The organism is Pseudomonas sp. PAMC 25886, assembly GCF_000242655.1.
Lineage (GTDB): Bacteria > Pseudomonadota > Gammaproteobacteria > Pseudomonadales > Pseudomonadaceae > Aquipseudomonas.
The window spans coordinates 450104-505737 of the sequence record NZ_AHHC01000050.1 but is presented as its reverse complement, the minus strand read 5'-3'; the positions used below and the strand labels follow the sequence as shown (position 1 = coordinate 505737).

56 protein-coding genes and 1 riboswitch (2 of these 57 running past the window's edge) are annotated in these 55634 nt (G+C 59.9%); of the genes, 27 read left to right on the top strand and 29 right to left on the bottom strand.

Annotated elements, in window-relative coordinates; all coding sequences use genetic code 11:
- The 4 genes from MUM_RS0117870 to MUM_RS0117855 all read left to right on the top strand — a co-directional run.
- Window positions 1–721, top strand: partial view of an ABC transporter substrate-binding protein gene (locus MUM_RS0117870; protein WP_010172221.1) — the 3' portion only. It extends 320 nt beyond the left edge of the window; the window shows 721 of its 1041 coding nt (coding positions 321–1041); its start codon lies off the left edge, out of view; its stop codon occupies window positions 719–721.
- Window positions 718–1602: a PhzF family phenazine biosynthesis protein gene (locus MUM_RS0117865; protein ID WP_010172219.1), complete on the top strand. Its 885-nt coding sequence runs from the start codon at window positions 718–720 to the stop codon at window positions 1600–1602. The genes MUM_RS0117870 and MUM_RS0117865 overlap by 4 nt, the downstream gene beginning before the upstream one ends.
- Complete coding sequence (locus MUM_RS0117860; protein ID WP_010172218.1) at window positions 1599–2051, top strand: RidA family protein; 453 nt, start codon at window positions 1599–1601, stop codon at window positions 2049–2051. Before MUM_RS0117865 ends, MUM_RS0117860 begins: the two co-directional genes overlap by 4 nt.
- Before the next feature lie 234 nt (window positions 2052–2285).
- The gene (locus tag MUM_RS0117855) at window positions 2286–2906 is read left to right on the top strand and encodes a transglycosylase SLT domain-containing protein (RefSeq protein WP_029615979.1); all 621 of its coding nucleotides are present in this window, start codon (window positions 2286–2288) and stop codon (window positions 2904–2906) included.
- A 39-nt stretch (window positions 2907–2945) separates the two neighbouring features.
- On the opposite strand, the gene MUM_RS0117850 is transcribed toward MUM_RS0117855, so the two are convergent.
- The 3 genes from MUM_RS0117850 to MUM_RS0117840 form a co-directional block, all read right to left on the bottom strand.
- On the bottom strand, window positions 2946–4109 hold the full coding sequence (locus MUM_RS0117850) for a hypothetical protein (protein ID WP_010172213.1): 1164 nt from the start codon (window positions 4107–4109) through the stop codon (window positions 2946–2948).
- 14 nt (window positions 4110–4123) lie between these two features.
- Window positions 4124–5011 (bottom strand): nitrilase family protein, encoded by an 888-nt coding sequence (locus tag MUM_RS0117845; protein ID WP_010172211.1) that lies wholly within the window; start codon window positions 5009–5011, stop codon window positions 4124–4126.
- A gap of 143 nt (window positions 5012–5154) precedes the next feature.
- Window positions 5155–7110, bottom strand: coding sequence for a flavin monoamine oxidase family protein (locus MUM_RS0117840; protein WP_029615978.1), 1956 nt, complete (start codon window positions 7108–7110; stop codon window positions 5155–5157).
- 294 nt (window positions 7111–7404) lie between these two features.
- Between MUM_RS0117840 and MUM_RS0117835 the strand changes: the two genes are divergently transcribed.
- The 5 genes from MUM_RS0117835 (at window position 7405) to MUM_RS0117815 (ending at window position 14191) form a co-directional block, all read left to right on the top strand.
- Window positions 7405–7746, top strand: coding sequence for an FKBP-type peptidyl-prolyl cis-trans isomerase (locus MUM_RS0117835; RefSeq protein WP_010172207.1), 342 nt, complete (start codon window positions 7405–7407; stop codon window positions 7744–7746).
- A gap of 12 nt (window positions 7747–7758) precedes the next feature.
- Window positions 7759–8361, top strand: a complete 603-nt coding sequence (locus MUM_RS0117830) for a GNAT family N-acetyltransferase (RefSeq protein ID WP_010172205.1) — start codon at window positions 7759–7761, stop codon at window positions 8359–8361.
- Window positions 8362–8922: 561 nt separating this feature from the next.
- Complete coding sequence (locus MUM_RS0117825) at window positions 8923–9639, top strand: MgtC/SapB family protein (protein ID WP_010172203.1); 717 nt, start codon at window positions 8923–8925, stop codon at window positions 9637–9639.
- A 291-nt stretch (window positions 9640–9930) separates the two neighbouring features.
- The gene (locus MUM_RS0117820; protein ID WP_010172201.1) at window positions 9931–10557 is read left to right on the top strand and encodes a response regulator transcription factor; all 627 of its coding nucleotides are present in this window, start codon (window positions 9931–9933) and stop codon (window positions 10555–10557) included.
- A 1-nt stretch (window position 10558) separates the two neighbouring features.
- The gene (locus MUM_RS0117815; RefSeq protein ID WP_029615977.1) at window positions 10559–14191 is read left to right on the top strand and encodes a transporter substrate-binding domain-containing protein; all 3633 of its coding nucleotides are present in this window, start codon (window positions 10559–10561) and stop codon (window positions 14189–14191) included.
- Here MUM_RS0117815 and dkgB read toward each other — a convergent pair.
- The 4 genes from dkgB to MUM_RS0117795 form a co-directional block, all read right to left on the bottom strand.
- Window positions 14188–14991 (bottom strand): 2,5-didehydrogluconate reductase DkgB, encoded by an 804-nt coding sequence (gene dkgB, locus MUM_RS0117810; protein WP_010172196.1) that lies wholly within the window; start codon window positions 14989–14991, stop codon window positions 14188–14190. The genes MUM_RS0117815 and dkgB overlap by 4 nt on opposite strands.
- 216 nt (window positions 14992–15207) lie before the next feature.
- Entirely contained in the window at window positions 15208–16134 is a 927-nt protein-coding gene (locus tag MUM_RS0117805; RefSeq protein ID WP_010172194.1) for an ABC transporter substrate-binding protein, read from the bottom strand.
- Entirely contained in the window at window positions 16131–16475 is a 345-nt protein-coding gene (locus MUM_RS0117800; protein ID WP_032881958.1) for a (2Fe-2S) ferredoxin domain-containing protein, read from the bottom strand. Before MUM_RS0117800 ends, MUM_RS0117805 begins: the two co-directional genes overlap by 4 nt.
- A complete protein-coding gene (locus MUM_RS0117795) occupies window positions 16475–18409 on the bottom strand; it encodes a TonB-dependent receptor plug domain-containing protein (protein WP_010172190.1) in 1935 nt (644 codons plus the stop codon). Before MUM_RS0117795 ends, MUM_RS0117800 begins: the two co-directional genes overlap by 1 nt.
- A gap of 94 nt (window positions 18410–18503) precedes the next feature.
- A riboswitch (cobalamin riboswitch) is annotated at window positions 18504–18710 on the bottom strand.
- 102 nt (window positions 18711–18812) lie between these two features.
- On the opposite strand from MUM_RS0117795, the gene lexA reads away from it, so the two are divergent.
- From lexA to MUM_RS0117765, 6 genes are all read left to right on the top strand, one after another.
- The gene (gene lexA / locus MUM_RS0117790) at window positions 18813–19430 is read left to right on the top strand and encodes a transcriptional repressor LexA (RefSeq protein ID WP_029615976.1); all 618 of its coding nucleotides are present in this window, start codon (window positions 18813–18815) and stop codon (window positions 19428–19430) included.
- Window positions 19430–20041 carry a translesion DNA synthesis-associated protein ImuA gene (gene imuA, locus MUM_RS0117785; RefSeq protein ID WP_010172186.1) on the top strand — a complete coding sequence of 204 codons (612 nt, stop codon included), beginning with the start codon at window positions 19430–19432 and terminating at the stop codon, window positions 20039–20041. The genes lexA and imuA overlap by 1 nt, the downstream gene beginning before the upstream one ends.
- A 7-nt stretch (window positions 20042–20048) precedes the next feature.
- Window positions 20049–21464, top strand: a complete 1416-nt coding sequence (locus MUM_RS0117780) for a Y-family DNA polymerase (protein WP_010172184.1) — start codon at window positions 20049–20051, stop codon at window positions 21462–21464.
- Complete coding sequence (locus MUM_RS0117775) at window positions 21440–24529, top strand: error-prone DNA polymerase (RefSeq protein WP_202946960.1); 3090 nt, start codon at window positions 21440–21442, stop codon at window positions 24527–24529. Before MUM_RS0117780 ends, MUM_RS0117775 begins: the two co-directional genes overlap by 25 nt.
- 114 nt (window positions 24530–24643) lie before the next feature.
- On the top strand, window positions 24644–26353 hold the full coding sequence (locus MUM_RS0117770) for an ATP-binding protein (protein ID WP_029615975.1): 1710 nt from the start codon (window positions 24644–24646) through the stop codon (window positions 26351–26353).
- 165 nt (window positions 26354–26518) lie between these two features.
- The gene (locus tag MUM_RS0117765; protein WP_010172179.1) at window positions 26519–29047 is read left to right on the top strand and encodes an excinuclease ABC subunit UvrA; all 2529 of its coding nucleotides are present in this window, start codon (window positions 26519–26521) and stop codon (window positions 29045–29047) included.
- A 64-nt stretch (window positions 29048–29111) separates the two neighbouring features.
- Here MUM_RS0117765 and MUM_RS0117760 read toward each other — a convergent pair whose 3' ends face one another.
- From MUM_RS0117760 to MUM_RS1000000133345, 7 genes are all read right to left on the bottom strand, one after another.
- The gene (locus tag MUM_RS0117760; RefSeq protein WP_010172177.1) at window positions 29112–29510 is read right to left on the bottom strand and encodes a hypothetical protein; all 399 of its coding nucleotides are present in this window, start codon (window positions 29508–29510) and stop codon (window positions 29112–29114) included.
- Between the two features lie 169 nt (window positions 29511–29679).
- Window positions 29680–30693: an AraC family transcriptional regulator gene (locus MUM_RS0117755; RefSeq protein WP_010172174.1), complete on the bottom strand. Its 1014-nt coding sequence runs from the start codon at window positions 30691–30693 to the stop codon at window positions 29680–29682.
- Window positions 30694–30722: 29 nt separating this feature from the next.
- Complete coding sequence (locus tag MUM_RS0117750; RefSeq protein ID WP_029615974.1) at window positions 30723–31790, bottom strand: NAD-dependent epimerase/dehydratase family protein; 1068 nt, start codon at window positions 31788–31790, stop codon at window positions 30723–30725.
- Window positions 31791–32125: 335 nt separating this feature from the next.
- Window positions 32126–32926 (bottom strand): GNAT family N-acetyltransferase, encoded by an 801-nt coding sequence (locus MUM_RS0117745; protein ID WP_029615973.1) that lies wholly within the window; start codon window positions 32924–32926, stop codon window positions 32126–32128.
- 44 nt (window positions 32927–32970) lie between these two features.
- Entirely contained in the window at window positions 32971–34182 is a 1212-nt protein-coding gene (locus tag MUM_RS0117740) for an MFS transporter (protein ID WP_010172169.1), read from the bottom strand.
- An 84-nt stretch (window positions 34183–34266) separates the two neighbouring features.
- A complete protein-coding gene (locus MUM_RS1000000133350; protein WP_177325003.1) occupies window positions 34267–34539 on the bottom strand; it encodes a hypothetical protein in 273 nt (90 codons plus the stop codon).
- 125 nt (window positions 34540–34664) lie between these two features.
- Entirely contained in the window at window positions 34665–34892 is a 228-nt protein-coding gene (locus MUM_RS1000000133345; RefSeq protein WP_010172167.1) for an oxidoreductase, read from the bottom strand.
- Between the two features lie 167 nt (window positions 34893–35059).
- On the opposite strand from MUM_RS1000000133345, the gene MUM_RS0117735 reads away from it, so the two are divergent.
- From MUM_RS0117735 to MUM_RS01000000132610, 3 genes are all read left to right on the top strand, one after another.
- Window positions 35060–35647, top strand: coding sequence for a TetR/AcrR family transcriptional regulator (locus MUM_RS0117735; RefSeq protein WP_029615972.1), 588 nt, complete (start codon window positions 35060–35062; stop codon window positions 35645–35647).
- A gap of 237 nt (window positions 35648–35884) precedes the next feature.
- Complete coding sequence (locus MUM_RS1000000133340) at window positions 35885–36148, top strand: hypothetical protein (protein ID WP_081480097.1); 264 nt, start codon at window positions 35885–35887, stop codon at window positions 36146–36148.
- 42 nt (window positions 36149–36190) lie between these two features.
- A complete protein-coding gene (locus tag MUM_RS01000000132610) occupies window positions 36191–36664 on the top strand; it encodes a hypothetical protein (RefSeq protein ID WP_010172162.1) in 474 nt (157 codons plus the stop codon).
- Window positions 36665–36682: 18 nt separating this feature from the next.
- Here MUM_RS01000000132610 and MUM_RS0117715 read toward each other — a convergent pair whose 3' ends face one another.
- Window positions 36683–37429 (bottom strand): BPL-N domain-containing protein, encoded by a 747-nt coding sequence (locus MUM_RS0117715; protein WP_010172160.1) that lies wholly within the window; start codon window positions 37427–37429, stop codon window positions 36683–36685.
- A 192-nt stretch (window positions 37430–37621) separates the two neighbouring features.
- The gene (locus MUM_RS0117710) at window positions 37622–39118 is read right to left on the bottom strand and encodes a methyl-accepting chemotaxis protein (protein ID WP_010172158.1); all 1497 of its coding nucleotides are present in this window, start codon (window positions 39116–39118) and stop codon (window positions 37622–37624) included.
- A 361-nt stretch (window positions 39119–39479) separates the two neighbouring features.
- Here MUM_RS0117710 and MUM_RS0117705 point away from each other — a divergent pair, with 361 nt between their 5' ends.
- From MUM_RS0117705 to MUM_RS0117695, 3 genes are all read left to right on the top strand, one after another.
- Complete coding sequence (locus MUM_RS0117705) at window positions 39480–40376, top strand: EcsC family protein (protein ID WP_010172156.1); 897 nt, start codon at window positions 39480–39482, stop codon at window positions 40374–40376.
- A 95-nt stretch (window positions 40377–40471) separates the two neighbouring features.
- The gene (locus MUM_RS0117700; protein ID WP_010172154.1) at window positions 40472–41203 is read left to right on the top strand and encodes a hypothetical protein; all 732 of its coding nucleotides are present in this window, start codon (window positions 40472–40474) and stop codon (window positions 41201–41203) included.
- A 380-nt stretch (window positions 41204–41583) separates the two neighbouring features.
- A complete protein-coding gene (locus MUM_RS0117695; protein ID WP_010172152.1) occupies window positions 41584–42228 on the top strand; it encodes a hypothetical protein in 645 nt (214 codons plus the stop codon).
- Window positions 42229–42442: 214 nt separating this feature from the next.
- On the opposite strand, the gene MUM_RS0117690 is transcribed toward MUM_RS0117695, so the two are convergent.
- Both MUM_RS0117690 and MUM_RS0117685 read right to left on the bottom strand, forming a co-directional pair.
- Window positions 42443–42772 (bottom strand): DUF6124 family protein, encoded by a 330-nt coding sequence (locus tag MUM_RS0117690; RefSeq protein ID WP_010172151.1) that lies wholly within the window; start codon window positions 42770–42772, stop codon window positions 42443–42445.
- 359 nt (window positions 42773–43131) lie between these two features.
- Complete coding sequence (locus MUM_RS0117685) at window positions 43132–44358, bottom strand: MFS transporter (RefSeq protein ID WP_010172149.1); 1227 nt, start codon at window positions 44356–44358, stop codon at window positions 43132–43134.
- Between the two features lie 319 nt (window positions 44359–44677).
- Here MUM_RS0117685 and MUM_RS0117680 point away from each other — a divergent pair, with 319 nt between their 5' ends.
- Window positions 44678–45937 (top strand): serine hydrolase domain-containing protein, encoded by a 1260-nt coding sequence (locus MUM_RS0117680; RefSeq protein WP_010172147.1) that lies wholly within the window; start codon window positions 44678–44680, stop codon window positions 45935–45937.
- Window positions 45938–46075: 138 nt separating this feature from the next.
- Here the strand turns inward: MUM_RS0117680 and MUM_RS0117675 are convergent, their stop codons facing one another.
- The 3 genes from MUM_RS0117675 to MUM_RS0117665 all read right to left on the bottom strand — a co-directional run bounded on the left by MUM_RS0117675 (window position 46076) and on the right by MUM_RS0117665 (window position 48594).
- Entirely contained in the window at window positions 46076–46885 is an 810-nt protein-coding gene (locus tag MUM_RS0117675; protein ID WP_010172146.1) for a helix-turn-helix transcriptional regulator, read from the bottom strand.
- 5 nt (window positions 46886–46890) lie between these two features.
- Window positions 46891–47430 (bottom strand): kinase inhibitor, encoded by a 540-nt coding sequence (locus MUM_RS0117670; RefSeq protein WP_010172144.1) that lies wholly within the window; start codon window positions 47428–47430, stop codon window positions 46891–46893.
- 300 nt (window positions 47431–47730) lie between these two features.
- Window positions 47731–48594, bottom strand: coding sequence for a LysR family transcriptional regulator (locus tag MUM_RS0117665; protein ID WP_010172142.1), 864 nt, complete (start codon window positions 48592–48594; stop codon window positions 47731–47733).
- A 113-nt stretch (window positions 48595–48707) separates the two neighbouring features.
- Here MUM_RS0117665 and MUM_RS0117660 point away from each other — a divergent pair, with 113 nt between their 5' ends.
- Window positions 48708–49316 carry a LysE family translocator gene (locus MUM_RS0117660; protein WP_010172139.1) on the top strand — a complete coding sequence of 203 codons (609 nt, stop codon included), beginning with the start codon at window positions 48708–48710 and terminating at the stop codon, window positions 49314–49316.
- Window positions 49317–49333: 17 nt separating this feature from the next.
- On the opposite strand, the gene MUM_RS0117655 is transcribed toward MUM_RS0117660, so the two are convergent.
- Window positions 49334–49906 carry a helix-turn-helix domain-containing protein gene (locus tag MUM_RS0117655; protein WP_010172138.1) on the bottom strand — a complete coding sequence of 191 codons (573 nt, stop codon included), beginning with the start codon at window positions 49904–49906 and terminating at the stop codon, window positions 49334–49336.
- A gap of 309 nt (window positions 49907–50215) precedes the next feature.
- On the opposite strand from MUM_RS0117655, the gene MUM_RS0117650 reads away from it, so the two are divergent.
- On the top strand, window positions 50216–51079 hold the full coding sequence (locus MUM_RS0117650) for a sensor domain-containing diguanylate cyclase (RefSeq protein WP_029615970.1): 864 nt from the start codon (window positions 50216–50218) through the stop codon (window positions 51077–51079).
- 76 nt (window positions 51080–51155) lie between these two features.
- Here the strand turns inward: MUM_RS0117650 and MUM_RS0117645 are convergent, their stop codons facing one another.
- From MUM_RS0117645 to MUM_RS0117635, 3 genes are all read right to left on the bottom strand, one after another.
- On the bottom strand, window positions 51156–51782 hold the full coding sequence (locus MUM_RS0117645) for a LysE family translocator (RefSeq protein WP_010172134.1): 627 nt from the start codon (window positions 51780–51782) through the stop codon (window positions 51156–51158).
- A gap of 62 nt (window positions 51783–51844) precedes the next feature.
- On the bottom strand, window positions 51845–52360 hold the full coding sequence (locus MUM_RS0117640) for an SUKH-4 family immunity protein (protein ID WP_010172132.1): 516 nt from the start codon (window positions 52358–52360) through the stop codon (window positions 51845–51847).
- 5 nt (window positions 52361–52365) lie between these two features.
- A complete protein-coding gene (locus MUM_RS0117635) occupies window positions 52366–52992 on the bottom strand; it encodes a glutathione S-transferase family protein (protein ID WP_010172130.1) in 627 nt (208 codons plus the stop codon).
- 145 nt (window positions 52993–53137) lie between these two features.
- Between MUM_RS0117635 and MUM_RS1000000133335 the strand changes: the two genes are divergently transcribed.
- Together MUM_RS1000000133335 and MUM_RS0117625 are read left to right on the top strand one after the other, a co-directional pair.
- Window positions 53138–53299 carry a DUF2986 domain-containing protein gene (locus tag MUM_RS1000000133335; RefSeq protein WP_010172128.1) on the top strand — a complete coding sequence of 54 codons (162 nt, stop codon included), beginning with the start codon at window positions 53138–53140 and terminating at the stop codon, window positions 53297–53299.
- A 46-nt stretch (window positions 53300–53345) separates the two neighbouring features.
- Window positions 53346–53879 carry a hypothetical protein gene (locus MUM_RS0117625; RefSeq protein ID WP_010172126.1) on the top strand — a complete coding sequence of 178 codons (534 nt, stop codon included), beginning with the start codon at window positions 53346–53348 and terminating at the stop codon, window positions 53877–53879.
- Here the strand turns inward: MUM_RS0117625 and MUM_RS1000000134895 are convergent.
- Window positions 53874–54230, bottom strand: coding sequence for a winged helix-turn-helix transcriptional regulator (locus MUM_RS1000000134895; protein ID WP_010172124.1), 357 nt, complete (start codon window positions 54228–54230; stop codon window positions 53874–53876). The two genes, MUM_RS0117625 and MUM_RS1000000134895, sit on opposite strands and share 6 nt — an antisense overlap.
- On the opposite strand from MUM_RS1000000134895, the gene MUM_RS1000000133330 reads away from it, so the two are divergent.
- A complete protein-coding gene (locus MUM_RS1000000133330; protein WP_177325002.1) occupies window positions 54211–54402 on the top strand; it encodes a hypothetical protein in 192 nt (63 codons plus the stop codon). The genes MUM_RS1000000134895 and MUM_RS1000000133330 overlap by 20 nt on opposite strands.
- Window positions 54403–54431: 29 nt before the next feature.
- On the opposite strand, the gene MUM_RS0117610 is transcribed toward MUM_RS1000000133330, so the two are convergent.
- The 3 genes from MUM_RS0117610 to MUM_RS0117600 form a co-directional block, all read right to left on the bottom strand.
- Window positions 54432–54848, bottom strand: a complete 417-nt coding sequence (locus MUM_RS0117610) for an addiction module antidote protein (protein ID WP_010172120.1) — start codon at window positions 54846–54848, stop codon at window positions 54432–54434.
- Between the two features lies 1 nt (window position 54849).
- Window positions 54850–55167: a type II toxin-antitoxin system RelE/ParE family toxin gene (locus tag MUM_RS0117605; RefSeq protein ID WP_010172118.1), complete on the bottom strand. Its 318-nt coding sequence runs from the start codon at window positions 55165–55167 to the stop codon at window positions 54850–54852.
- A gap of 181 nt (window positions 55168–55348) precedes the next feature.
- Window positions 55349–55634, bottom strand: the end of a protein-coding gene (locus tag MUM_RS0117600; RefSeq protein WP_010172116.1) for a DHA2 family efflux MFS transporter permease subunit. The gene runs 1280 nt beyond the window's last position; only the last 286 of its 1566 coding nucleotides appear in the window; its start codon lies beyond the right edge, outside the window; its stop codon occupies window positions 55349–55351.

Below are 55634 nucleotides of genomic sequence, written 5' to 3'. Positions count from 1 at the left end.
GTTCGGCAGCACCGTGGTGATCGACGGCGCTTCGGCGCAAAAGGCCGGTGTGTCGGCCACTTCATCCCTGGAGGCCCGCGCCCAGGCGCTCAAGGGCTTGAAGATCGGCGTCACCGGCCCCGGCAGCACCACCGACATGCTGGTGCGCTACCTGGCCAAGGACGCGGGCCTCAACCCGGACAAAGACTTCACCATCATGCCCATCGGTGGCGCGCCGAACATGCTCGCGGCGTTTTCCCAAGGCAGCATCAACGGCTTCTCGTTGTCGCCACCCACCATCACCACCGCTGAAAAACAGGGCGGCTTTGTGCTGATGGACCTGGCCAAGGGCGAATACAAACCCCTGGACGGCTTCCTCTTCACCGCGATGATTGCCCGCGAAGACTGGCTGGCCAACAACAAGGCCACCGCCGAGAAAATGGTCCGCGCCCTGTGGCGTGCCGAGCACCTGATCGCCAGCGACCCGGACAAGGCTCGCGAATCGGTACGCCCGTATTTCGCCAACACCGACGCCGCCATCTTCAATGCCGCCTGGACCGCCTCGTTGCCGTCCTACCCGGCGACGCCACGGATCGAGAAAGACGGTGTTGAGAAAAACATCCGCTTCATGAACGCGGTGGAGAGCGACCCGGTAAAACTCGACCCGCAGCAGGTCTACACCAACTCCATCGTCGACGCCGTGGCGCCGACTGTTTCCACCCTTCAGGGAGAGGCGAAATGACGCCCGAAGTTCACCTGGTCAATGTTTTTCCCGCCACTGCCCGTGGCGGCAACCCCGCGCCAACCGTGGCCGTGGCCGATGGCATGAGCGATGCCGACATGCAGCAAGTCGCCCGCGACTACGGCCATGAATGCGGCTTTGTATTTGCCCCGCCGGCCGGCAGCGAATTTGATTTTGCCTTGCGCTTCTGGGTGCCCAACCACGAGATGGAAATGTGCGGGCACGCCACCGTGGGAGCGGTGTGGCTGCTGGATCAATTGGGCATGCTGCACAAGGATCGCCTGACGTTATCGACACTGAGCGGTCGGGTGGATGCGCGGATCACCGCTGCGGGCACCCCGGATATCCAGGTGGAAATCAGCCAGCCCAAGGGCCAGGTCGAGGCGTTGAACGACGCCGAAGTCGAGGCCGAGATTCTGTCGGTGCTCGGCATCACCTCCAACGAACTGGCACCGCTGCCGATCCAGAACGCCTGCACCAGCCGGGTGAAAACCCTGATCGCGCTGAAAAGCGTAGCGGTACTGGACAGCCTGAAACCGGACTACCGGCGAATGCAGCAACTGTGCGAGCGCCTTGGTTCCACCGGTTTGTACCCGTACGCGCCCTCGGACCTGGAAGGGCGACAGTTCGATGCGCGGCAATTTCCCAAGTCCTCGGGCTACCCGGAAGACGCCGCCACCGGCATCGCCGCAGCGGCGTTGGCGTTTGGTTTGCTGCACAACGGCCTGGTGACGGCAGATGAACGCCCGGTGCATATCCGCCAGGGGCGGGCCATGGGCCGGCCTTCGAAAATCTCCCTGCGGTTTCGCCGGGATGAGGCGGGGCAAGTCGCAGGCTGCTGGCTGGGCGGGCATGTGGAATTTGTCGAGGAACCGGCATGAGCGTGCGCGAAAAACTGAAAGCGCTCGGCCTGGAGCTGCCTGAGGCACCGAGCCCCAAGGGCGACTACGTGCCGGTGACGATTCATGGCGGCGTGGCGTATGTCAGCGGGCAGGTTTGTCGACAGGGTGACCACGTGATCACCGGGCCGGTGACGGACCAGACGCTGCCTTCGTTGGTTAACGAAGCGGGGCAGACGTGCGTGCTGCGGGCGTTGAGCGTGCTGGACCAGGCGGTAGGGCTGGAGAACGTTGAGCGCATCCTGTTTGTACGCGGGTTTGTGTTGGGCGGGGAAGGTTTCCAGGGGTTCTCCAGGGTGGTCGACGGCGCGTCGCAGCTGTTGATCGAGCTGTTTGGCGAACGCGGCCGGCACGCGCGCTCGGCGGTGGGCGTGGCGGGACTGCCCGGCAACGGTCTGCTTGAACTGGAACTGACGGCAGTCGTTACCTGATAACCACCCGACCCAATGTGGCGAGGGAGCTTGCTCCCGTTGGGCTGCGCAGCAGCCCCAAAACCGGTGAACGCAACGCCCCAGGCATACCGCGCCCACCGGATGGGGAGCGCTTCGCACTCCAGCGGGAGCAAGCTCCCTCGCCACAGAAATAGACTCGCTTTGACCTCTACAGCAACCCCGACGAACGAGTAAACTGCCCGCCTTTTATCCTCACGACGAGACGGTGAGCTTTTGAACGCAGGAAAAACCGCAGGGCTGTTGCTACTTGCTGCCTTATTGGCCGGCTGCGGCACCTCGCCACCCCGCACCCCCAACGACATCTGCGGCATCTTTCGCGAAAAAGACGACTGGTACGACGCCGCCAAGGTGACCCAGGCGCGCTGGGGCGTGCCGATCCAGGTACCGTTCGCCATCATGTATCAGGAGTCCGGCTTTCGACAGGACGCCAAGACCCCGCGTAAATACCTGTTGTGGATCATCCCCTGGGGCCGTGTGTCTACTGCCTCCGGCTATGCCCAGGCCAAGGATGAAGTGTGGAGCGACTACCAGAAAAGCACCGGTCGTACTGGCGCCGGCCGACAGGACTTTGACGACGCCATCGATTTTGTCGGCTGGTACATGGACAAGACCTACACCATCAACGGCGTGTACAAATACGATGCCTACGGCCAATACCTGAACTACCACGAAGGCTGGGGCGGGTATCGTCAGCGCACCTATGCGAGCAAAGCCTGGCTGATGCCGGTGGCCGGCAAGGTGCAGGCGCGTTCGCAGATGTATGCGGCGCAATATGCGGGCTGCAAGAACGATTTGGGACGGGGTTTCTGGAGCCGGTTCTGGCATTGGCTGTGACTGCCCGGGCAGTCCGTTGCCCGGCGTAGGAGATAGAGATTAAACGGCCAGCCATCCCACCAATGGCACCACCATCAGGGTGCTCAGCGCCATTGAGATTACGTTGCCGATGTAGGGGTGGAAGTGGGGCGGCAACCGTCCTGCAATGGCGCAGGCCAGTGGCGGCGCGATCAATGCGCCGAGCAATGCACTTGATCCCATCACTTCCCAACTGCCGCCATGGGTCAGCACGGCTGCCGGTACCACCGAAACCAGCGGAACATACGTGGGATACCAGCCGCGTTTGATCCACTGATGTCGCCAGATCACCACGCCCAGTGCAGATGTCAGCGCTTGTGCGCCGATCAGATGCACTACCAGCCCAGATCCATAGGCCGGGCTCACCGGGTTCAACGCGTAAGCCAGTAATACGCCAGCCAACAAGCCCAGGCTGGCCAGTTCATTGCCGAAGAATGGCGCTTCGGAAAAGTCAGCCAATACCCTTCGCGCACTCCACACCAGGCCATAGGTCGGCGGTTTCAATGGAGCAGGCTTTTGCGGCGCGACGTAATCACTGCGCACCAGTGCCGGCACCCGACGGCACAACACAAAGGCAATCACACTGCCCACCGCCATTCCCAGTACATTGCCGATCACAGCCGGCAAGCCCAGTGGCAGGCAGAGATAATTGACGATCAGTAAACACATCGGTGTGACCAGTACGGCTCCCAGCACGGCACCGTTGAGCGTGACCTTCCAGCCACCCCCGAACATCAGCACCATGGCCGCTGGCAGCGAAACAAACGCCGCAAACGTCGGCTGCCACGTGTCAGCGGTGACGGTCCAGCCCCACAACGCATTACTCAGCAGTAAACCGAGTAATGAACTGGTTACCAGCCACGGCCACAGCCCAGTACCGTACGAGATGGCAAAGCCTTGCCAGGACTTGCCTGTACGGCTGGCCCACCACGCCAGATACGCGCCGCCCAGCAGGCCGAGTGAGGCCAGTTCATGTTTGTAGAACGCGACTTCGCTGATATCCCCTAGCACCCAGCGCAGCCAGGCGCTGGGGTGGGGAAGGCTGGTCACCATATCGGCATAACCGGGCCAGGGGTAAGCAAGGGCTATCCACAGGATCAACAAAGCACTGGCAAGCCCCAGCGCGATGACGGTGTTATCGGCCCGGGAGCGGTCTGCACGCGGCTTTTCCAAAAGGGTTTCCATGAGGCGCCCTCCGATCAGCGTGGCAGGGCGCGATGCTGGGTATACCCGAGCATCTGGTCGTAAATATCCGCACGTCGGTCCCGCTGCAAGTCGTTGAGGCTATTCCAGATAGGCGCACTGCGGGCGCTGGTGAGGTCAACGTCGGCAAACAGAATCTCCTGCCGATTCGCCGAAGCCACCGCGCCGATGGGCCAGCCATTGGTCCCGGCAATCAGCGAGCACCCCAGATACCGCGCATCGCGCTCCTCGCCGATACGGCTGGCTGCGGCGATAAACACGTTATTGACGTGGGCTGCGGTCATCGTGAGGTACGACGCCATGCACTTCCCCGCGTCGTCGAACAGCGGAGGCGGGGTCCAAACCCAGTTATTCAGGCTGCAAATAATATCGGCGCCTTGCTGACTGAGAATGCGCGGCACCTCAGGAAACCAGATGTCCCAGCAGATCAACAGTCCTATACGGCCTATGGGCGTTTCAAAGACGGGAAACCCGACATCGCCGGGAGTGAACCAGAGCTTTTCCATGTTCCACAGATGGGCCTTGCGGTACTTGCCGATAAAACCGTCCGGCCCAAGCAATACGGCGGTATTGAACAGCTGCATGCCGCAGATTTCGCTGAGGCCTGCCACCAGATACACCTGATGTTTACAGGCGAAATCCGTCCAGGCTTGCACACTCGGCCCGCCCGGAATGGCCTCAGCGTGATCAAACGCGTCCTGACGGCTGGAGAAGAAATAACCACAGTTCGAAAGCTCTGGCAGCACGATCAGATTGGCGCCGCCGCTCACCGCCTCCGTTGCCAGCTCTAGGCTAAGACGCAGGTTGCGCTCCCGGTTTTCCATCCCGACCTGGGGATCGAACTGGAGGACAGCTATGCGAACAGGGCTTGTTGGATCGCTCATTGGGGGGTGACCTCTTATTTTTATTCAGCCAGGAATAGCTGGGTGTTTATAAGAGGCGAGCTGATGTTTAAATGAAAGTCAGACGGTTCCTATAGCGGTGTAGTTTGGTTCCGTTAAGAGTTTTTGTTGTGCGTTGAATTTGATTAGTGTGAATGATCGGTTTTGTATTCTGGATAGTGCTGCATAGAAAATCCCCCGTTGAATGTGGCGCCGGTCCTGTTGCAGATGTTTATTACAGTATCTATTGCCCCTCTAAAGCAAGGCTCGGTCCAGCCAGCATCAACTGAAAAAGATTCGCCGCAGAGATAAAGTCCAGACTTGGATGAGTGATCTTTGTTGTATTTCATTAGGCCCACGGCTTCGTAGTAGGTGCCGGGTCTGTAGAGTTTTGCGCACCCTAATGAGTTTTTGTCATTCATCCAGCGCTGGACGACAGCCTGCTCGTGGCCGATATATGGGGAAATTTTCTCTCGAATGTTTGTAGAGTTGATCAGGATTCTATCCAGTTCCTCAATGCACTTTGCTACCAACTCTTTGTCGCTTAATGAAGAGAGTTTCGTGGCGTCGTCCTCCCATGTATAGCTCAGAAGTATGCAGTCATAGGTGTATTGTTCGTTGTAGCGATAGGTGTACACATCATGTATGAAGCTGTCGGTCACAATGGCTTGAGGGATTTTCGTGTTTTTTGATAGGAATGACTTTTTTAAGGGGGCGTATACTTTGCAGCTAGTCTCCCAGTGAGCGGTTTTATATGCGTTTATCGTATCGAAAGGAAGCATCTCTTGATCGAAGCCCTCAAGGGTTATCTGCGTTTCGATCAGCCACGAAGGTAAAGTGATGATGACCGAATCGAATTCAGCAGAGCAGGGTTCAGATTTTTTAGGGTTGCTTGAGTTCCAATCATAATGGACTCGTATTTTTCCGCTTTTAAGTTTTTCCAACCTTTTTACGGGAGAGTCAGTCAGTAAACCGGTCTTCCTTTCGAGACTATGTTCATAAACGGATTTTCCTGTTTCGGGAGTGCTCATAAAGAGCATGCACTCTGCCAAGGCGCCTAGGCCTTTGTAGTTGGGTTTATTAAACCTAAGCCCCCTGGAGTCGAAAACGGCTGAGCTTTTCAGGTGTGGAGAGTCGACAGCCATGCCGTCCATATTGACTCGGCCATGAATCAACTGGAGGTGACTGCTGAAACCGAAAATCGCAGTACGTAAGGGATAGAGTGAGCATATGTCATAAAATGCTCCCCAACTGCCATCACCGATTCCAATTGCGTAGAACACCGCCGACTCTTGTGTCGTCATCCCCATTCCTCCGAAGTCCCCGGGATGATCCCTGCGCCAAGACTCAATAGCTGGCATTTTCACCAGATCCCGAAACGAGATACTTTCGTACTTTTTAACTATGGCCGCCCAAAATAACTCCCATTGCTCACTTGCGTATAACTCCGCGACTTTCCGTGTTAGACGTCTGGCAAAATCTTGCCATTTTGCATACACGGCTCTTAGCGTTTCGCCAGGTGGAGGTGTTACCCCGTCTCTGTTTTTCCAGATCAGCATTGTGGGCTGACTGCTATTGTCTATGCTCCCTTCGCGTAAGTAGATACCGGTTGACTTGACCCAGGGGCTTCCGGGGTTTGGGAAGTTTGAATGAGCCAATTCAAATTCTTTGGCGTAATAGGCCATCAGAGACCTACCCTCAGTGGGCTGCTCGTCAGATCGGTTAAAGAAGGGCATACGCATCGCGCCCATTTCAAAGGGTGGACGTCCTATGTTATTGGATTGTTGTCCTCCAAGCACAGTAAGGTGCCTGCCGCCGATTCGCTTGGATTTTTCAAGCAACGTTATATTTTCAAATCCACAGCGATAAAGTTCTCGGGCGGTAGTAAGCCCTGTTATGCCAGCTCCGATAATACAGATGCTGTGATCCGAATTGGCCGAGGTGGCGATTCCGTCTTTTTGCTCTACCAGGGCCCGGTAGTCAAAACATAAGTCTGGAGGGCCAGGAAAACGTCCTCGCCATTTATTTTGAATAGATCTCTTTACTCTAGAATAACTAGTTGCGATGTCGGCTGGGTAATTAAATTCTGATCCTATGGTCATGTAAATCATCCTTGGTGTTTATGTTCGTGGGTGGTTAGGCTGCTCGCTGACTCGGCTAACGTAAATAAGCGATTGGCACTGTGTGATAGGGTCGTTTTCATCGGTTTTTGTAGGCAGTTCTAGCTGAGTACGCATTCAAGTTGGCTAAGTGCTGATTGGGTGTGGGTTAAGCCCGAAAAGTGTTTTAAACGCACGCAGAACGATATAGTTCGGCCGGTATGCAATCCTAATACCGAGCTTGCCAAGCGTGACCGGCTCTGGGAAAACGTCCGTTACACACAACGAGAAAACACCATGAGCAACGAACTGCAAATCACCGACATCCGCCTCGGCGACGGCAAAGCCGTGGTCAAAGGCGCCCTGATCACCACCCAATACACCGGCACCCTCGAAGACGGCACGGTGTTCGATTCCTCCTGGGAGCGCGGCAAGCCGTTTCAATGCGTGATCGGTACCGGGCGCGTTATCAAAGGCTGGGACCAAGGCCTGATGGGCATGAAAGTTGGCGGCATTCGCACGTTGTTTGTGCCGGCGCACCTGGCTTACGGTGAGCGGTCGATGGGCGCGCATATCACGCCCAACAGCAATCTGCGGTTTGAGATCGAGTTGCTGGAAGTACTCACACGGGATGATTGAGGAGCGATGAACATGGAGGTTGTTGAAACAGTGGAGTTGCCGCGCAGTTCGATAGCGGGCATTCGGGTGGTGGAGCTGACCCTTGAGGATGAGGCCGAGCTGCAGCGCTTTTTCGAGGCGGCGCCGGAGTATTTCCTTGCAGTGAATGGTGAACCTGCCACGCCCACTGAGGCACGGGATGAGTTGACGCTTCAGTTGCCTGATACCTGGAGCTACACGCGGATGTACTGGATTGGCTATCGCGATGCCGAAGGGCAACTGGTGGCGGTGGTGAATGTGGCGTCTGATCTGCTGGCGGTCGGGGTGTGGCATATCGGGCTGTTGTTGGTGGCCACGCCGTTGCACGGCAGCGGGTTTGCGCACCAGTTACATGCGGATTTCCAGGACTGGGTGGTGAGCCTTGGGGCGCGCTGGTTGCGGCTGACGGTGGTGGTAGGGAATGCCAAGGCCGAGCGATTTTGGCCCAGGCTTGGGTATGTTCAGGTGCGTACCCGGGATGGGATAGAGATGGGGCGGCAGGTGAATCGGGTTTCCATTCAGGTGAAGCTGCTGGAGGGAGGGCAGGTTGACGAGTACCTGTCGCTGGTCGCCCGTGATCGACCCGGGGCGATATAGACAGTCCACCCGGAATTTTCAGGTGTACACCTCCAGTGTGGGAGCTGGCTTGCCTGCGATGGCGGTGGTTCAGTGATGAATTGGCTGGCTGACACTCCGCCATCGCAGGCAAGCCAGCTCCCACATTTCATTGGTGCCATGTTCAATATCTTTGCTTGAAGACCCACCTGAACCCTCCCTGAAGAACCTCCCCAAACCCATTGGGTAAATTTTCCTACGGTTTACTCTCCTGAAATCACAGCGTAAGCTTCGCGCGTTTTCATCAATAGCGGAGACCCTCAGTGGGTACTTGTTCGAGTGACAGTCGTCGGCCGGTCTCGATAACCGGCACATACTTGGCAAGATAACGCGCATTTTTCCGATGCCGTTGTCTCGCCCAACAGCGAGAAGCGGCATCCCGGTGGCGGCCTGTCCTGGCCCGATCCCGAATTCCCTCTCATCGACACTTGACGGTACGTGATGCCTTGCATCGCGGTACTACGGACGCGCCTGTCTGCTGACCCAGACGCTGAAGGTTTCTATATCCGCAAGTTTGGCTCGTAAAGAATAGGGAAGACGCCTATGCAAGCAATCAACAACATCAACCTCAACTCGCTGGTCGACACGCTGGTCAGCCTCACTGCGGCCTTCATTCTCGGTGGGCTGATTGGTTTCGAACGCCAGTACCGCCAGCGCACGGCGGGCTTGCGCACCAACGTGCTGGTGGCGGTGGGGGCGGCGATTTTCGTCGACATGGCCAACCGCCTGGGCGGCGCCGAAGGGGCGGTGCGGGTCGTGGCCTACGTGGTCTCGGGCATCGGTTTTCTCGGTGCCGGCGTGATCATGCGGGAAGAAGGCAATGTGCGCGGGCTCAATACCGCTGCTACGCTCTGGGCCTCGGCGGCGGTGGGCGCCTGTGCCGGTGCCGACCTGATCCTGGAAGCGCTGCTGGGCACACTGTTTGTGCTGGCGGCCAATACCTTGCTGCGACCGATCGTCAATAACATCAACCGCCAGCCATTGGACGTGGTGTCGGCCGAGGTGACCAACATTCTGTACGTGGTGGCCCGGCGTACCCAGCAAAAGGCGGTATTGGCCTTGCTCGAAGCCGAACTTGCACGTTGCAACTACCCGGCCAGCGATGTGGACGTGCGTCCCTTTGGTCCTGAAGAGGTGGAAATCGAGGCGACGCTGGCCGTGACCTCGGTGGACGGTGATGAACTGGACGCCCTGGTGGCGCGTATTTCCACCTCGACCCTGGTGGTACAGGCGTTCTGGAGCCCGAGTACCACCGACTAGGCCGCTTCTGCTCCCAGGGAGCCGGCTGTTTACTATGCTTCTAGTGAGGAAAAGTCCTACATAAGCCTAGGACTATCCCTTCAGTTGTTGCGTCATTCCATTGGTAAGGTTGCGCGCTTGCGACTAGCCAGGCACGCAGGTGCCGCTACCCATGGCCAGGCGTTTTTCAAGTGAAGGGACCCGCTTTTGTTTGTAGGAATGTTCAGCTCCGTTCGTCGGAACTGGTATTTCTCACAGGTAGATAGGTCCCGTGTGATGTGTAACGGTACTGAATCCTCCCAGGGGAGCCCTATGAGCAAAGCTTTAATCGTGGATGACCATCCATTTATCCGCGCCACCGTGCGGTTTCTGTTGAAACAGGAAGGTTTCGATACGATCTACGAGGCCGGTAACGGCGCCGACGCCATGCAGATTGCCAGGGAGGAGCGCCCTGAACTGATCATCCTCGACCTGGCCATGCCGAAGTTGGGTGGCCTGGAGGTGATCAGCCGGATCAAGGCGCTGGGCCTGCCCTGCAAAATCCTGGTGCTGACGTCCTACCTTGCGGTGTTTTTTTCCACCCGTTGCATGCGCGCCGGTGCGATGGGGTTTGTCGCCAAGACCGGCGAGCTGGATGAGCTGCAAAAAGCGATCAAGGCTGTGATGTCCAACTACAGCTGCTTTCCCAGCTTGCCCACCAGCTCGGTGCGCCGGGACGATTTACAGTCCACTGAACAGGACCTGGTGGCGGAGCTTTCCGACCGCGAGTTGACCGTGCTGCAGAAGCTCGCGCTGGGGCTGGGCAACAAGGAAATCGCCGAAGACATGCTGCTCAGCCACAAGACCATCAGCACCTATAAAACCCGCCTGAAGGAGAAGCTGAGAATGTCGTCGGTGGTGCATTTATCCAAGTTCGCCCAGCGCAATCACTTGATCTGAAATGACCACACTCCGGGTCCTGTGGCTCAGTGCAAGCGTATGGCTGGGCTTGCTCTGTATACATAGCCCGGCCCTGGGTGAGCCTCGGCCCCTGTTGCTGTTGGGGCACTCTCTCCTCGAAACCCCGGCAGCCGCGCTGGATGAAGCTGACTGGCGCTGGTTACGCGAGCGCCGCCGCTTGTTGATGGGGATCTCGGGGCCCGATTACGCGCCGTTTGAGTTGAGCAGCAACGATGAGCTTGAAGGGATCACGGCGGATTACACGGCGCTGATCGGCGATGCGTTGAACGTCAGGATCGAAGTGCGTCGCTACGACAATCGCGATGCGGTCATCACTGCGCTCAAGCGCGGCGAGGTGGACTTTGTGGGGTCGGCCAACGGTTACGAAGCGGCTGACCCGCAGCTTGTGCTGTCGCGCTCCTACGCCATGGATCAACCCACCCTGGTCACCCGTTCCGGCGACAGCCAATCCCTGAGTGCAGACCTCGCCGGCAAGCGTGTGGCGATGTTCTATCACTATATGCAGCCGGATGCGGTCCAGGCGTTTTACCCCCATGCCCGGATAGAGCTGTTCCCATCGAGTTTCGAGGCCATCGGTGCCGTGGCGTTCGGCCAGGCAGATGTCTACCTGGGCGACGCCATCAGCACCAATTACCTGATCAACCGCAACCACTTGAACAACGTTCGGATGGCTGACTTCTCGTCACTGGAAGTCAACCCGTTCGGCTTCGCATTTGCCCGGGACAACACCCGCCTGCTGCGTATCGTCAATGGCGCACTGGCCGTCATTCCGGCCAGTGAGCAGATGGAAATCCTGCGGCGCTGGAGTGCCGGCAATCTAGGGGTCCTGGGGTCGGACCGGCTGCGCTTGAGTGCCAGTGAGCAGCGTTGGCTGGAGCGGCACCCGCGGATAAAGGTGGCGGTGCTCGACAAGTTCCTGCCCATTTCATTTCTCGGCAAACAGGCCGAGTTTGAAGGCCTGAGCGCCGAGGTATTGGCCCGCATCAGCTTGCGCACCGGGTTGAAATTCGACGTGGTCGCCGGCACCTCATTGCCCCAGCAGCTTGACAAGGTCAGCGCGGGCGCAGCGGACATGATTGCAGTCGTGACCCCCGGCAATGAGCACGCCGACAAGGTGCGCATTACCCGACCTTACCTGATCAACCCGTATGTACTGGTCAGTCGTACCGACGCCGGCAACCCGCTCACCCTGGAAGACATGGCCGGCAGGCGCCTGGCATTGCTGGGTGGCAATAGCCAACAGGAAAGCATCGCCCGGGACTATCCCACCATCAAGTTTGTGCCCGCCGAGAACCCCGAACAGAGCATGGCGCTGGTGGCCAACGGCAGTGCCGATGCCGCCGTCATTACGTTGATCGGTGCGCGCTACATCATCGCCCGCGAGTACCGTGACCGGTTACGGGTGACCAGCACCATCGGCTCCGAACCGGCCCGCATCGCATTTGGTGTCAACCGCAGCCAATTGGAGCTGTATTCGATCCTCGACAAGGCGCTGCTGAGCATCACGCCACAGGAAATGGATGATTTGACTGGCCACTGGCGCAGTGAAGTCGTGATTGAGGACAGCTACTGGTTGCGCCACCGTAACGCGATTATCCAGGGCTTCGGCCTGGCGGCGTTGCTGCTGCTGATCACCCTGGGCTGGGCAATTTATCTGCGCCGCCTGATACGCAAGCGGGCCCAGGCCGAGCGTGCGCTGAGTGACCAGATGCGGTTTATGAGCGCGTTGATCGATGGCACGCCCCATCCGATTTACGTGCGTGATCGCCTGGGACGGTTGATGGCATGCAACAGTGCTTATCTTGATGTGTTCGGTTTCAAGCTGGAGGACGTGGTGGGCAAAACGGTGGTCGAGACCGACACCGGCAACCGCCCTCAGGCGCAGTCGTTTCATGAGGACTACCTGCGGTTGATGGAGCGGGGCGAGCCGCAGATTCACGACCGCGTGCTCAAGGTGCCGGGTGGCACGGCCCTGACGATTTACCACTGGATGCTGCCGTACCGCGACGGTGATGAGCAGGTGGTGGGCATGATCGCCGGCTGGGTGGATGTCAGCGAGAGGCAACACCTGCTGGGCCAGCTGCAGGAGGCCAAGGAGGACGCCGACGCTGCCAACCGTGCCAAGACCACCTTCCTAGCAACCATGAGCCATGAGATACGCACGCCCATGAACGCTGTGATCGGCATGCTCGAACTGGCCTTGAAGGCCGCCGAACAGGGGCGGGCCGACCACGATGCGCTGGAGGTGGCCGCCGATGCGTCGCGGGGCATGCTGGAGTTGATCGGCGATATCCTCGATATCGCACGCATTGAGTCAGGCCACCTGTCCCTGGCCATGGAGTCGTCGAACCTGCATGAGTTACTGACGTCTGTGGCGCGGGTGTTCGATGGCCTGGCGCGGGCCAAGGGGTTGGTATTGCAGGTGGAACTCGACCCGCTGATTGATCGATATGTGCTGGTGGACCCGATGCGTTTCAAGCAGGTGGTGTCGAACCTGCTGAGCAACGCCATCAAGTTCACCCCCCAGGGCCAGGTGAAGCTGGGCGCTTCCGGCTCCTCGGCGATTGCCAACGGGTACCTGAACCTCAGGCTGTGGGTGGAAGACACCGGCATCGGCATCAGTGTCGAAGACCAGAAACGCCTGTTCAACCCGTTTATCCAGGGCAGCAACACCGCGCAATCGGCGCGCAGTGGCTCGGGCCTGGGCCTGGTCATCAGCCGCAACCTGTGCGAGATGATGGGTGGCCAGTTGCAGTTGAGCAGCCTGCTGGGGCAGGGCACGCGGGTGGACGTCACCCTGGCACTGGCGGTCGCCGACCCGGCGTTGATGCCGGCCGTCTCCATTGCCCTGGAAACCCCTCCGGCCAACGCGCTGAGCATTCTGGTGGTGGATGACTACCCCGCCAACCGCTTACTGCTGGCCCGGCAGTTGAGTTTTCTGGGGCATCGAATCACCACCGCCGAAGATGGCGTCGAGGGGCTTGAGCGCTGGTTGTCGGGGCAGTTTGACGGGGTGATTACCGACTGCAACATGCCGTTCAAGGACGGCTACGAACTGGCACGGGATATCCGCACCCTGGAGCGCGAGCGCGGTCTGGCGCCGTGCCTGCTGCTGGGGTTTACCGCTAATGCTCAACCGGAGGAGGTCGAGCGTTGCCGCCAGGCCGGCATGGACGGCTGCCTGTTCAAACCCACCGGGTTAGAGGATTTGCACGCGGCCCTGGCGTCGCGCACGGCGACGCCTTCGGTGGCCCCGGGTGAGGCGTTATCGGGTGTGGACTTGAGCCATCTGGAGAAATTGACCGGGGGCGATATCGACGCGGTCAAAGAACTGCTGGTGCCGCTGCTCGACAGCCTTGAGGCGGATCACGGGCAACTGGCGACATTACAAAAGACCGCAGACTTTGCCCGCCTGCATGACCTCGCCCATCGCACCAAGGGTGGCGCAAGGATGGTCACGGCCCAGGCCCTGATGGACTGCTGTGAGCAACTGGAGAAGGCCTGCGAGCGACAGGCCCATGACGAACTGGCCGGCGCTGTCGCCGCTGTGGACGACGCGCTGGGGCAGTTGCATCACACGCTATCGCTCTATTGCAACCCGCCCGGGGTTTAGTCCCAGTTCGGCGCGATGCCTTTGGGGCTGGTCAGGCGATGGCCGCGCTCCAGGCCTGCGATCTGCGCCATGTCGGCGTCAGTCAAGGTCAGGTCCAGCGCCTTGAGGTTGCTGGCAAGGTTGGCGCGTTTGGTCGACGATGGAATCACCGCATAGCCCAGTTGCATGGCCCAGGCCAGGGTCACTTGCGCCGGGGTGGCGTGATGACGGTCGGCGATCTGCTGGATCACCGGGTCTTTCAGCACTTCGCCGTAGGCCAGGGTCATGTAGGAGGTGATCTGGATGCCCTGGGCCTTGGCAAAATCCACCACCGTGCGGTTTTGCAGGTACGGGTGCAATTCGATCTGGTTGGTCGCGATATGCTCGGCACCGACGGCGGCAATTGCCTGCTTCATCAGGTCGACGGTGAAGTTGGAAATGCCGATCTGCCGGGTCAGGCCCTGGCGCTTGGCTTCCAGCAACTGGCCCATGAATTCGGCGACCGGCACCTGGTCTTCCGGCGATGGCCAGTGGATCAGGGTCAGGTCCAGGTAATCGGTCTGGAGTTTGCGCAGGCTTTCCTTGAGGCTGGGAATCAACTGGCCTTCGGCGAAGTTGGCGATCCAGATTTTGCTGGTGATAAACAGCTCGTCCCGTGGGATGCCGCTGTCGGCAATGGCCTGGCCGACATCGGCTTCGTTTTCGTAGATTTGCGCGGTGTCGATGACACGGTAGCCCAGCTCCAGGCCGGTGCTGACGGAGTCTATGACGACCTGGCCTTGCAGGCGGAACGTGCCGAGGCCGAATGCGGGAATGGACATGGGTGACTCCTGAAGTGATGTGAACAATGGAGTCGAGTATCGGCTCCTCGTTCCTTCAGAAAAACCGCTGAATCCGAAAAGGACTCTTTACCAAAAGTCATGAGTGGTGAAGAGCAAAAGCAAACACGGCCCGATGTAGGCGCTGGCTTGCCGGCGATGCAGGCGACCCGGTCTTTCAGATACACCGAGGGGATGCCATCGCCGGCAAGCCAGCTCCTACGGAAGTTCAGCCAGTTTTTTGAATTGCCTCGCCAGCTCCAACACCACCCGGCCGCTGCTCACGGTAGGCACCAAATGGGTAAACGGAATATCGATCATCCGGTTCTCCCGCACTGCCCGCAGACGCGACAACACCGGGTCATTGGTCAACAACTGGCGCTTCCTGCTGGCCGGCGACCACACCGCGTCTGCCAGCAAAATCACATCCGGGTCGCTCATCAGCAGGGTTTCACTGCTCACGGTGACGCGGTATTGGTTGACCCCGGCAAACACATTGCGCGCCCCGGCAGCCGCCACCAGCGTGGTGACGAAGCCTCGCCGGCCTTCGCTGTCCAGGCCGTTGACTTCACTGTCCAGGTAAAATACCGACAGCGGTTTACCCTCGCCAATCAGCGCCTGGGCACGGGCCAGGTCAGCGTCCATGGCATCGCTCAACTCACGTGCCCGGTGCTGTTTGTGCACCAGCGCGCCAAGAGTGAACAGGTCGTTGCGGATATGCCCGAAGTAATCCAGTGAGTGCCCGTCGCACGCCGATTCGAGCAAGTACGACGCCACCCCGTTGCCGGCCAGGCCAGTACGGGAAGTGACGCCGGTGCCGAACGCCGTGGCAAAACCACCGACCACCAAATCCGGTTTTTGCGCATAGAGCACTTCGCTGGACGGGTACTTGGGTGCGATCACCGGTACATCGAAGTACTCACCACGTGGGTGGGCCGCACCGTTGTCATCCAGATACGCCACGCCCACCAACGCCGGGCCAACGTCCAGCGCCAACAACAGGTCGGCAGCATGCTGGTTGAGGGCCAGGATGCGCGAGGGTGCAGCGTGTTCGGCGGCCCAGGTCTGGTTGCAGTTGCGATAACTGTCGGCCCACACCGGCGCGGCGCAGAGCAGGGCGCCCAACAGCAGCCAGGGGGCTCTCATGGGCGCTCCTTGATCAGCAGATCCTCGACGACCTCGCCGCCCACCAGGTGCACTTCCACCAGTCGCTGCACATCGGCGTGGGTGTGCACGCCGTACCAGCAGGTGTCCGGGTACACCGTCACAATCGGCCCCAGGTTGCACGGGAACTGGCAGTGGGTGCGGGTCAGCAATACGCCGCCGGGTTTTTCGATGCGGTCGTGTGCCAGCAGGTGGCGGCGCAGGGTTTTCCACAGTTGCAGGGCGCCACGCTGGGTACAGCGCGGGCCGGTGCACAGGAACACGTGACGGGCGTGGTCAGGCACGTGGGACCAGTCCGGGTGAGTTTCCACTGGCGTACTCATCAGAAGCGGTACGTGTAGCGGACTTCGGAGGTGAACGGCCGTCCGAGGTTGTCGACGTTGCTGGCGCGGCTGGTGACGTAGTCGCGGTCCAGCAGGTTCTCTACCAGCAGGCTGACGCGGTGCTGGTGGGCGTTGTCGAGGTAGCGATAGGCGTCGGCGTCGACCACGGTGTAGTTGCCGTACTCGACCTTTTTCGAGCTGACGATATCGCCGATGTAGCGCACGGCCGTGCCGGCGCCCCACATACGATCCACCGATTCATAGCCGACCCGCGAGCGGGCGAAGAACCCGGGGATGTCGTTGATGGTGACCCCGGCACGGGACTCGGTGAGGTTGCGGGTCATGTCGGCCTGCACGCTCCATTGCGCGTTGAGTTGCAGCGTGGCGTCGGCCTCGAAACCGCGCATCTGGATCTGGCCCTGGCCGTTGACCCACTGGATATCGTCCTGGGTGATCAGGTCGGTGATCTTGCGTTTGAACAGCGTGACACTGGCGCTGAAGTCCCGGGCAAACAGGCTGCCCTTGTAGTCGACGCCCAGCTCGGCGTTGCGGCTCTTCTCGGGCTTGAGGTTGCGATTGCCTTTTTCATCATCTTCGTTGACGAACAGTTGCTCGGCGTTCGGCAGCTTGTAGGCGGTGCCGTATTGGCCGCGCAGGGCCCAGTTGTCGTTGAGATCGTAGAGCGAAGTGAGCATGCCGACGGTGGCGCTGTCGCCGCCGCTCATGGCTTCATGGCGTACGCCGATGCTCGGGTGCCAGTTCGGCAGGGCCTCGATGTTCGGCCGCAATTGGGTGTACAGCGCGTGGGCCTGGGCCTTGTTGTCGTCGATGATCAATACATCGTCCTGGCCCTTGAACCACTGGTTGTCGGAACCGAATACCAGCACGTGCTCGCCCGGCAATATGGCCTTGCCTTCGGCCTGCACGCCCCAGTCGGTGAAGCCCCAGTAGTCGTCGTGATTCTTGACCACGGTGCCGCCGCCTACGACATTGTTGATGCGGGTGTAGCGTGTGTCCCAGTCGTTGATATGGCCTTTGACGAAGTAGCTCAGGCGCTCGTTGAGGCTTTGCTCAAAGGTCGCCGTGGCGATCTGTTGCACGCGGTCGTTGGTGGTCTTGCGGTTGTCCACCGGGCGGGCGAAATCCAGGTTGGCGTCGGCGTACTGGTAAAACAGCTCCAGGCGCGTGTCATCGCCAAACGACTGGATCGCCTTGGTGCCAAAGGTGGTGACTTCGTAGGAGCGCTTTTTGTCGGTGACGTTTTTCAGGTCGCGGTTGCGAAACGGCTGGTAGCCCTCGGAGACGTTGCGGCTGACGTAGGCCAGCAAGCCGAGGTCGCCAAACCCGTTGTTGAAAATCTTCTCGACCCGGGCATCGCCGGTGGTGCCGCCGAAGGTGTCCGCGCCCAGGTTCACTTCGCCGGACGCCTCGCGGGTTTGCGGGCTGCGGGTGACGATATTGATCACCCCCGACACCGCCTGGGTGCCGAACAGCAGGCTCTGGCCGCCCTTGAGCACTTCGATGCGCTCGATGGCGTTGGCGGGCAGGGTGTCCAGGTACAGGCCGCCGTACAGCCGGTTGTTCAGGCGCACGCCGTCCAGAAGGATCAACGTGTCATCGTTGCGCCCGCCCAGCAGGGAATAGGTGCCGTAGTCGAACGGGCCGTTCTTGGGCGCCACGTACAGGCCGGGAATGAACATCTGCATCACGCGCGAGACATCGGCAGCGGGGCCGGCGCGTTCAATCTGTTCGCGGGTGACGATCTCGACCTTACTGCCGTACTGGGCCATGTCGGCCACGGTGGTGGACTCCACCGACGGCGCGGAAACGTTGAGTGGCTTGAGTTCGAGGGGGTTGTCGTCGGCCAGCAGCAGGGGGCTGAACAGGCAGCCGAACAACAGGCTGGGCACGGGAGTCTTGAAAGGTCGAATCATAGTCTTCTCGGAAAAGTATCTTTCGCGAAAAGCACGCACGAGTAGGCACCGAGCACACGCCAATACCGGCCCATGCCCGCCCACCGCAGGATTTTGCCAAACAGCATTCCAGGCCGGTCTCCGGGCTCACGCGTATGGACACCTTCACCTTCCCATGGCGCGCTGGCCACAGTGGTGTGTCGAAGGGATCACGCGTCTACCGTTGCGGGGGCAGCACCGGACTGGCTCGGAAAGAGCGGCACCGGTTTCCCGTTTCACCCCATGCACGGCGGCATGAGGCACCTGAAACAGGCCGGCATCTGAACATTCGGAAGACCGTTCGTCAACTTGGCGGGGGGCTTTTCCGGTGGCGGAGTGGGAAGCGACTGACGGATATTGCAGGAAATTTCCCACAGGAGTACAAATGTACTCCATGACAAACTTAACTCCCCGCCGTACCGCCATCCTGACCTTTATCCGCGACCGCATCGCGCAGCAAGGCCAGTCCCCCAGCCTCGCGGAGATCGCCGAGGCGTTCGGCTTTGCCTCCCGCAGTGTGGCGCGCAAGCATGTGGTGGCGCTGACCGAGGGCGGCTTTATCGAGGTCAACCCGAACCAGGCCCGTGGCATTCGCCTGCTCAATCAGCCGGCGCGGCCTGAGCTGCTGGACATCCCGGTGCTTGGCCGGGTGGCCGCCGGCCTGCCCATCGGCGCCGATGCCGAGGTTCACAATCGCCTGCTGCTCGACCCGGCCCTGTTCGCGAAAACCCCGGATTACCTGCTGCGGGTGCAGGGCGATTCGATGATCGAAGACGGCATCCTCGATGGCGACCTGGTGGGCGTGCGCCGCAGTGCCGAGGCCTTGAACGGGCAGATCGTGGTGGCGCGCCTGGACGGTGAAGTCACCATCAAGCGTTTTGAACACGTGGGCGAGCGCGTGCGCCTGCTGCCGCGCAACCCCGCCTATCAACCCATCGTGGTGCAGCCCGATCAGGACCTGGCCATCGAAGGGGTGTTCTGCGGTTTGGTGAGGCAAGGCTGATGGGCGCCGTCGTTGCACTGGACTCGCTGTTCAATGGCGGTCGGGTCTGGAAAGGCCGGCCCGCGGCGCCGCCTGCCAGCGTGCATCCCACCGGGCTTGCGGCCCTGGATGCGGTGCTGCCCAGCGGTGGCTGGCCGGAAGCGGCGTTGAGCGAAATCCTGATGGCGAAGGAGGGCGTGGGTGAGTTGCAACTGGTGTGGCCGACCCTGGCGCGCTTGTCGGCGGCTGGCGAGCGCATCGTGCTGGTGGCGCCGCCTTACACGCCGTACCCCCACGCCTGGCAAAACGCCGGGGTGGATGTGCGCCAGCTTTCGGTGATCCAGGCCGATGAGCGCGACGCCTTGTGGGCGGTGGAGCAATGCCTGCGTTCCGGCAGTTGTGGCGCGGTGCTGTGCTGGCCGCGCAAGGCCGATGACCGCGCCTTGCGCCGCTTGCAGGTGGCGGCGGAAACCGGCCAGACCCTGGCCTTCGCCTGGCGCTCCTTGAACGAGGCCATCAACCCGTCACCGGCCGCCTTGCGCCTGGCGGTGGAGGCCCGCCCGGCGCAGGTGCGGGTGCTCAAGTGCCGGGGCGGCCTGGCCCATCCCGCGCCCATTGCGCTTGGGCACTGAGGTTGGCATGCGCTGGGTGTGTATTGTCTTCCCGCAATTGGCGCTGGATGGGGTGCTGCGTTCGCGCCCCGAGCCGGATCAGCCGTTGGCCCTGCTGGCCGGCACGCCGCAGCGGCGGGTGCTGCAAACCGTCAATGACGCCGCACGCAAACTCGGCCTGCGCCCCGGCCAATCCCTGACGGCAGCCCATGCCTTGACCAAGGCGTTTGCCTGCGCCGAATACGACCCGGCGCAGATCGAATACTGGCAGCAGTTTCTTGCCGCCTGGGCCTACCGTTTCAGTTCCCAGGTCAGCGTGTATTACCCACGGGCGTTGCTGTTCGAGATCGAATCGAGCCTGGGCCTGTTCGGTCCGTGGCCGCAGCTTGAGGCGCGCTTGCGCAAGGAACTGACCGAGCTGGGGTTTCGTCACCGCATCGTCGCCGCACCGAACCCGGCGGCGGCGCGGATATTGGCGAATGCCTACGACGGCCTGGCCGTGGCCGATGACCCATGCCTGCAACACGCCCTGGCACCCATCCCCATCGACCGCGCCGGCCTCGACCCGCACGCCGCCACCGCGTTATCACGCATGGGCTTGCGCACCCTGGCCCAGGTGCAGGCGTTGCCCCGGCATACCCTGGCCCGGCGCTTTGACGCGGCGCTGCTCAAGCACCTCGATGCACTGAGCGGGCAACGGCCCCTGGCCCTGGCGTTCTACCAGCCGCCGGACCGCTTCGATGTGCGCATCGAGCTGAATTTTGATGTGTCGTCCCACCAGGCCTTGCTGTTTCCGTTGCGCCGTTTGACCGGCGACTTGTCGGCTTTTTTGTGTGGCCGCGACAGTGGCGTGCAGCGCTTTGACCTGCACCTGGAACACGCCGCAGAACCCGACACCCTCATCAAGGTTGGCCTGCTCAGCGCCGAGCGCGACGCAGCGATGCTGTTCGAACTGGCCCGTGGCCGCCTGGAGCAGGTGCAAGTCACCTCGCCGGTGCGTGGCTTTCGCCTGGTGGCCCAGGACCTGCCGGTGTTTGTGCCCCAGCGCCAGGACCTGTTCGACGAGCGCCCGCAACAAACCCTGCCGTGGGAACAACTGCGCGAACGCCTGCGGGCGCGGCTGGGGGACGAGGCGGTGCAAGGCCTGCGCTTTCACGCCGACCACCGCCCCGAATGCGCCTGGCAATCCGGTGCTGACCTGCGCCCGTGCGTGCCCTCAAACACTGTGCAGCGCCCCGGTTGGTTGCTGCCTGAACCGACGCCCCTGGCCGAACAGGGCCTGCAAATTTTGATGGGCCCGGAGCGCATCGAGTCCGGCTGGTGGGATGGCGCCGATGTGCGCCGCGATTACTACCTGGTGCGCACCCGCGCCGGTCAGCAGGGTTGGGCCTATCGCACCGTGGGCGAAAGCGGCGCGCTGTGGCTGCAAGGCTGGTTTGCATGAAGTACGCAGAGCTGCATTGCTTGTCCAACTTCAGTTTCCAGCGTGGGGCTTCCAGCGCCCGGGAACTGTTTGAACGGGCCAAACAGCAAGGCTACGAGGCCCTGGCGATAACCGATGAATGCACCTTGTCGGGCATCGTCCGCGCCTGGCAGGCGGCCAAGGAGGTCGAGTTGCCGCTGATTATCGGCAGCGAGATGCGCCTCGAAAACGGCCCCAAGCTGGTGTTGCTGGTGGAGAACCTGGAGGGCTACCAGCACCTGTGCCGGCTGATCACCATCGCCCGTCGTCGGGCGGAAAAAGGTCACTACCGGCTGCTGCCGGAAGACTTCACCTGCGTGCAAGGTCTGCTGGCGTTATGGATGGCCGAAGACACCGACACCCAGGCGCATATCCAATGGCTGCGCAGCACCTTCACCGACCGCCTGTGGCTGGCGGTGGAGGTGCACTGCGGCCAGAACGATGCCCGCCACCTTGAGCAACGCCTGAACCTGGCCGCCAGCCTGCACTTGCCGGCGGTGGCCTGCGGCGATGTGCACATGCATGTGCGTGGCCGCCGTGCGCTGCAAGACACCATGACCGCGATCCGTCATCACGTCCCGGTGGCCGAGGCCGGCACGCGCCTGCACCCCAATGGCGAGCGGCACTTGCGCAGCCTCGACGCCCTGGCCGCGCTGTACCCGGCGCACCTGCTGGAAGAGTCCCTGAACATCGCCCGTCGCTGCACTTTCGACCTCGGCCAACTGCGCTATCAATACCCGCGTGAACTGGTGCCCGAAGGGCAAACCCCGGAAACCTGGCTGCGCACCCTGACCGAAGAGGGCATCGCCCAGCGCTGGCCCGACGGTGTCGACGCCAAGACCCTTGGGCAGATCAACGATGAGCTGAAGTTGATCACCGAGCTGGGCTACGAAAGCTACTTCCTCACCGTGCACGACATTGTGCGCTTCGCCCGCAGCCGTTCGATCCTGTGCCAGGGCCGCGGCTCGGCGGCCAACTCGGCGGTGTGTTTTGCCCTGGGCATCACCGAGATCGACCCGAGCCTGATGAACATGTTGTTCGAGCGCTTCCTGTCCCGGGAGCGCAACGAGCCGCCCGACATCGACGTGGACTTCGAACACGAACGCCGCGAAGAAGTGCTGCAGTACGTGTTCCAGCGCTACGGCCGCACCCGAGCCGCGTTGACGGCGGTGGTCAGCAGCTACCACGGCGCCGGCGCGGTGCGCGACGTGGCCAAGGCCCTCGGGTTGCCGCCGGATCAGGTCAACGCCCTGGCCGACTGCTGCGGGCGCTGGAGCGATGAAGCACCGCCCCTGGAGCGCCTGCGCGAAGGCGGCTTCGACCCCGACAGCCCGGTGTTGCGCCGGGTGCTCACACTCACTCAGCAACTGATCGGCTTCCCCCGGCACCTGTCCCAGCACCCCGGCGGTTTCGTGATTTCCGAACACCCGCTGGACACCCTGGTGCCGGTGGAAAATGCCGCCATGGCCGAGCGCACCATCATCCAGTGGGACAAGGACGACCTCGACGCGGTGGGCCTGCTCAAGGTGGATATTCTTGCGCTGGGCATGCTCAGCGCGATTCGCCGCTGCTTCGACCTGTTGCGGCGCCATCGCAATCAAGACCTGAGCCTGGCCTCGGTGCCCAAAGAAGACGCGGCGACCTACGCGATGATCAGCAAGGCCGACACCATCGGCGTGTTCCAGATTGAATCGCGGGCGCAGATGTCGATGTTGCCGCGTTTGCGACCGGAAAAATTCTACGACCTGGTGATTGAGGTCGCTATCGTGCGACCGGGCCCGATCCAGGGCGGCATGGTGCACCCGTACCTGCGGCGGCGGAACAAGGAAGAACCCGAAACCTACCCATCGCCGGAACTGGAAAGCGTGCTCAAGCGCACCCTGGGCATCCCCCTATTCCAGGAACAGGTCATGCAGATCGCCATGGTCGCCGCCGACTACAGCCCCGGCGAAGCCGACCAGTTGCGCCGCTCCATGGCCGCCTGGAAACGCCACGGCGGCCTCGAACCCCACCAGCAGCGCCTGCGCACCGGCATGCTGAAAAACGGCTACACCGAAGCCTTCGCCGCGCAGATTTTCGAGCAGATCAAGGGCTTTGGCAGCTACGGGTTTCCCGAGTCCCACGCCGCCAGTTTCGCCTTGCTGACCTACGCCAGTTGCTGGCTAAAATGCCACGAACCGGCAGCCTTTGCCTGCGCCCTGATCAACAGCTGGCCCATGGGTTTTTACAGCCCCGACCAGATCCTGCAGGACGCCCGGCGCCATCATTTGCAGATCCGCCCGGTGGACGTGCAGGCCAGTGACTGGGATTGCAGCCTTGAACCGATCGACGGCCAGCAACCGGCCATTCGCATGGGCTTGCGGATGATCTCCGGGTTTCGCGAAGAGGATGGCCGGCGCATCGAAACGGCGCGCCAGGCCCGGGCATTTTCCGATATTGCCGACCTCGGCGAACGCGCCCTCCTGGACACCCGCGCCCAGGAGCTGCTGGCGGATGCCGGGGCCTTGCGTGGCCTGGCCGGGCATCGGCACCGGGCGCGCTGGGAGGTGGCCGGGGTGCAGAAACAACTCGGCCTGTTTGCCGGGGTGGCCAGCCCCGAAGAGGCGGTGGTGGAGCTGCCGCAACCGACGGTGGGCGAGGATTTGTATGCCGACTACGCCAGCGTCGGCACCACCCTCGGTCCACATCCCCTGGCGTTGTTGCGCGATGAACTGCGGGCGCGGCGTTGTCGCAGTTCCCAAGAGTTGCTGCGGGTCGAGCATGGACGCAATGTCAGCGTCGCCGGTTTGGTCACCGGTCGACAACGCCCGGGTACCGCCAGCGGCGTCACCTTTGTCACCCTGGAAGATGAGTTCGGCAATATCAACGTAGTGGTCTGGCGTGATTTGGCCGAGCGCCAACGCCAGGCGCTGGTGGGCTCGCGGCTGCTCAAAGTGGACGGGCGCTGGGAGGCAGTGGGGGAGGTTCGGCACCTGATCGCCGGACGCTTGACCGACCTGACCCCCTTGTTGTCAGGCATCAATGTGCGCAGCCGGGATTTTCGCTGAGCCGGCCCTTGCCCGTTCATCCGCGCATCAGCACTATGCAATGAAACCAACCGCTGCTGTCAGGCTCAAAGTTTTCATTGCCGCCCACCTTTTATCTTTTTGCAGAGCCGACCGATGCAGTTTTTATCGAATACCCACGGCTGTGAAGGCTGGGCTGGGGAAATGGCCCAGAGAATTCGTGCTTTCGACTGGTCCGGCACCGACCTCGGCCCGCTGGACCACTGGCCCGGCAGCCTGGTGAGTGCCGTGCAGATGATGCTGGCCTCGCCGATGCCCATGGTGATGCTGTGGGGGCCGGCGGGTTACATGATCTACAACGACAGCTATTCGGTGTTTGCCGGTGGCCGTCACCCGTATCTGCTGGGGGTGCCGGTGGAACTGGGCTGGCCGGAAGTCGCCGACTTCAACCGCCATGTGGTCGACACCTGCCTGGCCGGCGGCACCTTGTCCTACCGCAATCTGCCCCTGGAACTGCTGCGCGACGGCCGCCCGGAAGAAGTCTGGATGGACCTGTATTACAGCCCTGTAGCCGGCGATGACCAGCGGCCGGGCGGGGTGTTGGCGATTGTGGTGGAGACCACCGAACATATGATCTCCGAGCGCCTGCGCCAGGAACTCACCCACAACCTGGAGCAGCGCGTCGCGGCGGAAGTGCAGGCCCGCTCCACCGCCGAAGAGCAGCTGCGCCAGTCGCAGAAGCTGGAGGCCATCGGTGGCCTGACCGGCGGCGTGGCCCACGACTTCAACAACCTGCTGCAAGTGGTCGCCGGTAACCTGCACCTGCTGGCCCGGCATGAACCGGACAACCCCCAGGTGCAGCGCCGGGTCAGCGCCGCGATTGCGGCGGTGGAGCGCGGGGCCAAGCTCACCTCGCAACTGCTGGCGTTTGCCCGTCGCCAGCCACTTTCGCCAGCGGTGTACAACCCGCTGCGCATCTACGAAGGCCTGGGCGAACTGCTGCAGCGGGCGCTGGGAGAAACCATCCACATTGATGTGCAACTGCCTCAAGACCCGTGGTGCATCAACGTCGACCGCAATCAACTGGAAAACGCCTTGCTGAACCTGGCGATCAACGCCCGGGACGCCATGAAAGGCGAGGGCGTGATTCGGATCACTGGCGAAAACATCATCCTCAACCCCCCGGACTGCGCCGGCAAAAGCATCAGCCCCGGCGAGTACGTGCGCCTGGCCGTCTCCGACAGTGGCGCCGGCATGTCGGCGACGATCATGGCGCGGGCCTTCGAACCGTTTTTCACCACCAAGCCGGATGGCCACGGCACCGGGCTGGGGTTGAGCATGGTGTTCGGGTTCGTGCGGCAAAGTGGCGGACACGTCGAGGTGGAGAGCGAAGTGGGCAGCGGCACCTTGGTGCAGATGTATTTCCCGCGCAGCCTCGAAGAGCCGCAAAGCCAAGAAGCGCCCGTCGAGCTCACCCAACACAGCGGTGGCCAGGAGACCATCCTGGTGGTCGAGGACAACGAAGGCGTACGCACCGCCGCGGTGGAACTGCTGGAACAATCCGGCTACACCGTGTTGATCGCCGAAGACGGCGACAAGGCCATGGGGATGCTGTGCGCCGGCCTGCAACCGGATCTGATTTTTACCGACGTAGTGATGCCGGGGCGGGTCAAAAGCACCGACCTGGCTGAGTGGGCGCGTGAGCAAGTGCCGGCGGTGGCGGTGCTGTTTACCTCCGGGCACACCCGCGACATTCTTTCCAGCAACCACCTGCTGAGCCAGGACATTCACCTGCTGAGCAAACCCTACAGCCCGGATGAGTTGGCGCAGCGGGTGCGCTCGGTGCTGACCTCCCGGATGATGTGACGAATGGAGATCCAGCCTGCAACACCAAACCACTGTGGGAGCCGGGCTTGCCCGCGATGGCGGAGTGTCAGGCACCCCATCCGGTAACTGGCACACCGTCATCGCGGGCAAGCCCGGCTCCCACAATTGATCTTCACTGCCTTGAGCACACCGATAAGGTTACCCATGACTTCCCAGCGCAACCTGCCCCCCGACACGTCACTCTCCAACCAGCGCCCAGGCTTCGTCCGGGTGCGGGGCGCCCGGGAACACAACCTGCGCAACGTCGACGTCGACATCCCCCGCGACGCGCTGGTGGTGTTCACCGGTGTGTCAGGCTCCGGCAAATCCTCGCTGGCTTTCTCCACCGTCTACGCCGAAGCCCAGCGCCGCTACTTCGAATCCGTCGCGCCCTACGCCCGCCGCCTGATCGACCAGGTGGGCGTACCCGATGTCGACTCCATCGAAGGCCTGCCCCCCGCGGTGGCCCTGCAACAACAGCGCGGCACGCCCAGCACGCGCTCCTCGGTGGGCAGTGTCACCACCTTGTCCAGCCTGATCCGCATGCTCTACTCCCGCGCCGGCAGCTACCCGGCGGGGCAGCCGATGCTCTACGCCGAGGACTTTTCCCCCAACCTGCCTCAGGGCGCCTGCCCGCAATGCCACGGCCTCGGCCGGGTGTACGAAGTGACCGAAGCCCTGATGGTGCCCGATCCGTCCCTCACCATACGCCAGCGCGCCGTGGCGTCCTGGCCGCTGGCGTGGCAAGGCCAGAACCAGCGCGACATCCTCGTCACCCTGGGCTACGACGTCGACATCCCCTGGCGCGACCTGCCGAAAAAACAGCGCGGCTGGATTCTCTTCACCGAAGAAACGCCCACCGTTCCGGTGTACGCCGGCTTCACGCCAGCCCAAACCCGCGACGCTCTCAAACGTAAACTGGAACCCAGCTACCAGGGCACTTTCACCGGCGCCCGGCGCTACATCCTGCACACCTTCACCCACTCCCAAAGCGCCCTGATGAAAAAGCGCGTCTCGCAATTCATGCAGGGCAGCCCATGCCCGTTGTGCGAAGGCAAACGCCTGAACAAGGCCGCGCTGTCAGTGAAATTTGCCGGCGTGGACATTGGTGAACTGTCGCAAATGTCCCTGCTGCAACTCGCCGAACTCCTGCGCCCGGTGGCCGAAGGGCAGGGCGACAAAAAACTCTCTGTGGAAAAACGCCTGGCTGCCCAACGCATTGCCCAGGACCTGCTGGAGCGCGTCAGCACCCTGACCGACCTTGGCCTGGGCTACCTGGCCCTTGAGCGCAGCACACCGACCCTGTCCTCCGGCGAACTGCAACGCCTGCGCCTGGCCACCCAACTGGGCTCGCAACTGTTCGGCGTGATCTACGTGCTCGACGAACCCTCCGCCGGCCTGCACCCCGCCGACGGCGAAGCCCTGTTCGCCGCCCTCGACCGCTTGAAGGCTGCCGGCAACTCCCTGTTCGTGGTGGAACACGACCTGGAAACCATGCGCCGCGCCGACTGGCTGATCGACGTCGGCCCCGCTGCCGGCGAGCACGGCGGCCAGGTCCTGTACAGCGGCCCACCCGCAGGCCTCGCGCAGATCGAAGCCTCGCAAACCCGCGAATACCTGTTCGCCGAAAAACGCCCGGTCAGCCAACCCCCGCGCCAACCCACCGGCTGGCTGAGCCTGGAAGGCGTGACGCGCAACAACCTCAACGACCTGAGCGTGGACTTTCCCCTGGGCTGCTTCACCGCCGTCACCGGCATCTCCGGCTCGGGCAAATCCAGCCTCGTCAGCCAGGCGCTGCTGGAACTGGTAGGCGCAGGCCTGGGCCGCGTGGTGGAAAGCGAAGACGAACCCAGCCTCGAAGACGACGCCCCGCAAACCAGCGGCGGGCGCATCAGCGGCGGCCTGGAACACATCCGCCGTTTGGTTCAAGTGGACCAGAAGCCCATCGGCCGCACACCGCGCTCCAACCTCGCGACCTACACCGGGTTGTTCGACAACGTGCGCAAACTGTTCGCCGCTACTCCGGCGGCGAAAAAGCGGAATTACGACGCCGGGCAGTTCTCCTTCAACGTCGCCAAAGGGCGCTGCCCGAACTGCGAAGGCGAGGGGTTTGTCAGCGTTGAATTACTGTTCATGCCCAGCGTGTACGCGCCATGCCCGACGTGCCACGGGGCGCGGTACAACCCCGAAACTCTGGCAATCAAGTGGCAAGGGCTGACCATCGCCCAAGTGCTGGGGCTGACTGTTGAACAGGCGGTCGAGGTATTTGCCGGGCAACCGGGCGTGCTGCGCTCACTCCAAGTACTGCGCGATATTGGCTTGGGCTATTTGCGCCTTGGCCAGCCGGCCACGGAGCTGTCGGGCGGGGAGGCGCAGCGCATCAAGCTGGCGACCGAGCTGCAACGCAATGCCCGGGGCGCGACGTTGTATGTGCTGGATGAGCCGACGACCGGGCTGCATCCGCGGGATGTGGACCGGTTGTTGAGCCAACTGAATCATCTGGTGGAAGCGGGGCATACGGTGATTGTGGTGGAGCATGAAATGCGCGTGGTGGCGCAGAGTGATTGGGTGATTGATATCGGGCCGGGGGCCGGGGATCGCGGCGGTAAGGTGGTGGTGAGTGGCACCCCGCAGACAGTTGCGAAGAGCAAGAGCAGCCGGACTGCGCCGTTTTTGGGGCGGGAGTTGGGATGAAATTTGGAGTTGTGCGGTGGGTGGAGGGAGCCTTCACGGTTGGCTATCGGCCAAAACCGACCTCTCAAACAGGTTCATGAGGGCAATCGACGAGCGCTTGCATTACGTGGCCGAGTTGCACCAATTTCTCTATGGCGAATGGAACAGTCGTTCCACTGATCGAGAGAGGGGTAAAGGCGAGTATCCGAATGGCGAGCGCTCCCGGCTGATTACTCTCAGAGAAGCTAAGGCGGTACCACGAAAATATTGACGGTTTCCATGTAACAGTCGCCCGGTTAGAAGGCGCAGCAAAGAAAGCTGAAACCCTAGCAATGTGTTCTCGCTTAATCTTGAGAAAGTAATTGCCGGTAGTTCCTTGTTCAAAAGTCAGATAGAGATCCTCTCCCTTTGTCTGGAGGTAGAGATAAATCGAACGCCACTTACCTTCGTGGCAGGCGCTGAACACCGCTGGTGTCCCTAACATTTTGCATTCCTTCATCAAGACGGTCTGATGAGGTTTAGCTCATGCTTGGCGAGTCTGCATTTGGAGGCTATTTCTGACCGATTGCTGCCTTTCGCGAAGAGCAGCTTAGGGTCGATTTCGGTCAGTCGTGACAGGCAGAAATCGGCCAATAGTGGTCAATCGAATGTGTCTACGAAACCCGATGCAAATGACTGCTCAGTCGGTATGCGCCTGGTGTTACTCCCTGCCAGTCCTTGAATGCCCGAATGAAGGAGTTGACGTCCTGGAATCCTAGCAAGAATGCGATCTCTCCCTGCGCGATAGAGGGCTTACGAAGGTAGTGCACAGCCAGTTGCTGGCGAGTGGCGATAAGGATGTCTTTGAAAGATGTCGACTCTTCGCTCAATTGCCGCTGCAAAGTGCGCTTGCTGACGGCCAAGTGCTTCGCGACATCGTTGACAGTGTATTGCCCAGAGGGAAGTCCCTCCAACAACACAGCCTTGACGCGATCACTAATGGTCGCGGTTGAATCCAGAGTCGTTAGGCGTTCACGCAAACCAACTTCGAAGAACTTCCACATGGAATCGTTGGCGGTCAAGAATTGACGGACACCATCTTCTTTCGAGAATGTGAGACGGATGGTCTTCCCCGCTTTTGGCATAACGCCGAAAAAGTCCTCATAGCTCTGGATGTGATCAGGAAGTTCCGGAAGCGTAATCTCCCTAGGCACCACGCGGTGACGCGTGGCGATCCTTACCAGTTGGGTCGCGTAAACGATCTCGGCAGCCGCCATGCTGTGCGGGATGGGACCAGCGTCCGAGTAGCATTCCAATGTCACCGAAGTTTGGTTGGCGCCCACCTCAGCCACCAGCCCCATGGGACCGATCAGCTTCTTGAAGACAGACAAACGCTGAAAGGCGACGTTGAGATTAGGGCTGCACAAGCAAGCAAAGATCGCGGGATCAAAGGCCTCAACAGAGATTGCTTGACCCAGTTTGAGCGGCAAGGCCATGTCATCCCCTCCAACCTGCTCGATTGCTTGCCATAACTCGAAGAATTGCGCAGCCGTGATGGTCGCCTCTTGGCGAGAGAACAGGTCTGCTGGAAGGTTCGCATGGCGCAAAACGCGAGCAGAATCTACGCCCATATCTGCAAGCAACAACCGCCAGCCCGATTGAACCACGAAGTTTGTACCTTGTTTCATCAACGCTCCATTTCCAGCCGCCTCATGCCTTAGCGCTTTGGAATTAACCCGTTGTCGATCATTTGCTGGAACATATCCCGAATTGAGGCATCGAGGGGGCGATAAACCATGCCGAGCTCCCGAACGCTCTTGCCGTTGTCGGCACGCCACGGGAGGCCAACATTTCGCGACACGAACTTGCGAGTGGTGCTCTTGTCCGCCATCGGGGCGACCAGCCACACCAGCCACTTAGGCAGAATACGCCGCGGCACCGGGTAAGCGTCGAACTTCGGCAAAAGCGCCTTGGCGATTTCCGGCAGAGAAGTGTTGTGTCCGGAAATGATATTGCGCCCTTGGGCCTTGGGCAAATAGGCGGCTCGCAGGTGGGCTTCCGCTAAATCCCGAACATCGACGGCACCCACTCCGAAATCCGGGACGCCGTCCTTCATGCGGCCATCCCCCATCTGCCGGACTATCTGGAAGCTTTCCGAGGTGGCGTGGGGACTGATGCCCGGACCGATGACGAAGCTCGGGTTGAGCACAACCAAACTCCAACGGGATTGTTTTTTGGCGATGTACCATGCCTCGCGCTCAGCGACGGTTTTGGAATAGGAATATGGCGAGTGGTTCAGGGATGAACTGCTATTCCACTCTTCCTCCGTGAAGATGCCGCGCTGTGTTTGTTCCAAGTCGGCATTGTCTCCGTAGATAGCCGCGCAACTACTTGTCAGGACGACACGCGCTACAGACTCCGTCCGGTTGGCCGTTTCGAGGACGTTGCAGGTGCCCAGTAGGGCCGGATCAATCAGTTCCTTTTGGGGGTCTCGGATATTCAGCGTGAAGGGAGAGGCCGTATGAAAGACAATGCCGCAACCCGCCATTGCCTCGGTATAGGAATCTTGATCAAGCAGGTCCGCCTTGAAATAGCGAAGAGTGCCCGACAGCTTTGCCGCCATCTCGTCAAGATGGCGGACTTTTCTTCGGTCATCCGGATCGCGCACCGCCGCGTGAACAGTGACGCCTTCCTCCAATAGCCGCTTAACGATCCAGCCAGCAACGTAGCCAGTTGCGCCGGTGACGATCGCAGGCTTGCTCTTGTCAATTTCAAACTCTTTCATGAACAACTCCGTGCTGATCTGCTGAATGCCTAACACCAATAGAATGAAGGGCGGAGGGCACCACAGCCTAAATGGGTTAAGTAGTGACAAGCAGAAGACTATCTGAGTCAAAGTAGTCACGTAACTCGCAAGGAGTGCCATTAAATCTGCAAAGCGCGCCAAAGAATAATTCCACTGGATGTTGGCGAACTGTCCAATCAGAAGTTGTTAGTGCACGCGCCGACTCCGCTCTTCCCTAGTTCATCCACCACAGCTCTAAACGATCTTCGTAGGGTTTGGAGGGCACCCGGTAGCATTGAGTCGGGCGCTTTTTGACGCGAACGCGCCGGCCTATTTCAACCATCCGCCAAGCGATACAGCGCCTGAGCATGAGATGCCGCCAGCCCAGTGCGCTGCAAATTGCGGCGACTCTGCGAGCCGGGAAGCGCTGTCGCGGCAATCACAAGACTGCCGTGCTTCTTTGCTTGCTCTATCCGGTGAGATATCAGCGCTCCATGGTAGCCCAGGCCTCGTGCATTTTTTCGGGTAGCCGCCGTCCCCAGGTAGGCAACGCCATTGCTGGCCAGGTACATCAATGCGCCTGCAACGACTTGCCCATCAGCTTTAAGGACGTAGATTTTCAGACGATCATTTGCCATCAGCCCTGCAAACGAAGCCTGGCTCAACTGACGATGCTCTGGCTTGGTATGAAAGCCACTTGCATGAACCGCCGCGAACTCCGGAAGAGAGTCTGAAGTGGCCTCTTCGATGTCGAATGATTGGGGAGTCAACACCGCGTCCTCGATAGGGCAGGCAAGCTGCAGGTGTGTCCACCCTCTCAAACGCTCCAATCGCTGCTCTCCCGCAAAAGCGTACTGCTCCAGCGCCGAGGCCTTGCCGATAAGCGGCGTTACTGTCGAGTATGCTGCTGATTCCTTGAGCAAGTTCCGCAGTGACTGGGGATTGCCAGTGCTATCACCGTAAATGCGATTGAACATCGGACTGGGTGTTGCCTTCACCTGAAAGCACGGAAAAGTCCCGTTGGAAAAGACACGAGCACCAAAAGGATTTCCACTGACCCGTGACAAGCTCTCAACGCGGGAACACAAATACTCGCTTTCTGCGACCTCGATCGCATGGGCCAATTCAACATCCATGTACACAGTCCCTTTACAAGATTTTCAGGGCAGGTAGCGGTAAATCAACCCCCATCACCGCGCCCAGTGTCGTAGCGTTTCGAATAGGAAGCGCCCATCAGATAGAAACACCCGCCCGCCACGATAAACGCTGCGAGCATATAGAACATGAAATGCGCCGGCTGCGATGCCAGGGCAAATCCGCACAGCACCGGCCCCAGCGCACCGCCGAGGCTGGACAGGTTTTGCGCGCCGTAATACATGCCGCGCAAGTGGTCCGGCGCGATGCGGTCGATGAACATGTACTCGGCCGGGAACACGATGATTTCGCCCACGGTGAATATCGCCACGGCCAACGCCCAATGCAACACGGTGGTGGACAACGCAAAACCGACGACGCCCAGCAGAAACAGGCTGAAGCCCGCCGTCAGCCATTGATTCAAATGCTCATTGGTAATGCGCTTGCCCACCATGTACTGCAGGCAGATCACCACCGTCGCATTAACCGCCACCACCGAGCTGATGACCTGGTAGGTAAATTCCGGGGTGCTTGTGGTCACCAGGTATTGGGAGATGTAGCCGGTGAACTGGCCGAACGCCACAGCGCTCAACGCGCCGCCAACCGTGAAGCAGACCAGGCGATAGTCCTTGAGCAAAATGCGCCCCACCGCGACGAACGACACTGGCGCATTGGCCGGGTCGGCGGAGCTGAGGCTCCTGTCACCCCACACCCTATAAGTCACGAAGAAGCCCATGCCCAGGATCGCAGAGACCAGGAACGGCAGTTTCATGTCCATGTGCGCGAGCCCGGCGCCAATGAACGGCCCCACCGCGTAACCCACGTTGATCAGGGTGTAGCGCACCGAAAACACTTTGCCGCGTTCGGCTTCTGGCAGCAGTTTGCCAAACGCGGCCTTGACCACAATATCGATAACCGAATAGGCGAAATTGAACGACACCAGAAACAGGAAAAACAGCCACAGGTGCGACGTGACGCACATACCGATGAAGCCCACGGTGAAGAAACCCGTGAAGCTCAGGATCAATCGATAGCTGGAAATTTTGTCAGTCAGGTAGCCGCCATAAAGGCTTAGCAACGAGCCGACCAGCATCGCACCGCCCACTACCAGACCGATGTCGCTGATACCCAACGTGAAGTTGGATGACAGATAAATCACCATATACGGCAGGGTAATGGCGCGCCCCAGTGTCAGGAACAACGCAGACGACAGCAGCAGATTGACCGAAAACGGGTAGTGTCTGAAGGCGGCGAGCATGCGAGTTGATTCCTGTAATAGGCAGTATCAAAGGCTGAGTCACATATCGTTACACATCCGGTTTTTACTTGACAGCGGGATCTGTCAGCTGGAAAGCCACGACATTTGCCCGCATTGTTGCTCTTCCAAAGCAACCACATAATCGGAGAAGTCGGCGTCACCAACACCGTTACTGCATTCCAGCGTCATCTTGCCTGCGGGGCAGGAGACGTGAATGCCTGCATTGCCAACCCATGCATTCATGACAGAAGCGCTTTTCCAAACGTTCCAGATTTTCAAAGTGCTTCCAGGTTTTGCCCCGCCCTTTTTTCGGCGCAAAAGGGCCAGCGCGAAAGTGGCTGCACAAACAGCAGCCATCCTATACCAGGCTCGGTCGGCTTATTGCCCGGCCTGGCTGACAGGGGTAACGCTTCGGGTGTGATAATCGCCCGACGAGTCCTGGATGCAGTAATTCGGAGACATCTGTTTTTCCTCGCCGGCTTTCAACTCAACCACCTCGTTGCGGCACGTTGTCTGGAATGTTTGCGACTGGAATGCCTGCCGGACTTCATAAGGCCTGCGGAGGCTCTCTGACTGTAATAGGTGGCAGCAAGTTCGCTGGGAACAAAGCCTGCACCTGCGCGGTTGCGCGTCAAAGGCGCCATCACGATCCTGTTGGAAAGCGTCAGTGAGCCGAGCGTGTAGGGTTCAAACAAGGTCTTGTCGTTCATATCGATTCCATACTCGTTGATCAATGACAGCCATCTGTGCCGTAGCGGCCAAGGCGTGCGGCGATGAATTTATGATGTCAGTCATAATCAAAGTCGTCAACGGTTTTGATTATGGTCGACATCAGAGTATAGTGAGGGCCATTGTTCAGGAGGCACAGGGGCGCGAAATGAAGATCACCAAAACGCAATCACTCGCCAACCGGGCTCATATTGTGGAAACGGCTTCAGAGCTGTTTCGTGAGCGTGGCTACGATGGTGTGGGTGTAGCGGAGCTGATGGCCACGGCTGGTTTTACCCAGGGAGGCTTCTACAAACACTTCGGTTCCAAGGCTGATTTGATGGCCGAGGCAGCGGAAAATAGCCTGTCGCAATCGTTAGCCAGCACCAGTGACCTCGATGTTGCGCAGTTCGTAAATTTTTATGTATCGCGAGAACACCGAGACGGCAGGGGCGGCGGATGCACGATGGCAGCGCTGTGTGGCGACGCTGCCCGCCAGTCAGATGAGCTAAAGGCGACCTTTGCCAATGGCGTAGAAAACACGCTCGCAGCCCTCGAGGAAAAGTACCAGGTGGGTCTGGATACGACGAAGCAAGAGGCACGAGCAAAAATGATCGATCTGCTGGCGCATGCAATCGGTGCAGTCATGTTGTCTCGGGCGTGCCCGAATGACTCTCCACTCGCGGATGAAATACTGGAAATTTGTCGTGCCGAGATAGTGGCGTCATTGCCTTCGAGTGAGAAAAAACGCCCATGAGTGCGTGGAAGGACACTCACTGAGCCGTCGCGGGTTAGGCCCTGAGTAGCCATCCAAAGCAAACGCTACGATCTTGATAAGTGTTTGGGATTATCAGCAAAATGGCCCTATAGAATGCGTCGAAAATGGATCTTTTACCGATCCATTTATCTTCTATAGTCGCCCAACGCCCCAAGCATTTAACCTCGGTCATTAGTTCGGCGATGGGGTCGGGGATCCTCATTTGCGGAAGTTGATATGAATTATAAAAACGGCTCTATCAGTATCGGCGTGTCTGCACTTTTAGTGGTGTCAGTTCTGCGCTTGGCCACTAACCAACCCCCAACCCGGGAAGAGTTTGTAAAGTATCCATCTCTCCGACAGAAATGGTTCACGATATGCGACGCACGCAGCAACCTTGCCGAGCTCAATGATGAAGGCTGCAAGCATTTACGCGAATGGCAGGCGGCCACCAAATTTCCTGTACTGGACAATTTGATGAATCAAAACCTGGGCAAATAGCTAGCTGCCCTAAGACTCTTTCAGTGGCCTGGAGCATCCAGTTTGAATCCGCAACTCATCATCTCCCCGCACGACGGATCCATCCGAATTCAGCGAAATGAGTCCTGCATTGTGATCGACAGCACCCTCGCCGTAGAGAGGGCAGTGGCGGAGTTGTCACAGTTCTATCTGTCGGAACTGGATCATGGAAATGGCTACGTGTGGAACTCATACAGCGGCATCAACATCAACGGTACTCCCGGTTCTTTTGCGCTGTGTTTTTATGCGGGGCGTTTGATGGAAGTCCATTTAGGCTTATCCAACCCGAACGAGGCCACCCGTAATGGATGGCCTTCACAAGCGTCAGTTGAGCGGGACGTCGCCTTACTCCGAAACGCGTTGATGCAACAGCTATCCCGGTCTTTCGAGAGCGGCACAGAGACGTTCCCATGGGGCAGTGCGTGGGCTGTTTTTGATGCAAAGGCATTTTTGCCCAGCGCAGGCGTCAGATACCGACTGCCTGAGACATCCCTTTAAGCGAGGCTTCTGTGCCCCCTACCTGCGGCCCTCAATGCTGCGCACTAACGCCCCAAAAAGCTCACCCCGCGGCATCTCACTCAAGGGAATATCCGCCTTCTCGAACCACTCCCGATCCGCCTCAGGGTGCGGGCCACTCAGCACCACGACCCCGTTTTCATACGTGTAACGCGCTGCCGCCACATCACCATTCTGGTAGGTCGCAATGGTTGATGAAGGCAAGGTCGTGTCAGGCTTGGGAAAGTAAGGCCCATCCTGATAAAAGACGCTATCGGCTTTCCCATCCCACACCACCTGCACCGCTGCGTCCGCAATGCCCGCGACCTCAAACCCAGGCCTGCCCGCCTCTGAATCAAGGTCGTAGGGTATCAGGCCAAAGTTGCTGTTATCGGCAAGATAAGCGCCCATACACAGCCCCAGGTAGCGCCCACCCCGGGCGACAAAGTTACGAATGGCTTGCACCCGCGCATCCCCCAAACTATCAAGCGCCGCAGGGATGTCCTGACCGCCGCCGGGTTGAACGTAGAGGTCATAATGAGCGAGGCTTTGCGGCGTGATGTCGATCGATTCATCTGCACCTACAAAGTCAATCCAGGCATCCGGGAGGACGCGCAGCAGGGCTGTTTTAACATTCTCTGAACATCCCTCGCAGCCCGCGGGGCCTCGGTAGATAGCCACATGGGTGATGGGTGTTGCGGCGTGCACCGAGTAAGGAAGCAGCGTGAACAACGCAAACAGCGTCGCGGCGATGGCATGCAGATTCATGGTTGTAGAGTCATCTTGAAGCTGATGGGGGCGATTCGGACTTTGCGAGTCAAAGCCTAAAGCTAATAGCCGTTTGAAGGCGTTAACATTTGTAAATCGGCTGAGGAAAAATCGGGGTCAGACCCCATTTAAAACAATGGCGGTCTGCCCCCGATTTGTCGGCGTGAATCAAGCGCCGGCGCTTGCGCCCACTCACTGATGAAACCGGCGCCCCAGCGCATCCAGCCGCACCGCAATCGGCGGCAAGCGCTCGCTGCTCCGGGCCAGCGTCTCCACATCCTGCGCCGTATTCTGCGCAATGCTCTGCACTGATTGCAGCCGTCCCACAATCTCCACATTCGCCGTGGATTGCTCTCGAGTGGTCGACACAATCCGCCCATTCAGCTGATCAATCTGCGAAATATCATTGCCCACCGCCCGCAGCATCTCCACCGCCAACTGGCTGTCTTCCACACAGCGCTCCACGCCTTGGCGGCTGTCGTGCATGGCTTCAACCGCCAGCCGGCTGCCGTGTTGCAACCCTTCGATAATCGTCTTGATCTCCTGGGTCGACACCGCCGTGCGCTGCGCCAGGCTGCGTACCTCATCGGCGACCACGGCAAACCCGCGCCCTTGCTCACCCGCGCGGGCGGCTTCGATGGCGGCGTTGAGGGCCAGCAGGTTGGTCTGGTTGGCGATGCTGTTGATGACCTCCAGCACCGAGCCGATCTGTTCGGCCTGCACGGCCAGCCCTTGCACCGTCTCGTTGGTGTCGTGGAGGCGGGTGGCGAGTTGGGTGATTTCCTGCTGGGCGCGGCCGACACTTTCCTGGCCACGGATGATCTGCTGGCTGGCTTGACCCGCGTGCTCGACGGCATGCTCCACGTGCACGGCGATATGGCCCATGGCGTCTTCCATGCGCTGCATGGAGCCGGTCATTTGCGCGATTTCCGCCAGTTGGTGGCGCGCGCCTGTTTCCAGGGTGCCGCTGGCGTGGGCCAGTTCCTGGCCGAGTTGGCCGAGGCCGTGGGAGTCGCGGGCGACACCGTCGATCAGCCCAGTGATCTGCGTCAGAAAGTGGTCGAAGCGGGTGGCCAGGGAAACATGAACTTTTTCCGCGTTGCCCTTGGCTGCCTCACCGCTGAACTGAGTGGTGACGGCGAGCATCTTTTCGAGCATTTCCTGGCTTTCTACCGCCTCCGTCTGGCTGTGCACCGCGAGGTAGAGGAGGGCGACCGTCTCCATCACCACGTAGAACGCGTGGACGAAAATCATGCTCCAGCCGCCGTGATGCTCCATCACAAACACCGGGAAACCCTGGTGCTGCAAGGCATGGAACACCACGTGATGCACCGCGATAGTGACGGCGGCCACCAGGATAGGCAGCCAGTCACGGTAGAACGTCAGCACCGCCAGCAGCGCGAAGATACCGAAGTGCGATTCGATGACACCCTCGGCCTGATTGATGTGCAACGCCGCCATCACCATCAGGCCAACGCCCAGCGCGCAACGCATCAGGCGAGTGCCGCCGATGACGCGATAGGCCAGGGTCAGCACCACACTGGTGCCGCCGCCTATGAAGAGCGCTTGGAGCAGCGTGTCGTGCCAGAACGCCAGGCCCAGGGAGAACAGGGCCATCAGCCAGATCAGGGCGAGCATGATGCGGTCGGCTTTGCGGTAGTGCTCGATGAAACGGGCTTGGGCAGGCATTCACTCGTACTCCATGTGGACTGGCCGGGGTGAGGCAAGCATGCGACGTGCCATAGGGGCATGCGGGGAGCGAATCGGGTGTGGGGGAGCGGGGGTTGATTGGTGGTACGAGGTTATCGGCATGGCTAGGTGGGGCTTTAGGCTGGGATCAACCAGAAGCGGACACTCATTGGCAAGTGGTCAGCGAACGCGTCTTCTGTGTTCCCGCGTCAGGTGCGATCCGCTGCGTTTCTAAGCGCACGGGATCTCCCTTACTCGGGTAATCGCAACATTTGGAAAATTGGCAACAGAAATTAAATTATTCGCGGCATAATGGCCTTTTGAAATCATTGATGATTGGTTCACAATTCAAGGATCCAGCATGCCGAAGCTGAGCAAATACGAGCAACACGCACTCAAAGAGATTCACAGCTGGAAGGAGCCTGATATTGGCTGGTTCGGCCAGGCACTGAAGGTGATAAATCAACCACTGGACAAAGCAGGTGACCTCTTGTTCAAGGCACCCGGTGTCGGTCCAGCGATCCAGGGCGCAATTGAGGGCTTGACCAGCGTTTGCCATGATGCGGCCCAGTGGAGCGTAAGACCAGAAGCTATTTTTGAAGAGTTTCGTGGCGACGGACACAGCACGGTTAAAGCTCATAAAGACATTCACGATCTGGATCTGGAGCAAATCGATAAGGTCGTTGGCTTCCTCGGCGCTAAATACAAGGGCATTGCTCTGGTAGAAGGCGCAGGGGCGGGAGCCGTGGGCTTACCCGGTCTGGCAGTCGATATCCCGGCGTTGATCACACTTAACCTTCGGGCGATCGGCGAGTACGCTGCCTATTACGGTTTTGATACCTCACGTCAGGAGGAGCGACTGTTCGCGTTCAACGTGCTTGGCCTTGCTTCCTCTCCCACCGACAGTTCGAAAGCACTTGCCATGGCTCAACTGATCAAGATTTCTCAGGATGTCGCAAAGAAAGCGACATGGCAGGAGCTGGAAAAAAGTGTTTTCGTAAAGATCATCCAAGAAATAGCCAAAGCTCTGGGCATACGTCTTACAAAAGCAAAGCTCGCACAAGCAATTCCAGCCGTGGGCGCGGCTGTGGGCGGAGGTTTCAACGCCTACTTCACTATGAAAGTCTGCGATGCAGCCTTCTACCTTTATCGGGAACGTTTCCTCGCGCACAAGTATGGCCCAGAGGTGATTGAGGTGACCGTAAAACCCGCCAACGACTATGACCCACACTACACTGAAGCCTCACAAGCTGTGTGAGAGCTCTAGCAACGCTGGAGAATTGGGGCTTGACCCCAATTTCCCCACAATTTTCCCATGGAGCGATTCAGCCCTGTACCTGAAGGATCTAAACAATGGGGTACCTTGTCGTTGCTCACGCGATGAATGTGAAGCCGGAGCTAGAACCACTTTCCACTTTGCCGATGAGTATTGGGTGGTCATTGCACCAGGATGAAAGCGCCACGTCGTTCTACTTAGACACGTTTAAGGCTGGCGAAGAACGGAAATGGCCCTTTACATCTATGCCACCTATCAAGGATGTGCCGCTTGAGCTCCCTCAAGAACTGGCAGCTCTATCGCGGATATACAAATTGCTTAAGGATGCTCAGCTGGCCGACTACTTTAAGAGAGCTTTCCTGAATGTGAATTTAGCGCTAAGCAAAAGCCTTCAATTACCCGTTTGCAGCTTTTGCACAGATGACGACGGGCTGGATTTTGTGTGCGTATCGTTGAATGGTGAACTGCAAAGGCTGCGTTGCGTTTGCGGTGATCTGGATATCACCTATGAGCTTGGGACGGTCTTGATCCAGCCGCTTCTGATAGATGGCGTGGAAGGCACCGACGCAAGTGGTCTGCATGACCCGGAGAATGGTATTCACGTCTTGAGTCGGAATATAGCGCCTTCGTCGTTACTGCATGCGTTGGCTTCAGCAGAAACCACTCGCTTTCTACAAGCAGAAAGCCCCCCTCTGGGTCTAGGTAGCTTCGATGGTATGGAGGTCGCTCCGATAAAGATTGCAGGCTCTAAGATCGCCTCGCTGGCGCCTAAGTTGGTTGCTCAGAAGGCGTGGTGGAAGCGGTGGTAGTCGTATCGACGCCTTCGACCCAAGCCAGGAGGTTTTTTTGCGAAAAGTAGTCAAATATCAGCATCGAAAAATTGTGGTCTGAGAATCGGTTCAGGCCACATTTAAAATAATGGTGGTCTGACCCTGATTTCTCTGATTTCTATTGCTGAATCACCGGTTAGCTGTGCTGCAAAGATTAAAGAGTTTATGACCTCTTGAGGTTTCAGGGGGGGCAGACCCAAGCTTGTCGGAGATCTCAAGGCGCTTGATGTCGATGGCTTCCTAACTTGGCATTTTGTTGATGAGGAAGTGAGTTCTGTACACTCTGTCGTGGCTGAAACCGTCGCAGATAAAGCCGGCCCCTTAACCAAACGTTAGCCACTGGAATCGAGACTTCACAGATGAAAAAAGAAAGCCCTCTGGGAAAACTAATTGCCAGTCTTCAGAAGAAGATTTCTGAGGGGGGCTTGGACAAGGCTGCGGTTGAGGAAGCAACGAAAGAACTAGCGAAGCTTGGGTATCAATACGACGAAGGTAGTTTCCCCCCGCTAGTAGATACGGAAGTTTTCTCGAACAATAGTTCGGATTCTCCACAAGATCTTGCAGAGGCTCTATTGTGGAAACTAGGGAAATGGAAGGCATACAAGAAGTTCTGTGAAAACTATGCTGCAGAGCAGCCAGTGCCAACCACGACCGATGTGGTGTTCTATGCCTTTGCAATGCATCTGAAAGACAAGAGTAATCCGATTTATGACCAGCACGCAATCAGGTCGCTTTGGGCTATCCTCGAAGAATTAACTGCCGACGAGAGGCAGAAGTGTAAGTCGCTACTTTTCGATACGAAAAGCAAGTGGAAGGAATCTGGCACAGGAAAGAGTGCAATTGATTGCTACTCAATTTTCGTCAAACACGTTAATGATCTAGTTTCGGCTAGCGGGGGAGCAAGCAAGTTTGAACTTGACCGCTTGCTCATGCCTTTAGGTCAGGCAATCAAGAAGTCTACGAAAACGTATATTGAATTTGACGCCCTTTGTGGTTGGCACTAGCAGTGGCTAACAATTCGCTGCAGGCGCGACGGCCCTGAAGAGCCGCGGCCTTTGTGCAAACGTTAGTGTCCGCTTTTGGCCGAAGGCCGCCATTGAGTACCGTACGAGCGACGAGTCTTTCAGGTGAAGGCTGTCGGTACTCATCGTCGCTGAGTCGCTGTAGATACCTACAACGTCTCGGCGACAGTTGAGCAGCTTGGGCCACCTCCAAGCTTCAGCTACAAGGCACCTCCCGATCCATCAGCTTCCCCATCAACAGCACCCCCAATTCACTAAGCTGGTGAATCGCCAACGCCACATCACGGTCTTTCCCGCTCAGCTCTTCCGACAGATCAAGCAGCAACGCGCTGACCGAGGCAAAGGTTTCATAGCTATTGGTAATCAGACTTTCACTGCTGGCATCAGATGCAACACTGAACAGCGCACCCGACGGCGGGGTAGTTTTGGCGGAGGAGGGATTGAGGTAGTGGTCCAAGGCGCGCTGGGCGGCCTGGTGGAGTTTTAGATCGGGAGTTCCCGGAGGATTCGGCGTTACCTTGAACATCGTTAAGTTCCTTGCTCGGGCTTCCACCCCGTTGCTACTAAACGAGGGGGGTGGCAGCTGTACGCAGGTTAGTAGACCGGGGGAACCTAACAAAAACCGGCGCGCCCGAGGGCGCCCTACGCACAGCCACCATCAAGCACAGACAAGGACGTCCGACAGATGAAGCTCATGCACACGTTAGGTTGAACCTCGGGCTACTAAACCCGATCACTGAGGTTTCAGCGACCGAGCAACCTTAGAGACGCCGACCCAGGTGCACAAGCCGGCGGATTCTGACGCAACTGTAGGCAATGGAGCAAGGTGCCGTGATCACTGCCTCAAGCCACGGGACTGAAATCCATCAGTCCCGTTTTTCATACTCAGGCCGGCTGGGCCGCCAGGCTATTACTCACCTTGCGCCCCAACACCAGCACCGTCATAAACCCAGCGCCCACCAACGCGGTCGCCAGACTCAACAGCACCGAAGTGCCCATCTTGTCGACGATCTGCCCGCCAAAGAACGAGCCCACGGCAATGATCACCTGGAACAACGCCACGAACAGCGGCATGCCACGTTCCACATCTTTAGGCGCAACCACGAACATCCAGATACTCGCGCACGCCGGGAAGGCGCCGAAGGCGAAGCCCCACAGGGCGATCAGCATCACGGCGCCGGTCATGCCGGTGGCGAAGTAGGGGAACAGGGCGGTGCTGGCGCCGATCATCAGGGCGACCAGCAGCAGGGTGTGGCGCACGCTGCGGTTGGCGGCGAAGCCGGCGAAGACGTTGCCCATCACGCCGGCCACGCCGTAGAGCAGCAGCAGGGAGCCAATGGTCGGGCCGTCGAAGCCGGAGCTGTTTTTGAAGAAGGGCGCGACGTAGGTATACGCGGCAAAGTGCGCCAGGCCGATCAGCAGTACGGCGATGAGGCCGACCCGGGCTTGCGGGTTGATGAACAGGGCCGGCAGGTCGCGGACGCGGATGGCTTTTTCCGGTTCGAGGCGGGGCAGCAGGAACATTTGTGCCAGCAGTACCGGTATGCCCACCAGCGCGGTGACGAGGAAGGTCATGCGCCAGCCCATCAGGCCGCTCAGCCAGGTGCCGACGGGCACGCCGAGGACGGTGGCCAGGGTCACGCCCATCATGATGATGGAGGTGGCTTTCGCGACGCCCACGCCTTTGGGGGCCAGGCGGCCGCTGAGGGCGATGGCCGTGGCCCAGAAGCCGCCGATGCTGATGCCCAGCAGTACGCGGCCGAACAGCAGCAGGCTGAAGTCGCTGGCGTAGGCCACCACCATGTTGGCGATGATCATGATCAGGGTCAGGCCGATCAGCAGGTAGCGGCGGTCCATGGCGCCAATGCCCACCGACAGCAACGGGGCGGCGAGGGCGGCCATGATGCCGGGCAGGGTGACCATCAGGCCGGCGTGGCCGGCGCTGATGCCGAGGTCGGCGGCGACGTCGTTGAGTACGCCCACCGGCAGGAATTCGCTGGTGACCAGGGCGAAAGCGCCCACGGCCACTGAGAGAATGGCCAGCCACTGTTGCAGGACGGTTTGTTGATTATGTTCGGGGAGGCCGCTAGGGGCCCGGCTTGCGCTTGGCATGGTGTCGGGTTCCGGGAGGAGATTTCGCCTGCGGACAGACGGGAGGGAGAAAGTGGAGGCGATTATAGGAAGGGGTTCTGTTAAGCCAATAGGCGACCATTTCGATAGTAATCATCAGTCCCATCGATAAGACGCCCTGAGCAGAGCGTTCGCGTGAGTGTAAACCCTCCGGATTTTCCATGGCCCGACTCCGCGCGTAATCCGGCCCGATCCCGCGCGCCAGAAAAACCCCCGCGCTGCATCCTGAACCTCGGCATGTCAGTGGTGCTGATGTGCAGCAGCGTTTCAAGACCTATCAAACAATAATAAAGAGGTGCTTATGCCCTTGCTCCATCGCCCTTCATCCCTGGTTGAACGCCGCGCGCTTAACGTGTTGCTGTGCGCTTCGACGCTCGCCCTGTCGTTGACCGCCAGCGCGGCCACCCCGGATCCCGCCAAGCCTTACCCCCATGCACAGGAACCGATTGGCGACGTGCAGGCCATCTACGACGGCAGGCTCAGCGAGGAGTTGGCGGTGACGACCTTCCGCAATACGGACCGGTTGTTCCCGACGCGCACGATCAAGGCGGGCGGCCATCCGTTCCCGTTACCCCGCAGCAACCAACCACTCGGGCCGGTTACCTTTGACTATAAAGGCAAGCACTACAGCCTCGACGACTATGTGGCGATCAACAAGGTCACCGGGCTGTTGGTGCTCAAGGACGGCAAGATCGTTGATGAGCGTTATGAAAAAGGCAACACCGCCGAGACCCGTTGGATGTCGATGTCGGTGGCCAAATCCATTACTTCGACCCTGGTGGGCGCGGCCCTGCAGGACGGCGCCATCAAGAGCCTGGATGACAAGGTCACTCGCTATTTGCCGGCGTTGGCGGGCAGCGGTTATGACCAGGTTACGGTGCGCCAGATCCTGTCCATGCGTTCCGGGATCAAGTGGAACGAGCAATACACCGACCCGACCTCCGACGAACGCCACTTGATCAAACTGCGCAGCGAGCAAGTGCCCGGGTCGCTGCTGAAGTTCATGGCCAGTCTGCAAACCGCCGCGCCACCTGGCACCCGCACCAACTACAGCACCGGTGAAACCCAAGTGTTGGGGCAACTGGTGAGCGCTGCAGTGGGCAAGCCGCTGACGCAATACCTGAGCGAGAAAATCTGGGCGCCCTATGGCATGCAAACCGATGCCAAGTGGTGGCTGGACGGTACCCATGGCAATGAAGTGGGCGGCAGCGGCATCAGTGCGACGCTTGAGGATTACGGACGGTTTGGGCAGTTCGTGCTCAGCGGCGGCAAGGCCGGTGGGCAGCAGGTATTGCCCAAGGACTGGTTGAGTTTTGCCAGCGCGACCACGGGTTCAGATGCGGCGTATGGTGACTTTGCGTCCATGTGGTGGCCGGGCTGGACCGACGCATCCAAGGCCGACAAAGCCTTTACGGCTGCGGGCACGTTTGGTCAGTTCATCTACATCAACCCGACCAGGAAGGTGGTGATTGTGGTGTGGCAGGCACAGACCAAGCCCACTGGCGGTGAGGTCATCGACGACATGTTTGCCTTTGATGCGATAGCCAGGGCCCTTCAGTAACCGCTCAACGATTAACCCCGTACCGTGGCGAGGGAGCTTGCTCCCGCTGGACTGCGCAGCAGTCCCCTCTTTTGGGGCCGCTGCGCGACCCAACGGGAGCAAGCTCCCTCGCCACGGGGTATTTGCGACTCAGGTCGTTCACATCGCCGCCCGCAACGACCTTGGCGACAGCCCGTAGTGCGACTTGAACCGCACCGCAAACCGTGACGCAGACGCATACCCGCACGCGTTGGAAATCTCCCCAATGGAATCCCTGGACGTTTGCAGCTGTTGCAACGCCGCCCCCAAGCGCACGTTTTCCAGGATCGACCTGAAGCTCGTATCCTCATTGGCCAACTGCCGGCGCAGGGTCGACTCCCCCAGATTCAACTGCTGCGCAACGCTGGCCACGGTCCAGTCCCGAGACAGATTGCTGCCAATCAATCGCTGCACCCGCTCGCTCAGCGGGTCGTTGCGGTCCATCAGCAACGGCCCCGCCTGGCCGGCCAGGCACAGGCACAGCAACACAGCTTCGCCATAGTGGGTGCACAAGGTCGCCGGGGCGCCGGTACCCAGTGCGGTCAGCAGTTGGTCCCAGGCTTGTCGGGTCTGTTTGTCGAGGCGCACGCACAGGTCTGTGTTCGTGTTGCCCTTGAACTGTGCGCCATACCGGGCGATGAAGTTACGCAACACCGGCACCGGAAACGACACCACGTCGGCGATGTAGTCACCCTGGGCGCCGGGAAAGTTGGTCACGCCGAGCTCGCGGCCGGCCGGCAGTAAAATCAAATGCTGTGGGCCTGCGCGCATTTCGCGCGCGTCCCACTGCATCTGTTTTTGCCCTTGGCGCACGCGGCACAGGGCCGTCATGAAGATCGGCACGCGTTGCAGGGTGTGGTGTTGCCGGGCCCTGATCACGCAGCTTTCAATGATGCTTTCCCTGTGCCGCACACCTTCGTGAACATCCATCGTGACTAGCGTCCGTAAGGGGCCGTGATTGTGGCCTTGGCCAGGCTGTTGGCATTGAGCATGTAGCCGACCAGGGCGCCGCTGGACTGATTGTCGATCGGCAGCGTGTCGACTTTCAACGCCCATACGGTGAATTGATAGCGATGGGGTTTATCACCCACGGGTGGGCACGCGCCGCCGAAGCCGGGCTGGCCGTAATCCGTGCGCCCTTGCACGGCCCCGGCCGGCAGGTGGGCGCCGACATTGCTCGGCAGGCGGGTGACGGTGGTGGGCAGGTTGACCACGGTCCAGTGCCACCAGCCGCTGCCGGTCGGGGCGTCCGGGTCGTAGACGGTGATGGCAAAGCTTTTGGTCCCCGCCGGGGCGTTGCTCCAGGACAGGGCAGGGGACGTGTTGCCGCCGCTGCAGCCGAAACCATTGAATTCCTGCAGGCGCGTCAGTGGGCGCTGGTCGGCGATGTCCGGGCTGCTGAGGGAGAAGCTGGCGGCGTGCCCGCTGGCGGCCATGATCAGGGTGATCGCGGGGGCAAGTACTTTGAGTTTCATCGCGGTGATATCCAGGCGTGGGTTGAGCCTTGATGCTAAATAACACCTGGACGCGGCACTGCGCCGAAGCGCTCGATGATTGTGCCGAAATGCTCTGTCGCACCCTCCTCAATGTTTATTAAGGAAAACAGGGCTTGTGTGGCGAGCGGGCTTGCCCCGCGTTGGGCTGCGAAGCGGCCCCACTGAGCGCCGCCGTGTTCTGTCAGGCACTACCCGGTGGCAGGTTTTGGGGCTGCTGCGCAGCCCAACGCGGGGCAAGCCCGCTCGCCACAGAGGCCGGTGCCACACATCACAAAACGACTACGGCTGAGCCCTCAGCGCCCGGATGATGAATGCATGCAGGCTGTTGACGGCTTTAGACCCGCGAGACGCCCGGCTACGCAGAATCGAAACTTCCATGGGTTGAATGTTTCCCAGGCCGTGCTCGCTCCCCAACACCTGAAGCGACTCCTGCACGGTGCACTGGGTGATCGCGGCAATCGCCAGCCCGCCCTCTACGGCGGCCACCTGCCCGGCAAGGCTGGAGCTGTTGTACACCACCTTGAATGCCCGCCCCCGTTGGGTGAGCGAGTTCACCGCGTAATGCCGGGCCAGGCTGGCGCTTTCGTAGACGGCGATGGGGATCGGGTCGCGTCGCCACAGTTCGAACTGGGGTGAGCCGACCCAGACCATGGGCTCCTTGAACAGGAAGGTGCCGCTCTGGGGCGAGTCCCTGGACACCAGCGCCAGGTCAAGGTCGCCGCTGCGCAACTGCGGGATCAGCGTGGTCGACTGTTCACAGGTGAGTTCTATTTCCACCCCGGCGTAGCGTGGCGAATAGCGCTTGAGCAGCGGCGTGAGGTACCGGGCCGCGTAGTCTTCCGCGACGCCCAGGCGGATGCGCCCGGTCAGTTCTTCACCGTGAAACGCCGCCTGGGTCTCGGCGTGCAGGGTGAGCATACGCCGGGCGTAGCTCAGCAGGGTCTGGCCGTCGGCGGTCAGTTGCAGGTGCCTGGGGCCTCGGCTCAACAACTGCCGCCCAAGGGCCGCCTCGAGTTTCTTCATCTGCATGCTGACGGCGGACTGCGAGCGGTTGACCTCGTGGGCGGCGCCCGACAGCGAGCCGGCGTCCACCACGGCCACAAAGCATTTGAGCCAATCAAGTTGCAAATCACTGGCCGGCATCGCGGTGACCTCTATTCGTTAATCGAATGGCTAAGGCCTGAATTATGCGCTTTTCATGAGGGTTTGTTCACCCGCAACATTCTGCCCAGAACCAACACCTACTGGATCGGACCATGCCCTTTGATACCTGGCTGCTTTACGTGGTTACCTGCTTCGGCATCGCGGTGGTGCCAGGCCCCAATGCGTTATTGGCGCTGACCCATGGCGCCCTTCATGGCAGCCGCAAAACGCTGTTCACCATCACCGGCGGCGTGCTCGGTTTTGCGATGGTGCTGGCGCTGTGTGCGTTGGGGTTGGGGGCGCTGATCCAGGCGTCGGCCAGTTTGTTCACTGCCCTGAAAGTGGCGGGTGGGCTGTATCTGATCTGGCTGGGCTTCGGGCTGTGGCGGGCGGCACCGGTCAGCCTTGAGGCGACCGGCACTACCAGCTCACGGAGCTGGCCGCTGTTCCGCCAGGGGCTGGTGTCGGCCATTTCGAACCCCAAGGCCTTGCTGCTGTTCACCGCGTTCATTCCACCGTTCCTGGACCCGCACCGGAACATCATCGCGCAGACGCTCACCATCGCGCTGACCTACGCCGTGGTGGAGTTCATCGTTGAGTATCTGGTGGCCAGCGCCGCGCACCGGGTCCGGCCCTGGTTGGCCAGAACCGGGCGTCGGTTCAATAAGGTGTGTGGCGTTTTTTTTGTGCTGTTCGGGGTGGCCCTGCCTATCCATGCCTGAGGGCGAATGCCCACCGCTCAAGGGTGCTCGATCACCATCACCGCGGTGGTGTCCGCCTCAAGTGCCTCAAACACATGGGGCGCGTTCGCCAGGTAGCTGATGTAGTCGCCGGCATGCAGCCGCACGGGCTCATTGGCCGGACCGATGGTCGCGCTGCCGCTGCACAGCACCACATGTTCTACCGTGCCGGCAGGGTGAGGCTGAGACAGGCGCGCCTCGCCGGGCTGCACCTTGAGCCGGTAGATATCGCGCCGCATGCCCGCCGGGCAATCCGCAAGCAGCGTCGCCGCGTAGTTGCCGGTTTCGGTATAGGTGGTCAGGCCTTCGTGGGCGCGAATCACCCGCAGATGCTGCCGGGGCTGCTCGAAGAACCGGGTCACCTGCAACCCCATCGCCGTGGCCAGCGACCACAGGGTTTCAATACTCGGGTTGCCGATCCCGGACTCCAGCTGTGACAAGGTCGACTTCGCCACCCCCGCGCGTTTCGCCAGTTCGGTCAACGAAAGCCCGGCGGCCTGGCGTTCGCGCTTGATCGACAGGGCCAGCAGGTCGATTCGACTCGGGTTGAGGTTGTTCGTTATGTCAGTCATTTGTTCTTCAAATCATCCTTAAAGGGGTTGACGCTGTGTTGTCTGTTGTTCAGCATACCAATCATTCGTTCATTATAAAAACCGGTCCATTGAATGATCTGGTACGTGTCCCACCTCTACACCTATTGGCCGTGGCTGCTCTGGCGCGCGCTGTCCTGCGACCTCGAAGGGTGGCGCAACCTGCTCGTGGCAACCCAGTTGGCCCAACAACATTGCCTGCGGCTATTCTGCGGGCCGCTATGATTCCTTTTTGCCATCCGGCATGATCGGGCTATGATCGGCCCACCTGAACCGGACGCCCGATGCCCCATGCCCGTTGACCTGCAAGCCCTCTATCCCAAACTGATCCACCTGATGCTGGATACGGTGTTCGTGGTCGACAGTGAAAACCAGATTGTCTTTGTCAGTGATGCCTGCGAAGCGTTGCTCGGTTACCGCGCTGATGAGCTGACCGGCACCCCGATCACAAACTACATGCACCCTGAAGACCTGGCGCGTACCCGGGCCTCGATCGTGCGGGTCATGAATGGCAAACCCCACGTCGACTTCCGCAACCGTTACATCCGCAAGGATGGCAGCGTCGTGCACATCCTGTGGGCGGCCTTCTGGTCCGAGGAGGTGGGGGCGCGGATCGGTGTTGCGCGGGACGTAACGGCCCTGACGCAGGCGGAGGAAGAGCTGCGTTTCCTCGCCCATCACGACCCGCTGACGGCCCTCACCAATCGCTCATTGTTCAATGACCGGCTGGACGAGGCCCTGCAAGCGGCCCACCACCACAAAAGTCCTCTGGCCTTGCTGTTTCTGGACGTCAATGACTTCAAGGGCATCAATGATGTGCACGGGCATGCCGTGGGCGACCGCGTGCTCTGCGTGATTGCACGACGGCTGGAAGGATGTGTGCGTGAGAGCGACCTGGTGGCCCGGATGGGCGGGGATGAATTCACCGTGCTGCTGACGGATATCCAGTCACCGGAAGCCGTGTCGGCGAAAGTGCAGCAGATACTTACGGTGATGGCCCAGCCCCTGAGCGCTGAGTTTGGCGCGGTTAAGATGCCGTCCTGCAGTATCGGCGTAGCGTTTTACCCGGCGGATGGGGCAGATGCCGACAGCCTGCTCAGCCACGCGGACGGCGAGATGTACCGGGTTAAGCGGCAGCGGTTTGCAGTGGAGTGACTCCAGAGTTCCCGAATCGTGTTCACTCAAGCCGCGAAGGTCTAACCGGCAAAGCTCGACAGCTCCCAGCTACGAATTAACGCTGCTGAAACGCAATCTTCAGCCCCAACCCCATGAACAACGTACCAATGATTTTCCCCTCCCAACGGCGCAGCCTTGAAAGCCCCACCATCCATTGGCTCAACGGACGGATCGCCACCGAAATCAGGGTGGTGTACACCGCACTGAGCCCCGAGAAGATCAACCCCAGCACCGCGAATTGAGCCAGGGAAGAACCCGATTCCGGGTGAATGAACTGCGGCAGGAAGGCCAGGAAGAAGATTGCGGTTTTCGGGTTCAGCACTTCCGCGCCCACCGCCTGGAAATACGCCTGGGTCGAGGTCACCGTGGGCAGGTCTTTGCGCGTGGTGGCGCCAGGCTTGGCCATGAAGGCGCGTACGCCCAGGTAGATCAGGTAACAGGCGCCGACGACTTTCACCACGTTAAATGCCACGGACGAGGTCATCAGGATCGCGGACAGGCCCAGTGCTGCGCACAGCGTGTGGATCAGGTCGCCCGAGGCAACGCCGAGTCCGGTGGCGATCCCGACCTTGCGCCCGCCCTGGAGGGTGCGGGTGATCACCAGCAATACAGCCGGGCCGGGGATCAGGAACAGACCGATGACCACGGCGATATACGTCAGGATGGGGGCGAGTTCGAACATGCTGTGTTATCTCAAAGTTGTATGCGCCCTACAGTTATCCCTATCCAGGGCGTTAAAGCAATTCAACAAAGCTCTTCGCTGACCACGTCGGTCCACATCGCACCCGGCACTGCCGCTGCGGGGTCAACCCGCTTGATCTCAGCCAGGCATCGATCAATCCTGCCGTCACGCAGATGCTCCTGGAAGAGGCACAGGCACTGCGCAAAATGCATCAAGGTAGCATTGATGAAAACACGCTCGTTATCGAAGTCATGGTTGAAGCAAACGACCTCGCGGCTTCGACGATCGATTGCCAAAACGTCCCCCGATCCGTTGTGCCCAAGTGGGAAATAGTCCTCGCTAAGCCCGTACACCGTCAGCCGGTGGGCGATTTGCGATGCGCTGTAGGCTTCAAAACTCAGGAAGGGGGCGGCGTCGCGCGGAAGTCCCTGTTTGAGCAGGAACTGCGAGTCTTGTGGCGCCAGGGCACTCACCTGGCCAGCCTCGTAGACGACAAACTCGCCAAGGCACAGGTCCAGTTCCGGCGGCACGAACGGCAGCGCCGCTATAAATCGTGCCTTGAAGTCAAACCCGGTCATGTTCTTTATTTCGCAAACGCATACTCCCCGCCCTGTTCCAGCGCCTTGCGATACGCAGGCCGTTCCTGGAACCGTTGCACCCACGCCGCCACATTCGGGTACGCCTGCAACTTGCCCTGGGCCCGGGCGATTTCGCCGATGAAGCTCATCTGGATATCCGCGCCGGTCAATTCCTCACCCACCAGGTACGGCGATCGCCCCAACGCGTCGTCCAGGTAACCCAGGTGATTGGCCACCTCGGATTCGATGCGCGGATGCAGCGGCGCGCCGGCATCGCCCAGGCGTCCGACATACAGGTTGAGCATCAGCGGCAGCATGGCCGAGCCTTCGGCGAAGTGCAGCCATTGCACGTATTCGTCATAGGTGGCAGTGGCAGGGTCGGGTTGCAGGCGACCGTGGCCGTGGCGGCGAATCAGGTAGTCGATGATGGCGCCGGACTCGATGACCACCTGGGCTCCGTCTTCAATCACCGGTGATTTGCCCAGGGCATTGATGGCCTTGAGTTCAGGTGGTGCGAGGTTGGTTTTCGGGTCGCGCTGGTAGCGCTTGATCTCGTAGGGCAGGCCGAGTTCTTCGAGCAGCCACAGGATGCGTTGCGAACGGGAGTTGTTGAGGTGGTGGACGATGATCATGGTGGCTCCGCTGGGCGAGAATAGGGGCGTATAGGCACAGACCGCTGTGGCGCTGTGGAGTGCCGTGAATTAAATGTGCTTCGATGACGGCATGAAAGATGGATAATCACCACGGCAAGCACTGATTACACACCGGATAGAAACCATGAATCGTCAAAAAAAACTACAGCAGCTGTTCAAGGCCAAGGCGAAAAAGGCCAGTGCCAAACTGGCACCGGCCCGCAAGGACAAGTACATCAGTAAAGCAGACCGCCTGAAACTGGCGGCTGAATCTGCTGATGAGACGGTTGTTTCTTCTGAGAGCTGATCCAGAAGGCCTAAGCATCATCCGATAGGGAATCGACGGAAAAACCATGAACACTGCTCAACTCGCGATTCAGCACTACATACTCGCCAAGGACGGCAACCGCCCGCATTTGCTCAGCCAGGCGTTCGTTCCGGACGCGATCCTGGACATGGTGGTGCGCACCGGGTCCATCTCGTTTCCGCCCCACGTCGAAGGGGTGGGCAGCATCGGCGATGTGCTGGTGAGGCGGTTCGGGCAGACCTTTGAAAACGTCTATACGTTTTGCCTGGGGCCGCCACCGGAGGCGGGGGCCAAAACCTATCAGTGCCAATGGCTGGTGGGCATGTCCGACAAGAGCTCCGGCGAAGCCCGGGTAGGGTGTGGTGTGTATGAATGGCAGTTCAATGCCGAAGCGGGGCTGGTCGAAAGGCTGACGATCACCATCGAGCATATGAAGACACTGCCGGCGTCAGACCTGGGGAGCGTGATGAGCTGGGTGTCCGGCCTGAGTTACCCATGGTGCAGCCCGCAAGCCGCCGTGAGCGAGGCCCCCGATATTGACGGGATTGGAGAGGTGCTCCAGTACGTTGCGGCCTTATGACTCGGTGTTGCACCGTAGATCGAAATCCGCCCGTGCCTGTTCAATCTCCTCCAGGTTGTCAGCCGCCCAGACCCACACGCCACAAAAGGCGGCACCCAGCGTAAAGCCGAGGGTTGTCAGGCTGTATTCAACCTTCGGCGGCACGACCGGGTAGACCTTGCGCACCACCAGGCCGTCCCTCTCCATTCCTCGCAAGGTCTGCGTCAGCATCTTCTGGCTGATGCCGCCGACTCGCTCACTCAGGCGCGTGAAGCGCAGCGCGGTCACCGTGGTGGAGCTTGCCCCGCCCGGCACCGAAACACCGCTGCTCAGGGCCGAGTTCGCGGAAGAAATGAAGAACGAAAAAGGCATGGACCCGGTGCTGATGGTGCAGCAATGCATTCGGCAAATCGAAGCCGGCCAACTGGAAATAAGCCCGGGCCTGAGCAAGGTGCTGAAGGTGGCCAGCCGGGTTGCGCCTGGCCTGATATTCAAACAGATGACCAAGCTCAGCCGGCTGGCGCCGTTGCGGCCTTCAACATGATCGGACGATGAAAGGGCACATCATGATCATCAGGATCGCATTTTCGCGGCAGGCTTGGTTGCTACAACAGGTTTGCCGGCTCTTGGAGCAGCCGCTTTTGAAGTGACAGCCAGTGCCGTAATCGGTTGTACAGTGAGCTCCAAACCGATCGCGGTCATTAGCTTTCTGATGGTTTCAAACCGCGTTTTCGAGCCGGCTTTCAACACTTTATAAAGGCTTTCACGATTGACCCCGGCATCCTTGGCGACCTTATTGACGCCTTTGGCTTTTGCGACTTCAGCCAAAGCGTGAATAAGACCTTCCGTCTCTCCGGTTTTCAGGCTTTCAGCCAAGTAAGCCGCGATAGCTTCCGGGCTATCGAGAAAGCGCGAGGCTTCGTAACGAGTCGTGCCTGTCGTGGTGAGGCTGAGGATTGGCATATCCTCAGGATTGAATTTATCGCTCATATCATTTACCTCTCAGGGTATCGAGGATCGCTTTAGCTTTCTTGATGCCCCGCTTTTGATCTGTTTTATCGCTTCCGCTGAGCATCAAGTACTCTGCGATCCCTGACCGCACAAAGTAAATTCTGTACCCAGGCCCAACAAAAACGCGCATTTCGCTCATCCCTTCGCCAACCGATTCGCAATCACCAAAATTGCCGGCTCCGGCACGATCCAGGCGGGTCAGGATGGCCGTTTTTCCCAGAGCATCATTCACACGGTCAAGCCAATTCCCAAACTCGGGTGTTTGGTGGATTTCGTATATTTTTTTCTTGTTGATCATAGTTCCATTTGTAGCTATATGGCTACATCTTAACGACGCGAGGTTGTGCGCAAATGAAGGAGGTTTCAGCGCCCGAGCGACCTTATATAGGCCCCTCCAGGCGCACAAGCCGGCGGATTCCGACACAACTGTAGGCATTGGAACCAAGTGCTGTGCTCACAGCCCAAGGGCTATGATTGCTTCAATGCGCATCCGCAGACGGCTGCTTCGGCGGCTGCACCTTGCGCATCAACGGCACCAGCAACACGGCGACGATGAAGCACACCATGATCATCAGGAACGCGTCCGCATAGGTCAGTGTTTGCGCCTCGCGCCAGGTCAGCGCCCACAGCTGATTCAGCGCGAACTGGCTGGCGTCCAGGCTGTTTTGCCCAAGCAACTGGGCGTTACCTGAAAGCTGCTCAAGCCAGACATTCATCGATTCGTTCCGGATGTTCAGGTGTTCAGCCAGGCGCAAGAAGTGCAGG

Bases quoted from the DNA above. Each gene is read 5' to 3' on its own strand.
- MUM_RS0117735 (WP_029615972.1), top strand. From the start codon at position 35,060: ATGAAGATCACCAAAACGCAATCACTCGCCAACCGGGCTCATATTGTG.
- MUM_RS0117655 (WP_010172138.1), bottom strand. From the start codon at position 49,906: ATGACTGACATAACGAACAACCTCAACCCGAGTCGAATCGACCTGCTG.
- MUM_RS0117645 (WP_010172134.1), bottom strand. From the start codon at position 51,782: ATGTTCGAACTCGCCCCCATCCTGACGTATATCGCCGTGGTCATCGGT.
- MUM_RS0117605 (WP_010172118.1), bottom strand. From the start codon at position 55,167: ATGATCAACAAGAAAAAAATATACGAAATCCACCAAACACCCGAGTTT.
- MUM_RS0117695 (WP_010172152.1), top strand. From the start codon at position 41,584: ATGAAAAAAGAAAGCCCTCTGGGAAAACTAATTGCCAGTCTTCAGAAG.
- MUM_RS0117640 (WP_010172132.1), bottom strand. From the start codon at position 52,360: ATGACCGGGTTTGACTTCAAGGCACGATTTATAGCGGCGCTGCCGTTC.
- MUM_RS0117685 (WP_010172149.1), bottom strand. From the start codon at position 44,358: ATGCCAAGCGCAAGCCGGGCCCCTAGCGGCCTCCCCGAACATAATCAA.
- imuA (WP_010172186.1), top strand. From the start codon at position 19,430: ATGGGCGCCGTCGTTGCACTGGACTCGCTGTTCAATGGCGGTCGGGTC.
- MUM_RS0117750 (WP_029615974.1), bottom strand. From the start codon at position 31,790: ATGAAAGAGTTTGAAATTGACAAGAGCAAGCCTGCGATCGTCACCGGC.
- MUM_RS0117710 (WP_010172158.1), bottom strand. From the start codon at position 39,118: ATGCCTGCCCAAGCCCGTTTCATCGAGCACTACCGCAAAGCCGACCGC.
- MUM_RS1000000133330 (WP_177325002.1), top strand. From the start codon at position 54,211: ATGAAGAACGAAAAAGGCATGGACCCGGTGCTGATGGTGCAGCAATGC.
- lexA (WP_029615976.1), top strand. From the start codon at position 18,813: ATGTACTCCATGACAAACTTAACTCCCCGCCGTACCGCCATCCTGACC.
- MUM_RS1000000133335 (WP_010172128.1), top strand. From the start codon at position 53,138: ATGAATCGTCAAAAAAAACTACAGCAGCTGTTCAAGGCCAAGGCGAAA.
- MUM_RS0117700 (WP_010172154.1), top strand. From the start codon at position 40,472: ATGGGGTACCTTGTCGTTGCTCACGCGATGAATGTGAAGCCGGAGCTA.
- MUM_RS0117760 (WP_010172177.1), bottom strand. From the start codon at position 29,510: ATGTTAGGGACACCAGCGGTGTTCAGCGCCTGCCACGAAGGTAAGTGG.
- MUM_RS0117765 (WP_010172179.1), top strand. From the start codon at position 26,519: ATGACTTCCCAGCGCAACCTGCCCCCCGACACGTCACTCTCCAACCAG.
- MUM_RS0117805 (WP_010172194.1), bottom strand. From the start codon at position 16,134: ATGAGAGCCCCCTGGCTGCTGTTGGGCGCCCTGCTCTGCGCCGCGCCG.
- MUM_RS0117665 (WP_010172142.1), bottom strand. From the start codon at position 48,594: ATGCCGGCCAGTGATTTGCAACTTGATTGGCTCAAATGCTTTGTGGCC.
- MUM_RS0117740 (WP_010172169.1), bottom strand. From the start codon at position 34,182: ATGCTCGCCGCCTTCAGACACTACCCGTTTTCGGTCAATCTGCTGCTG.
- MUM_RS0117825 (WP_010172203.1), top strand. From the start codon at position 8,923: ATGCAAGCAATCAACAACATCAACCTCAACTCGCTGGTCGACACGCTG.
- MUM_RS1000000133340 (WP_081480097.1), top strand. From the start codon at position 35,885: ATGAATTATAAAAACGGCTCTATCAGTATCGGCGTGTCTGCACTTTTA.
- MUM_RS0117780 (WP_010172184.1), top strand. From the start codon at position 20,049: ATGCGCTGGGTGTGTATTGTCTTCCCGCAATTGGCGCTGGATGGGGTG.
- dkgB (WP_010172196.1), bottom strand. From the start codon at position 14,991: ATGTCCATTCCCGCATTCGGCCTCGGCACGTTCCGCCTGCAAGGCCAG.
- MUM_RS0117835 (WP_010172207.1), top strand. From the start codon at position 7,405: ATGAGCAACGAACTGCAAATCACCGACATCCGCCTCGGCGACGGCAAA.
- MUM_RS0117625 (WP_010172126.1), top strand. From the start codon at position 53,346: ATGAACACTGCTCAACTCGCGATTCAGCACTACATACTCGCCAAGGAC.
- MUM_RS0117680 (WP_010172147.1), top strand. From the start codon at position 44,678: ATGCCCTTGCTCCATCGCCCTTCATCCCTGGTTGAACGCCGCGCGCTT.
- MUM_RS0117650 (WP_029615970.1), top strand. From the start codon at position 50,216: ATGCCCGTTGACCTGCAAGCCCTCTATCCCAAACTGATCCACCTGATG.
- MUM_RS0117860 (WP_010172218.1), top strand. From the start codon at position 1,599: ATGAGCGTGCGCGAAAAACTGAAAGCGCTCGGCCTGGAGCTGCCTGAG.
- MUM_RS0117845 (WP_010172211.1), bottom strand. From the start codon at position 5,011: ATGAGCGATCCAACAAGCCCTGTTCGCATAGCTGTCCTCCAGTTCGAT.
- MUM_RS0117660 (WP_010172139.1), top strand. From the start codon at position 48,708: ATGCCCTTTGATACCTGGCTGCTTTACGTGGTTACCTGCTTCGGCATC.
- MUM_RS0117850 (WP_010172213.1), bottom strand. From the start codon at position 4,109: ATGGAAACCCTTTTGGAAAAGCCGCGTGCAGACCGCTCCCGGGCCGAT.
- MUM_RS0117830 (WP_010172205.1), top strand. From the start codon at position 7,759: ATGGAGGTTGTTGAAACAGTGGAGTTGCCGCGCAGTTCGATAGCGGGC.
- MUM_RS0117675 (WP_010172146.1), bottom strand. From the start codon at position 46,885: ATGGATGTTCACGAAGGTGTGCGGCACAGGGAAAGCATCATTGAAAGC.
- MUM_RS0117670 (WP_010172144.1), bottom strand. From the start codon at position 47,430: ATGAAACTCAAAGTACTTGCCCCCGCGATCACCCTGATCATGGCCGCC.
- MUM_RS0117690 (WP_010172151.1), bottom strand. From the start codon at position 42,772: ATGTTCAAGGTAACGCCGAATCCTCCGGGAACTCCCGATCTAAAACTC.
- MUM_RS0117745 (WP_029615973.1), bottom strand. From the start codon at position 32,926: ATGGATGTTGAATTGGCCCATGCGATCGAGGTCGCAGAAAGCGAGTAT.
- MUM_RS0117840 (WP_029615978.1), bottom strand. From the start codon at position 7,110: ATGACCATAGGATCAGAATTTAATTACCCAGCCGACATCGCAACTAGT.
- MUM_RS0117815 (WP_029615977.1), top strand. From the start codon at position 10,559: ATGACCACACTCCGGGTCCTGTGGCTCAGTGCAAGCGTATGGCTGGGC.
- MUM_RS0117715 (WP_010172160.1), bottom strand. From the start codon at position 37,429: ATGAATCTGCATGCCATCGCCGCGACGCTGTTTGCGTTGTTCACGCTG.
- MUM_RS0117755 (WP_010172174.1), bottom strand. From the start codon at position 30,693: ATGAAACAAGGTACAAACTTCGTGGTTCAATCGGGCTGGCGGTTGTTG.
- MUM_RS0117820 (WP_010172201.1), top strand. From the start codon at position 9,931: ATGAGCAAAGCTTTAATCGTGGATGACCATCCATTTATCCGCGCCACC.
- MUM_RS0117795 (WP_010172190.1), bottom strand. From the start codon at position 18,409: ATGATTCGACCTTTCAAGACTCCCGTGCCCAGCCTGTTGTTCGGCTGC.
- MUM_RS1000000133345 (WP_010172167.1), bottom strand. From the start codon at position 34,892: ATGAACGACAAGACCTTGTTTGAACCCTACACGCTCGGCTCACTGACG.
- MUM_RS1000000134895 (WP_010172124.1), bottom strand. From the start codon at position 54,230: ATGCCTTTTTCGTTCTTCATTTCTTCCGCGAACTCGGCCCTGAGCAGC.
- MUM_RS0117800 (WP_032881958.1), bottom strand. From the start codon at position 16,475: ATGAGTACGCCAGTGGAAACTCACCCGGACTGGTCCCACGTGCCTGAC.
- MUM_RS0117865 (WP_010172219.1), top strand. From the start codon at position 718: ATGACGCCCGAAGTTCACCTGGTCAATGTTTTTCCCGCCACTGCCCGT.
- MUM_RS0117770 (WP_029615975.1), top strand. From the start codon at position 24,644: ATGCAGTTTTTATCGAATACCCACGGCTGTGAAGGCTGGGCTGGGGAA.
- MUM_RS1000000133350 (WP_177325003.1), bottom strand. From the start codon at position 34,539: ATGGCTGCTGTTTGTGCAGCCACTTTCGCGCTGGCCCTTTTGCGCCGA.
- MUM_RS0117705 (WP_010172156.1), top strand. From the start codon at position 39,480: ATGCCGAAGCTGAGCAAATACGAGCAACACGCACTCAAAGAGATTCAC.
- MUM_RS0117610 (WP_010172120.1), bottom strand. From the start codon at position 54,848: ATGAGCGATAAATTCAATCCTGAGGATATGCCAATCCTCAGCCTCACC.
- MUM_RS0117635 (WP_010172130.1), bottom strand. From the start codon at position 52,992: ATGATCATCGTCCACCACCTCAACAACTCCCGTTCGCAACGCATCCTG.